The organism is Massilia litorea, assembly GCF_015101885.1.
Lineage (GTDB): Bacteria > Pseudomonadota > Gammaproteobacteria > Burkholderiales > Burkholderiaceae_D > Telluria > Telluria litorea.
Genome location: NZ_CP062941.1, coordinates 3,356,192 through 3,412,995 on the forward strand (window position 1 = coordinate 3,356,192; position 56,804 = coordinate 3,412,995).

The following is a 56,804-nucleotide window of genomic DNA, read 5'->3' on the forward strand; positions in this document are numbered from 1 at the left end:
AGGACGACAGCGCGAAGATGTTACGCAGGTCGTCGTCGACGATCAGCACCTTGCGTCCGGCGAGGCCGCCATCGGCCGCGTGGATCTCTTCCAGCATGCGCCGCTGCAGTTCAGGCAGCGAGGCGTGCGAACGGTGCAGGAACAGCGCCGTTTCGTCGAGCAGGCGCTCCGGCGAACGGGCATCCTTGATGACGATGGTCTTCGCATACTTCTTGAGCTTCGTGACTTCCTTGCGGTTCAGTTCCTGCGCCGTGTAGATCACGATCGGCAGGTCGCGCAGGGCCGGCTTCTTGCCGATTTCGTCCAGCAGCTCGAAGCCCGAGATGTCCGGCAGCGTCAGGTCGAGCACCATGCAGTCGAAGTGCTGGGCGTCCAGCGCTTCCATCGCGGCCTTGCCGGTTTCCACGGTCACCATGTTCAGGTCGCTGTCGCCGATCAGGGCCACGATCGACTCGCGCTGGGCCATGTCGTCTTCCACCACCAGCAAAGAACGCTTGCCACCGACCAGGAACTTCTGGATGCGATTGAATTCATCTTCCAGGACCTCGCGTTCCACCGGCTTGTTCAGGAAGGAGATCGCGCCCTGGCGCAGCGCACGCTCGCGCTCGCGCAGTGCCGAGACCACGTGCACCGGGATGTGGCGGGTGCTCGGGTCGCGCTTCAGGCGATCCAGCACCGTGAAGCCGTCGATGTCCGGCAGGTCGATGTCGAGCAGGATCGCCGACGGCAGGTAATCGCGCGCCAGCGACAGGGCCGAGTCGCCGCGGTGGGTGACGATGCCCTTGAAGTTCTTCTCGCGCGCGAGTTCCAGCACGGTCTTGGCGAAGCGGTCGTCGTCTTCCACGATCAGCACCGAAGGGTCGCCCGGGGCGATCAGGCCGCGGTCATCCAGCATCGAGGCGTATTCGACCAGGTTGCTGTTGGTCGGGGCCTGGACTTCGATGGTGGCCACGCCGCTTTCCTCGACCTGCGCCGGGGTGTAGACCACCGGTGCGGACAGGGGTGCTGCGCTTGGCGCGACCAGGCGGGCCGGCTGCGGCTGGCGCGTCGCTTCGTAGTTGATGAAGCCGGCGCGGTTGTACGGCAGGTACAGGGTGAAGATCGAACCGACGTTGACGGTCGATTCCACGCGAATCTCGCCGCCCAGCAGGCGCGCCAGTTCGCGCGAGATCGACAGGCCCAGGCCGGTTCCGCCGTATTTACGGGCGGTCGAGCCGTCGGCCTGCTGGAAGGCTTCGAAGATCAGCTGCAGCTTGTCGGACGGGATGCCGACACCGGTGTCGCTGACCGAGAACGCGAGCACCGCGTCCGCATGCAGCAGGTGCGGGTGGTCCGCCGTCCAGCCGCTGGTCACCAGGCTGATGTGCAGCGCGACCTGGCCGTGGCTGGTGAATTTGAAGGCGTTCGACAGCAGGTTCTTCAACACCTGCTGCAGGCGCGTGGTGTCCGTCATCACGGCGGTCGGCAGGTTTTCCGCAAGGTCGACCTGGAAGCCGAGGTGCTTGGCTTCGGCCATGTGGCGGAAGGTGCGGTCCACGTAGTTGCGCAGGTTGGCGAAGCGGTATTCCGACACGTCCAGGGTGACCGTACCCGACTCGATCTTCGACAAGTCCAGAATGTCGTTAATCAGGGTCAGCAGGTCGGAACCGGAGCCGTGGATGGTCTTTGCGAATTCCACCTGCTTGCCCGACAGGTTGCCTTCCGGGTTATCGGACAGCTGCTGCGCCAGGATCAGCAGCGAGTTCAACGGAGTACGCAGTTCGTGCGACATATTCGCAAGGAACTCGGACTTGTACTTCGAGGACAGGGCCAGCTGGGTCGCCTTTTCTTCCAGCGCCAGTTTCGCCTGCTCCACCTCGCGGTTCTTGCGTTCCACCTCGATGTTCTGCTCGGACAGCAGGCGCGCCTTTTCCGCCAGTTCCTGGTTGGTCTGCTGCAGTTCCTGCGCCAGCGACTGCGACTGGGTCAGCAGCGATTCGGTACGGCTGTTCGCCTCGATCGTGTTCAACACGACGCCGATCGACTCCATCAGCTGGTCGAGGAAGGAGAGGTGGGTCTCGGTGAAGCGGTCGAGCGAAGCAATTTCGATCACGGCCTTGACCTGCTGTTCGAACAGGATCGGCAGCACGACGATGTTGTTCGGCGGCGCCGACCCCAGGCCCGAGGAGACGACGATGTAGTCGCGCGGGACGTCGGTCAGCCAGATGCGGGTCTTCTCGAGCGCGCACTGGCCCACCAGGCCTTCGCCCGGCGAGAACGAGGTCGGCAGCTTGCGGCTGGAACGATAGCCATACGATGCGATCATCCGCAGGCGGGCATCGGCTTCCTGCGAGTCCATCATGTAGAACACGCCGTGGTGCGCCGAGACCAGCGGTGCCAGTTCGGACAGGATCAGCTTGGTCACCGCGCCCAGGTCGCGCTGGCCCTGCAGGAGTCGCGTGAAGCGGGCGAGGTTGGTCTTCAGCCAATCCTGCTGCGCGTTCTTCTGCGTGGTCTCCTTCAGGTTACGAATCATCTCGTTGATGTTGTCCTTCAGGTAGGACACCTCGCCGCGCGCTTCGACCTGAATCGAGCGCGACAAGTCACCACGGGTCACGGCCGTTGCCACTTCACCGATCGCGCGCATCTGGTTGGTCAGGTTTGCCGCCAGCTGGTTGACGTTCTCGGTCAAGTCCTTCCAGGTACCCGCGACACCGGACACGTTTGCCTGGCCGCCCAGCTTACCTTCCGTACCCACCTCACGGGCGACCCGGGTCACCTCGGATGCGAAGGAGGACAACTGGTCGACCATGACGTTGATCGTGTCCTTCAGTTCGAGAATCTCGCCCTTCACGTCCACGGTAATTTTCTTCGACAAGTCACCGCGCGCCACCGCGGTCGTCACCGCCGCGATGTTACGCACCTGGCCCGTCAGGTTCGAGGCCATGAAGTTCACGTTGTCGGTCAAGTCCTTCCAGGTACCGCCGACGCCCGGCACGTAGGCCTGTCCACCCAGCTTGCCTTCGGTACCCACCTCACGCGCGACGCGCGTCACCTCGGATGCGAACGAGGACAACTGGTCGACCATGACGTTAATCGTGTTCTTCAGTTCGAGAATCTCGCCCTTCACGTCCACGGTAATCTTCTTCGACAGGTCGCCGTTCGCCACCGCGGTCGTCACGTCCGCAATGTTACGCACCTGGCCGGTCAGGTTACCCGCCATCGAGTTCACGCCGTCGGTCAAGTCTTTCCAGGTACCCGCAACACCAGGCACGTTCGCCTGGCCGCCCAGGCGGCCCTCGGTACCCACTTCCCGTGCGACTCGGGTCACCTCGGATGCGAAGGAGTTCAGCTGGTCGACCATGACGTTGATCGTGTTCTTCAGCTCGAGAATCTCGCCCTTCACGTCCACCGTAATCTTCTTGGACAAGTCGCCGTTCGCCACGGCGGTGGTCACGTCCGCGATGTTACGCACCTGGCCGGTCAGGTTACCCGCCATCGAGTTCACCGAGTCGGTCAAGTCCTTCCAGGTACCCGCAACACCCTTCACCTGCGCCTGGCCGCCCAGCTTTCCTTCCGTACCCACTTCTCGCGCCACGCGCGTCACCTCGGATGCGAAGGAGGACAGCTGGTCGACCATGACGTTAATCGTGTTCTTCAGTTCGAGAATCTCGCCCTTCACGTCCACGGTAATCTTCTTCGACAAGTCGCCGTTCGCCACCGCGGTCGTCACCGCCGCGATGTTACGCACCTGGCCCGTCAGGTTCGAGGCCATGAAGTTCACGTTGTCGGTCAAGTCCTTCCAGGTACCGCCGACGCCCGGCACGTATGCCTGGCCGCCCAGCTTGCCCTCGGTACCCACCTCACGCGCGACGCGCGTCACCTCGGATGCGAAGGAGCGCAGCTGGTCCACCATGACGTTGATCGTGTCCTTCAGCTGCAGGATCTCGCCACGCACGTCCACCGTAATTTTCTTCGACAAGTCGCCGTTCGCCACGGCGGTCGTCACTTCCGCGATGTTACGCACCTGGGAGGTCAGGTTACCCGCCATCGAGTTGACCGAGTCGGTCAAGTCCTTCCAGGTACCCGCCACGCCTTTCACCTGCGCCTGGCCGCCGAGTTTACCTTCGGTACCGACTTCCCGCGCCACGCGCGTCACTTCGGAAGAGAAGGAGGAGAGCTGTTCCACCATCGTATTCGCGGTGGTCGCCGCGCGCAGGTACTGGCCCTTCAGCGGGTGCCCGTCCACTTCCAGCGCCATGGTCTGCGACAGGTCGCCCTTCGCCACGGCGCCGATGACGCGCGCCATCTCGGTGGTCGGGCGCACCAGGTCGTCGATCAGGGTGTTGACCGAGCTGATGATGGTGCTCCAGCCGCCGACCACGCCCGGCACGTCCGCGCGCTGGGTCAGGTGGCCTTCGCGGCCGACGACGCGCGACACTTCGGTCACGGCTTCGACCATCTTCGATTTGGTCTCGATGATGTCGTTCAGGGTATCGGCGATCTTGCCCGAGACGCCAGTCCAGTCGGAAGGCATGCGTACCGAAAAGTCACCCTTTTTCAGGGCCATCAGCGTTGCGAGCAGGAGCTTGACGTCCAGCTGTTCGGCCATGTCGGTCATTGTGTTCATCGACGTTTAATCCTTGTTTTGGAAAGTGGTATGGCGTTGTTTTGTCGGCGCAGCGGCAAGCGCAGATTTCGCGCAGGGGAAACTGCGCGTGAAAAACTGTAAAAAGGCAATAAGCGAGAATACGGAACGATACTCTTGTGCGATATCAAGTCAAGCTCTGCAACCCAGAATAAAACTTGCATCTGGGAATGTTAAATCGCCAGCGCAGGAGGGTAGTTGAAATTCAGTTTCTATGGCGCACGGTTAAAATTACATGCAGGCTGCATGTTGTGTATTTACTACACCAAATAGTCGTTCACAAGCGCCCGAACCTTGCTAAGATTACTACAGTGCATGATTTTCGTGAAATAGCGGAATAAAATATGCAGGTTTATCTGACATAAAAAAAGAGCGAGCGCCATGATCGAAACTGCACAGCTTGTGCAGCTGTTGAACAGCAAAGACGTCGCCAGCTGGAGTCGGGCGCTGATTGGGCTGGGTGAGCAACTGGGTTTCGACCAGGTCTTGTTCGGAATCGTCAGTTCGCGCCACGCCCAGTTTGAGCGCGCTTTCCTGCAAAGTAATTATTCGACCGAGTGGCGCCAACGCTACGACGCCGAACATCTCGCTTATGTCGACCCGACGGTGGGCCATTGCCTCACCAGTTCGCTGCCGATTGTCTGGGAGCCGGACCTGTTCGTCGGCGACGCGCAGAGCGCCCTGTATGAGGAAGCCTCCAGCCATGGCATCGTCACCGGGGTGACCCTGCCGATCCATGGTCCGAACGGGGAGTTCGGAGTGCTCAGCTTTGCGTCCGATGCCAAACCCGGTGCCGGATTCGCGCGCGATATGGCGCAGGTCACGCCGGCGCTGACCCTGGTGCGGGATTACGCCTTCGCCTCCTCCCAGCGCTTTACCCAGTCGGCGGGGAAGGACGATGTGCCGCGCCTGACCCGGCGCGAGCTGGAAGTGCTCAACTGGGTGATGGCCGGCAAGTCGTCATGGGAGATCTCGATGATCACCCGTTGCTCCGAGGCGACCGTCAACTTCCACCTGGCTAACGTGCGTCAGAAATTCAACGTCAACACACGTCAGCAGGCGGTGGTCAAGGCGATCTCGCTGGGTCTGATCAACCCTGAAGATCACCATCGTTGAGCTTGCCGTTGACGTAGAGCTTCAAGAGGATCGCCACCGGCGCCGGAATGGCCAGGCCGGTCTCGAAGCGGCTACCGCTCGACTGGGTCACGCCGAAACGTCCCCAGAATTTTTCCTGACTCTCGCGCTTGCTGATGCGGAACTGGCGCAGGTCCGCATGCGGGGGGCGGACGGGCATCGGCATGCCGCTGTGGAGGCCCGGACGGGCAAGCATGGATTCGCTGATGAAGTCGTTTGGCATGGCCAGTCTCCTTGGTTGTTCAGGTGAAAAACCTAGTATTCCACTCCGTCACCCTGTAGCCACCTAGCAAACTTGCTAGTACCGCTCCTGCCCTGATTGCATGAGGCTTATGCCTGTCGCATAGATATTTTCGTCAACATACAGGGAGAACGACATGGCACTGCAAATCAATATCGCGGCACGACGCGAGTTTCAATCCCGCGACTTGTGGGAAATGCACACCTTGCGCGCAAAAGTGTTCCAGGGCCGACTCGGCTGGGAAGTGCCGGTGCTCTCGGGGATGGAAATCGACGGCTACGACGCACTCGATCCGCACTACATGATGATGCGCGAGCCGGGTGCGGGCGCCAAGGCGGGAATCCTGCGCGGCTGCTGGCGTTTGTTGCCGACCGAAGGGCCGTACATGCTGAAGGATTCGTTCTCCCAGCTGCTGCACGGGCAGCCGGCCCCATGCGACGAGCACATCTGGGAGCTGTCGCGCTTTGCCATCGAAACCGGCGGCAGCAGTCATTTCGGATTTTCGGAGATCACGATGGAGTCGATTTCCGCCATCATCCGCTACGGCCACGAGCACGGCATCGAGCGCTACGTGACGGTGACCACGACCGCCATCGAACGCCTGCTGCGCCGCGCCGGGGTCGTGACCGAGCGCCTCGGGCCGCCGCTGGTGATCGGAATCGAGACGGCCGTGGCCCTGTATGTGGACATCGAGCCGACCTGCGAGGTGTTGTTCGACCGGCGGCTGGCCAGCTGACGCCGTACCTTACGCGTCTTCCCGGGCGAGGTCGAGCTGCATCGTTTGCTCCATGCGGCTCGATCCGGGCCGTTGCGGCCCGGGCGCGCCCACCGCATGAAACCCGGCGCGCTCGTACAGGCGCCGGGCCGCGTCGTTCCCGCACACCACGCCCAACTGCATGGTGCGTGCATTGCGCGAGCGCGCCCAGGTTATCGCCGCCTCGAGGATCGCGGCCGCGACCCCGTGTCCGCGTGCTTCCGGCGCCACCCACATCTGGAACAGGTTGACCAGCGAGGCATCGCCCGCATCGAGCTTGGCCCAGGCCATGCCGGCCGCGCTGCCGGAGATCTCGGCCAACAGCGGCAGGTCACAGCCCGACGTCGTGCCCAGGTTCAGAATCCAGGCCCAGTCGTTCTCGGTCCGCTGCACAACCTCGGACAGGGTCATGCCGAAGGCCTCGGGTGCATCAGCCAGCGCCCGCAGGCGCAGCGCGCGGTACAGCTCCCACTCGTGCGCCGCGAGTGGACGCACGCCGGCGCCGCCTCTATATATAGTTGCCACGTCCGCGCCCCCGGTTATTGCAACTGCTTGCGCAGGAAGGACCAGGTCAGCGCCCACATACGCGCCGTCTGCGTGTTGTTGGCCGCGCCCGCATGTCCGCCTTCCGTATTTTCCCAGTACAGCACCTCGTGTCCCTGGCTTTCCATCAGCGCCGCCATCTTGCGCGCATGGCCCGGATGGACCCGGTCGTCACGGGTCGATGTTGTAAATAAGACACGCGGATACTGCTTGTCCTTGAAAACGTTCTGGTAGGGCGAGTATTTGCCGATGAATTCCCACTGTGCCGGATCGTCCGGGTCGCCGTACTCGCCCATCCACGAGGCCCCCGCCAGCAGGGTGTGGTAGCGCCGCATGTCCAGCAGCGGCACCTGGCAGACCACGGCATTGAACAGGTCCGGACGCTGGGTCAGTGCGGCGCCGACCAGCAGGCCGCCATTGCTGCCGCCCATGATGCCGAGGTGGCGCGGGCTGGTGACCTTGCGCCGGATGAGGTCTTCGGCCACCGCAAGGAAATCGTCGAAGGCGCGCTGGCGGTGTTCCTTGAGCGCCGCCTGGTGCCAGCGGGGACCGAATTCGCCGCCGCCGCGGATATTGGCCAGCACGTACACGCCGCCTTGCTCCAGCCAGCCGGTACCGGTCATGCCGCTGTACGAAGGTTTCAGTGAGACCTCGAAGCCGCCGTAGCCGTACAGGACGGTCGGATTCCTGCCGTCGAACTTCGCTTGCTTCGCCATGACGACGAAATAGGGGACCATCGTGCCGTCCTTCGAGCGCGCCTCGAACTGGGACACGGTGTACGGTGCCGGGTCGAACCAGGCCGGCATCGCCTTCAGGGGCTCGCGCGCATCCGAGCCCGCCTGGCCGAGGTACAAGGTGGTCGGCGTCAGGAAGTCGGTCACGCTCAGGAAGTAGTCGTCGGACTCGATCTCGTCGAGGGCCGTCACCCCGAGCGTGCCGATGCCGGGCGTGCCGCTTTCTGTCGCAACTTCGCGCCGCAGCCAGGCGCCGTTCTCGCGGCGCAGCTCGAGCAGGCGATTCTTGACCTTGTCGAGCACCGTCAGCAGCAGGGCGCTGCGCGTCACCGTCACGCCGTCCAGGGAACTGGCGGCGGTCGGCACGAACAGGGCCTCGAGATCGCGCTCGCCGCGCATGAAGCGCTCGAAATCGATGGCCAGCAGGGCGCCCTGCGGCCAGGTACGGCCGGCGACAGTCCAATCCGAGCGCAGTTCGATCAATAGCTGGTCGCGCACGGCATACGCGTTCGCATCCTCGGGCTTGTCGATTTTCCGCAGGCGCCCGTCCTCGCGCAGGAACAATTCGCTGCTGTAGAAGCCGATCTGGCGCGTGACGAACTCGCGCTCGAAGCCGGGCGTCAGGTCCTTGCGCGCCGACGCCGACAGGTCGTTCGCGTCCGCCTCGAACACGAGGCGCGCTGCGGCAAGCGGCGTGCCGCGCTTCCATTCCTTGACGATGCGCGGGTAGCCGGAGGCCGTCATCGAACCTGGGCCGAAATCGGTGGCGACGAACAGGGTGTCGCGGTCGATCCAGGCGGCGCTGCCTTTCGATTCGGGCAGGGCGAAGCCGCCTTCGACGAAACTGCCTGCCGCGAGGTCGAATTCGCGCACCACGTCGGCGTCGCCGCCGCCGCGCGAGAGCGAGACCAGGCAGCGCGTCCCGCGCGGCTCCAGGCAGGTCACGCCGGCCCAGACCCAGTTCTCGTGTTCGTCGCGCGCCAGCGCGTCGAGGTCGATCACGGTTTCCCACTGCGGCGCGGCCTTGCGGTACTCGGGCAGGGTGGTGCGGCGCCAGATGCCGCGCTCGTGATGGGCGTCGCGCCAGAAGTTATATAAATGGTCGCCGTGCCGGCTGACGTAGGGAATCCGTTCCTTCGCGTCGAGGATGGACTGCAGCCTGGCGCGCAAGGCCTCGTGCGCCGCGCCGCCGAGCGCCCCTTCGGCGAGCGCGTTGTGTTCGCGTACCCAGGCCAGCGGCTGCTCGCCGCCGACGTCTTCCAGCCAGGTGTACGGGTCCTGCTGCGCGGGCGCGTCCACGCCGGCCAGCGCTGCCAATTTAAGTGCCGCCTTCTGCATTCATTCCCCTTACTGTCCAGCGCCCCATGGCGATCGGTTCGCATATACTACCAACAACCGATATCAATAATCTTTCGTTTGTCAGAACAGCATAAATGCCCCTGTCGATCACCCGCAGCATAGGCGCGGCCGCCGGCGCGCGCGGCACGACCCGCATCGTGCTGTGGGGCGCGGGGCTGTGGCTGGCGCTGCTGGTCGGGGCGATGCTGCACATGGCCGCGTCGCGCACGGTCGAAGAAGAAGCGCGGCGTCGTTTCGAGAACCGGGCCCGCGCCACCCAGGAGCGCCTGGCCGGCGCCATCAAGTCGTATACCGACGTCACCCGCGCACTGGTCGCGCTGTTCGCCGCCGGCGACGAACCGGTCACGCGCCTGCAGTTCCACCGCTATGTCGACACCCTCGAGCTGCGCACGCATTATCCGGCGATCGACGCCGTCACCTACGCCCAGGTGGTCCCGGACGCGGAGCGCGCCGCCTTCGAGGCGCGGGTGCGCGCCGACCGCAGCGTCGATCCGAACGGCTATCCGGATTTCACGATCACCCCCGCCGGCAGGCGGCCCAGCTACACGGCGCTGACCTTCATCGAGCCGCCCGCCATGATGGACGGAAAACTCGGGCTCGATATCGGTGCCCGTCCCGCGGTAGCCGAGGCAATGGCGCGCGCCCGCGATGCCGGCGGCATCAGCGCTTCCGGCCAGCCGGTACAGGTGCACGGACCGACGCCGCATATCGCGCTCAGCATGCGCGCACCGGTCTACCGCGGCGGCCGCACGCCCGGGACCGTCGCGGCCCGCCGGGCCGCCTATATCGGCGGTGTCGGCGTGTCGTTTTCGGTGCCGGCCCTGGTCGAACGCGCGCTCTCCGCTGCTGCCGACCCTGCCGGCGATCCGGTCTCGCTGGCGCTGTTCGCAGCCGGTCCCGGCACGGCCTTGTCCGGGCTGGCCGTCGGGCCGGCCGACCGCCTGCTGTATGGCGATGGCGCGGTGCGCACCCGCATCGTCGACGAGGCGGCCACCTTCACCACCGTGCTGCCGGTCGACTTCGGCGGCGGCTTGTGGAAAGCCCATTTCAGCGCGCCGAAAACCGCCCTCTACCTGCCGTTGGACAAGCGCCTGCCGCTGATCGCCCTGGCCACCGGCTTCACGGCGACCCTGGTCATATACAGCCTGTTCCTCTCGCTGTACTGGTCGCGCCGCGCCGCGATCGAACAGCGCACGCTGCTCGACACGGTGCTCGACAACGTCGACGCCTTCGTCTTCATGAAGGACCGCGACCGTCGTTTCCGCTACGTGAACGCGAAGATGGCCCGTGCCCTGGGCCAGGGCGCCGAGCGCATCGTCGGCCGCGTCGACCGCGAAGTGATGCCGGCCGAGCTGGCCGACGCCGCCTGGGAACGCGAGCGACCCGTGTTCGACGGCAAGCGCCGCGCCAGCCAGGTCGAGGTCGAGATCGATGGCGGGCCGCGCCAGCTGTGGGAAGCGAAGGTGCCGGTGCGCCTCGACGGGGATGTGGGCGGGGTGCTGTGCGTGGCCACCGACGTCACCGAACTGCACCAGCTCAAAGCCGCGGCCGACGCCGCCAACCAGGCAAAAAGCGCCTTCCTGTCGAACATGAGCCACGAAATCCGCACCCCGATGAACTCCATCATCGGCATGACCCACCTGGCCCTGGCATCGGCGCATGAACCGAAACTGCGCGACTACCTGGAAAAGATCCGGCACTCGGGCCAGCACCTGCTGGGCATCATCACCCACATCCTCGACTTCTCGAAGATCGAGGCCGGGCACCTGGAACTGGAACTGCTCGACTTCCGGTTCGACGCCCTGATGGACAAGCTCGAGAGCCAGCTCGGGGAAGCCGCCGCCGCCAAGGGACTGCGCCTCGAATTCGACATCGCCCCGGACCTGGCGCGTCCCCTGCGCGGCGATCCGCTGCGCCTGCAACAGGTGCTGCTCAATTTCGTCGGCAACGCCATCAAGTTTTCCGAGCGCGGCAGCGTCACCGTGCGGGCGCGGACGCTGCGCAGCTTCGGCCACGAGACCCTGGTGCGCTTCGAAGTCGAGGACCACGGCATCGGCATCGACCCGGCCGAGATGGCGCAGCTGTTTACGTCCTTCCACCAGGCCGACCCTTCGACCACGCGGCGCTACGGCGGCACGGGCCTGGGCCTGGTGATCAGCAAGCAGCTGGCCGAGCTGATGGGCGGCGAGGCCGGCGTCGAGAGCGAGCCCGGTCGCGGCAGCATCTTCTGGTTCACGGCGCGCCTGGGGCAGGGCGGGGTGCAGGATGGGAGGCAGGACGCGCCTCCGGCGCGCAAGGCCGCGCCGCCGCCGGTGCCCGCCGGCCAGCGCCTGGACGGGACCGCGGTGCTGCTGGTCGAGGACAATGTCTTCAGCCAGCAGGTAGGGTGCGAACTGCTGGAAAATGCCGGTGCCGAGGTGGTCGTGGCCAACAACGGCAGCGAGGCGCTCGACCTGATGCGCGGCCGGCGCTTCGACTGCGTGCTGATGGACGTGCAAATGCCGGTGATGGACGGCTTCGAGGCCACGCGCCGCATCCGCGCCGACGACGCGCTGCAGGATACCGTGGTGATCGCGATGACGGCCAATGCCGGCGTCGACGACCAGGCGCGCTGCATGGAGGTCGGCATGGACGAATTCCTCACCAAGCCGGTCGCGCCCGAGCTTCTCGCGGCGACGATCGCGCGCACGGTCGGGCGTGGGGCGGGCGGGCGCCAGGCCGCTGCTTCGTCCGCGGCGGCCCAACGTTCGGCTGAGGCGACTGCAGAAGGGGCGCCGGCCGCCGAGGCAGCCGCCCGGCCGGCCGCCGCCGCTCAAGCCGCAGCGGGTCAGGTGGCTGCGCCGCTGCTCGATACCGCCGTGCTCGCCTCCACCTTCGGCAGCGATCCGGGCAAGATGCGCAAGTTCGCCTTCATGTTCCTCGACAGCGCGCGCGAAGGCCTGGCCGAGATCGACATCGCCCTGGTCTCGAACGACCTGGCGCGCGCCGGCGCGGTCGCGCACCGTTTGAAATCCTCGGCGCGGGCGGTGGGCGCGCTCAGTTTCGCCGGTCTGTGTGCCGAGCTCGAGCGTCAGCATGAACAGGGGAGCAGCGCCGGGGCAAAAGCCCTGAGTGCACGTCTGCGCAGCATCTTTGCGCGCCTCGAACGGCAGGTCGCAGCTGAACTTGGCGCCCGCGCCACGGATGGGCGCTAAGCGGTCGAGCGCCTTTCGCCGCGTCCTCAAAAAGAGTATCCTGTCGGGCTTGAGCTCCCCACTTCTCCACCCGCGATGTCCTCCACGATCACCCCCGGCCTGCTGATTTTGCACGGCAACCAGATGGAAATGCTGCGCGAAGCCGTCTTCGACTGGCTGCGCGGGCATCCGCTCGGGCCGCTGGAGCAGGAAACCATCCTGGTGCAGTCGAACGGCTTTGCCGAATGGCTGAAAATCGCGCTGGCCGAGGAGCTCGGGGTGTGCGCGGCCACGCGCGTGGCCCTGCCGGCGCGCTTTCTGTGGGAAGCCTACCGCGCCATGCTCGGGCGCGACCGGGTGCCGAGCCGTTCTCCCTTCGACCGCGACCCGCTGACCTGGCGCCTGATGCGCCTGCTGCCGACGCTGTTGCAGGAGCCGGTGTTCGCGCCGCTCGCGCACTTCCTGGGCGACGGCTGTCCCGAGCGCCGCCTGCAGCTGGCCGAGCGCCTGGCCGATTTATTCGACCAGTACCAGGTGTACCGCGCCGACTGGCTGACCGACTGGGAGATCGGCCGCGACCAGCTGCGCCGTGCCGGCGGCGACCCGGTACCCCTCGCTCCCGACCAGCGCTGGCAGGCGCGCTTGTGGCGCGCCGTGCACGAGAGCGTGCCGCCGATGCAGCGCGGAACCGGGCGCGCCATGATCCACGAAATCTTCGTCGCCAAAATCCTGGCCGGCGAGCCGCCGTCCGGCCGCCTGCCGCGCCGCGTGGTGCTGTTCGGGATGTCGGCCCTGCCATACCAGACCCTGCAGGCGATCGCCGCGCTCTCGCACCACACGCAGGTGCTGCTGGCCGTGCCGAACCCCTGCCAGTTCTACTGGGGCGACATCATCGAAGGGCGCGAGTTATTGAGGGCCGCGCACAAGCGCCAGCCGGCGCGCGAAGGCGTCGACCTGGCCACGCTGCCGATCGAAGAACTGCACGCGCACAGCCATCCGCTGCTGGCAAGCTGGGGACGCCAGGGGCGCGATTTCGTGCGCATGCTCGACGAATTCGACAACGAAGCCGGACGCCCCGAAACCGAGGGGATCGCCAAACTGCGGGTCGACCTGTTCTCCGAAGGCGACGGCGAGACCCTGCTGCAGCAGGTGCAGGCCGCGGTGCGGGACCTGCGTCCGCTGAACGAACACCCGCACGTGCCGCCGCCGCGCGAGGACCGCTCGATCGAGTTCCACGTGACCCACAGCACCCAGCGCGAAGTCGAGGTGCTGCACGACCAGCTGCTGTCCTGGTTCGAGGCCGACCCGACGCTGCGCCCGCGCGACATCGTCGTCATGGTGCCCGACATCGACACCTTCTCGGCCGCGATCCACGCCGTCTTCGACCAGCACAAGAGAAGCGACCCGCGCCACATCCCCTTCGAGATCGGCGATACGCGCGACCGCAGCGTGAATCCTCTGCTGGTGGCGCTGGAGTGGCTGCTGCGCCTGCCGCAGCAGCGCTGCCGCCAGAGCGAAATCCGCGACCTGCTCGACGTGCCGGCGGTGGCGACGCGGTTCGGCGTCAGGGAAGACGACCTGCACACGCTGGGCGCCTGGATCGACGGCGCCGGCGTGCGCTGGGGCCTGGACGGCGAACACCGCGCGGGCCTCGGGCTCGGTGCGGCGGGCGAACAGAATGCCTGGATCTTCGGCGTACGGCGCATGCTGCTCGGTTACGCCAGCGGCGCCGGCGCGCGCTTCGGCGACATCGAACCCTACGCGGAAGTGGGCGGGCTCGATGCGGCGCTGGCCGGTTCGCTGGCCCAGTTCGTGGAATGCCTGCTGGAGTGGCGCGCGCGCCTGGCGCAGGCGCGCACCCCGGCCGAGTGGGGCGTGCAGGCGCGCGCCTTGCTGGCCGCCTTCTTCGACGGCCGCGAGGAGAACGACCGCATCACCCTGGCCCAGCTCGGCGAGGCGCTGAACTGCTGGCTGGAGATGACGGAGGCGGGCGGCTTCGACGAAGCGGTACCGCTGGCCGTGCTGCGCGAAGCCTGGCTCGGCCAGATCGACCAGCCGACCCTGAATCACCAGTTCGTCTCGGGCGGCGTCACCTTCTGCACCCTGATGCCGATGCGCGCCGTGCCCTTCCGGGCGGTCTGCCTGCTCGGCATGAACGACGGCGACTTCCCACGCCGCACGCCGCAGAACGATTTCGACCTGCTGGCCATGCCGGGCATGAGCCGCCCCGGCGACCGTTCGCGCCGCGACGACGACCGCTACCTGATGCTGGAGGCCCTGCTGGCTGCGCGCGACAAGCTGTACGTGAGCTGGGTCGGGCGCAACGTGCGCGACAACAGCGAGCAGCCGGCCTCGGTGCTGGTGGCGCAGCTGCGCGACTACCTGCATGCAGGCTGGGACCTCGACCTGCACAGCCTGACGGTGGAACACGCGCTGCAGCCCTTCAGCCGCCGCTATTTCGAGGAGGGCGGGCTGCTGACCTATGCGCGCGAATGGCGCGCAGCGCATGGTTCGGAGGGCGGCGAGGCGCTCGATACCTTGCCGGCTTATGAACTGGAACCGGATTTCCGCCTGAAGCTGTCCGAACTGGCGAGCTTTCTGAAACAGCCGGCGCGCTACTTCTTCCGGCGCCGGCTGGGCGTGATCTTCAACGCGGCCGAGGTGATCGGCGAGGACGAGGAACCGTTCTCGCTCGACGCGCTCGACCGCTACTTCCTGGAAGACAGCCTGCTCGACGATTCGGGCACGGTCGAGGAACCCGACGAAGTGCGCCAGGTGCTGACGAATCGCGCCGAACGGCTGGCGCGCGAAGGCGTGCTGCCGATCGGCCTGGTCGGGCGCCAGTGGCAGCAGCAGCTGGTCGAGGGCCTGGTGCCGGTGCGGCGCGCCTGGCTGGAGCTCGGGCGGCGCTTCCCGCAGCCGGCGCCCAAGCTGGCGGTCAGCCTCGATCTCGACGGCGTGCTGCTGGAAGACTGGATCGACCGCCTGCGCAGTGACGGCGAACGCACTGCCTGGCTGATGCAGATATCCTCGAACGTGCTGGATAAATCCGGCGCGCCGCGCGGCGACAAGCTGATCGACGCCTGGCTGCGTCAGCTGGCCGCCAGCGCCGCCGGTGCGGCGGTGACCGGCTACCTGGTCGCGCGCGACGCAACCATCACGATGGCGCCGATCGAGCGCGAGATGGCGCTGGCCGCGCTTGGCGACATCAGCGCGCTGTGGCGGCACAATCTGAACGCACCGCTGCCTGTGGCCTGCAGGACGGCACTGGCGCACCTGGCAGACGGCAAGCCGCGCCTGGTCTACGACGGCGACTACGAATTCCCGGGCGAGGTCGAACGGGAGCCATGCCTGGCGCGCCTGTGGCCGGAATTCAGTCTGCTGGTCGCGGCCGGCGGCTGGCCGGACCTGGCCGAGGCCCTGTACGGCGGCCTCGTGGCCTGGCTCGCCAACCATATCCAGGTGACGCAGCATGGGGGAGACGCGCAATGAGCCAGCTGCTCGACGCCCTCACGTTCCCGCTGCACGGCTCGCGCCTGATCGAGGCCAGCGCCGGCACGGGTAAAACCTGGACCATCGCGGCGCTCTACCTGCGCCTGGTGCTCGGCCACGGCGGCGCGGATGCTTTTGCCCGGCCCTTGCTGCCCTCGCAGATCCTGGTGATGACCTTTACCCGCGCCGCCACGCGCGAGCTGGCCAACCGCGTGCGCGAGCGCCTGGTCGGCGCCGCGGCCTATTTCCGCGGCGAGGCGAAGGAGTCCGATCCTTACCTGGAAGCGCTCGCCAGCAGTTACGACAGCGACAGCGAGCGCCAGGTCGCGGCGCACCGCCTGGTGCTGGCCGCCGAGACGATGGACGAAGCGGCGATCTTCACCATCGACGCCTGGTGCCAGCGCATGCTGCGCGAGCACGCCTTCGACAGCGGCAGCCTGTTCGACGAGGAACTGGTCAGCGACGAGCGCGCCCTGTTCGAAGACGCGGCCCACGATTACTGGCGCCAGCACGTCTATCCCCTGAACGCCGCCGGCCTGGGCGCGGTGCTGGCCTGCTGGCGCGACGTAGAGGCCATGAAGGCGGCGGTGCGCGACCTGGTCGGGCGCACCGCCACGCTCGGCATGCCGGACGCCGAGCCGCTGGCGGCGCTGGTCGCGCGCGTGCAGCGCAGCCAGCAGGCCGAACTCGCGCGCCTGAAAGAAGGCTGGCACGAGCGCGCCGGCGAGATGGAGCGCTGGATCGCACAGCAGCAGGAACGCAATCCCAAAGCCTTCAACGGCAACAAGATGCGTGCCGCTTCGGTGCCCACATGGTTCGAAGCACTGCGCGCCTGGGCCGCCGACGCTGCGCTGGTCGAGCCGGACATGAACGAGACGGCCTGGAAGCGCCTGACGCCGCACGGAATCGAGGACGCCTTCGGCAAGGACTTCCACGCCGTGGTGCCGGACTGCTTCGCTTGTACCGAAGACCTGCGCGCGGCCCTCGACACGATTCAACCGCTTGCGCACGCGCTGCTGCGCCACGCGGCCGGCCACATCGCCCAGCGCATGGCGGAACTCAAGACGCGCAATCGCCAGTTCGGTTTCGCCGACATGCTGGCGCGCCTGAAGGAGGCGCTGGAAGGCGGCAACGGCGAGGCCCTGCGCCAGCGCATCGTGACCCAGTTCCCGGTCGCGCTGATCGACGAATTCCAGGACACCTCGCCCGACCAGTACCGCATCTTCAACCTGCTGTACCGGGTCGAGGCGAACGATCCGGAGCAGGGCCTGTTCCTGATCGGCGACCCGAAGCAGTCGATCTACGGCTTCCGCGGCGCCGACATCCACAGCTACCTGGCAGCCCGCATCGCCACCGAAGGCCGGCACTACCAGCTCGGCACCAACTACCGTTCGACCAGCGCGCTGGTGGAGGCGGTGAACCAGCTGTTCCGCTATGCCGAAGGCCATGGCGAGCACCCCGGCCATGCGGCCGGCGCCTTCCGCTTCCGGCGCGGAAACATCAATCCGCTGCCTTTCGATGCGGTACGCGCGGCCGGCCGCGGCGCGCACCTGGTCGGCGTCGACGGACCCTACCAGGCGCTGGCGATGTGCACCACGGACGGGGAGGAGATGAAGGCCGAGGAGTACCGCAGCTTCTTCGCCAATCACTGCGCCGAGCACATCGTCTCGCTGCTGAACGACCCGCAGGTCGGTTTCGCCGAACCCGACCCCGAGGGGCTGGGCGGCCGCTTCGTACGCCTGCAGCCGGCCGATATCGCGGTGCTGGTGCGCGACCGCAAGGAAGCAAGCGCGGTGCGCCAGGCGCTGGCACGGCGCAAGGTCGCCAGCGTCTACCTGTCGGACAAGGATTCGGTGGTCGAAAGCGAAGAGGCGGCGGACGTGCTGCGCTGGCTGTACGCGGTCGCCAGCCCCCTCGACGGCACCCTGGCGCGCGCCGCGCTGGCCACGCGCACGGCCGACCTGCCCCTGGGCGAACTGGCGAAACTCTCGGGCGACGAGACCGTCTGGGAAGAGCGCGTCGAGCAATTGAAAGCCCTGCATGCGACCTGGCAGCGCCAGGGCGTGCTGGCGATGCTGCGCCGCTTCATCCACGAACTCGGCCTGCCGGCGCGCCTGTTGCGCGAGCCGGGCGGCGAGCGGCGCCTGACCAACCTGCTGCACCTGGCCGAGCTGCTGCAGGAAGCGAGCACCCAGCTCGACGGCGAGCAGGCCCTGATCCGTTGGTTCGCCGAACAGATCGAGGGGCTGGGCGAGGGCGGCGACGAGCGCGTGCTGCGTCTGGAAAGCGACGCCGAGCTGGTCAAGGTGATCACCGTGCACAAGTCGAAGGGCCTGGAGTATCCGCTGGTGTATCTGCCGTTCGCGGCCACCGCGCGCAAGACGGATAAACGCAGGCGCAGCTTCTTCGAGTACGTGCTGGAAGACGGCAGCCGGCACATCGACCTGGCCCTGTCGGAGGAAGCGATGCAGGCGGTGGACCGGGCGCGCCTGGAGGAAGACCTGCGCCTGCTGTACGTGGCGCTGACGCGCGCGCGCCACTTCCTGTGGCTGGGCGTGGCGGCGGTCGCCACCCGCCAGAAGGGCGAGAACATGCTGCACGAATCCGCGCTCGGCTACCTGCTCAGCGGCGGGTCGCCGGTTCCGACCAGCGCCATCGGCGACCACCTGGCACGCCTGCGCGGCGGCTGCGCCGGCATCGAGCTCCATACGCTGGCCCCGCAGGACGGCTGCACGATGCTCAACCGGGTCGAAGAACGGCCGGCGCTGGTGGAGGCGGCACCCTTCGAGGCCGACTTCGAGCGCAACTGGGCGGTCGGCTCGTTTACCTCGATCACGCGCCACACGACGGCGCCGCCGATGCGCGCGCTGGAGGAAACCCTGCTCGAGGACGAGGAGCCCGCGCCGCCGCTGGTGCCGCGACTCGAGGACGCGCCCTGGCACCGCTTCCCACGCGGTTCGGTGCCCGGCAACTTCCTGCACGAGCAACTCGAGTGGATCGGGCAGGAAGGGTTCGACAGCATCGATGACCCGAACTTCGACGCGCGCCTGGCGCAGCGCATCGAGCGCGCGGGCTGGGGCCACCGCCTGGACGATGCCATCGCCTGGCTGCGGACCGTGGTCGCGACGCGCCTGCCGCCGATCGGCGCCAGTCTCAGCGAACTGACCGAGACCGTGCCGGAAATGGAATTCTGGTTCCCGAGCGAGGGCCTGGACCTGGGCGCACTCGATCGCCTGTGCCGGCGCAGGCTGCTCGGCAAGGCTGCCCGTCCGCTTCTCCCCGAGCGCGAACTGCACGGCATGCTCAAGGGCTTTGCCGACCTGGTGTTCGAACACGAAGGCCGGTACTGGGTGCTCGACTACAAATCGAATGCGCTGGGGCCGAACGACGCCGCCTACACGAAGCGTGCGATGGAAGAGGGCATGGCCGGGCACCGCTACGACATCCAGGGCGCGATCTACATGCTGGCGCTGCACCGCCTGCTCAAGAGCCGCCTCGGCGAGAACTACGATCCGGCGCAGCAGCTGGGCGGCGCCGTGTTCCTGTTCCTGCGCGGGATCGCCAACACCTCGACGCACGGCTGCTGCCTGCTCGAACCGGACGTCGAACTGCTCGACGGCCTGGACCAACTGCTCGGGAGGGGCTAGCGCATGAAGCACGACGCACACAGCGCGCAGGTGAGCGCATCGCCGGCCGCCCTGTGGGAAGAAGCGACGCGCCTGATCGAGGCCGGCGAATTGCGCCGCCTGTCGCTCGCCTTTGCGCGCTTCGTCGATTCGCTCGGGCCCGTCGCGCCTCCGGTGCTGCTGGCGGCGCTGGTGCTGTCGGAACTCGAAGGGCATGGCCACAGCTGCCTGCAGATCGCCGACCTGGCGCACGATCCGGCGGCTCTCCTCGGCTGGACCCGGGAGGGCTGGCAGGCGCTGGCGGGAACGGTGGCGCCGCTGCCGAAGAACGCGAAAGCCTGGGCCGCGCAGCTGGCCGCCTGCGAGCAGGTATGGCAGGTCGAGGAATTCGACTACGGCGCGCCGCTCGTCTTCGACGGCGAGCGCCTGTACCTGCGCCGTTACTGGCGCGACGAAACCCTGGTGGCGAACAGCATCCGCGCGCGCGCCGCCGCCAGCCACCCGGTCGCGTCGCATGAGGTGCGCGGCTGGCTCGACCTGCTGTTCGCCTCGCAGCGGGCCCAGGAAAAGCCGGACTGGCAAAAACTGGCCTGCGCCGTCGCCCTGCGCGGCTCGGTCGCGATCATCACCGGCGGCCCGGGTACCGGTAAAACCTATACCGTGGCGCGCCTGCTGGCGCTGCTGTTCGCGGTCGCCCCCGACGCCGCCCGGCAGCGCATCGCCCTGGCCGCGCCGACCGGGAAAGCCGCCGCGCGCCTGAAGCAGTCGATCGACAAGGCCCTGAACGAACTGGCCGAGCGCGTCGGCGACAAGCTGAAGCTGCGTGAACTCACTGGCCGCATGGGCGCCGCGCGCACCCTGCACAGCTTGTTGGGTGCGCGTCCCGACAGCCGCGCCTTTGCCCACCATGCCGGCAACCCGCTCGACGTCGACGTCCTGATCGTCGACGAAGCCTCGATGGTGCACCTGGAGATGATGGCGAGCCTGCTCGATGCCTTGCCGCCCGGCGCGACCCTGATCCTGCTCGGCGACAAGGACCAGTTGGCCTCGGTGGAAGCGGGCGCCGTGCTGGGCGACCTGTGCCACGATGCCCAGGCCGGCGGCTACAGCGCGCACACCGCGGCCTATGTGCTGGCGGCCAGCGGCGAGGAACTGCCTCCGGCCTACCTGGGCAGCGCCGGACCGCTGGCCCAGCAAACGGTCATGCTGCGCCACAGCCGCCGTTTCGGCGGCCCGATCGGGCAGCTGGCGCTGGCCGTCAACGCGGGCGAGGCGCCGGCCGCCGAAGCCGTGCTGCGCGGCGGTGGCGAAGGTGCGCTGCGCTGGATCGAAGGCGCGCACCAGCACCAGGTGGTGAGCCTGGCGCTGGCGGGCTACCAGCCCTACCTGGAACTGCTGCGCGCGGGACCGGCGGGCGGGCATGAGGACTGGGTACGCGCGGTGCTGCAGCGCTTCGAAGCCTTCCGCATCCTGTGCGCGGTGCGCGAAGGGGAGTGGGGCGTGTCCGGCCTGAACACGGCGATCGAGGCCAGCCTGCAGGCGGCGGGCCTGCTGCGGCGCACGGGGGAATGGTATGTCGGGCGCCCGGTCATGGTCACCCGCAACGACTACGGCACCCGCGTCTTCAACGGCGATATCGGCCTGACCCTGGGCGACCCGGCCCGTCCCGGCTCGCTGCGCGTCTACTTCCTCGAAGGCGACGAAGTGCGCAGCGTGCTGGCGACGCGCCTGAGGAGCGTCGAGACCGCGTATGCGATGACGGTGCACAAATCGCAGGGTTCCGAGTTCCGCCACACGGTACTGGTGCTGCCCGAGGACCGCCACGGCATCCTGACGCGCGAGCTGGTCTACACGGGCATCACGCGTGCCAGCGCCGAGTTCACGCTGGTGACGCCGAATGGGACGGTGCTGGCGGAGGCGGTCGCGCGGCGCACGCACCGGGCGAGTGGCTTGCGGCACCTGATCGAGCGGTAGCGCAGCAAACTCGCTTCTTACTCTCTAAGACCCTTGCGGACTACTTCGTCGACCAGCTGGTTCATGTCGACCCCACGCTCCTTCGCCAGCGCCTGCAAGCGCCCCACCAGCTCCCCATTGAGCTTGACCGCAAACGGCACCAGTCCCAGCGCGCGGTCGCGTTCGCGCTGTTCGCGCTTGTCGACGGGCGCGGAGGCAGCCGCGCCGAAGGCGGCATTGCGCGCGCCCATCTGGTTCATGATTTTCTTGGCGTCGCTTTTGGCGAGGTCGGTTTTTTTCATTGCATGCTTTCACAGGTTGGTCGATCCGCATTCTACCCGCGATGGCGGCGAGGCAGCGCCGGCTCGGCAGCGTGCCCCGCATATGCACTGGCGTGATAACAGTCCCGTAGCGCTAATGATGAGCTCGATGGGAGACATATGGCTTTCTTATGTCGGAAATCCAAAAGCGAAATTGGATTTATATCTTGCTGGAGCGTAAGCTTCAACCATCGACACAGGTCAACGAATTCACAGGAGCGCATATGAACACGATCGCCATCACTTCCCCGGCCCCGGCCAAAGCCAGCTTCCGCGACATGCTGCGCCGTTTCGGCGCCGAGTTGCGCCGCGCCTTCGAGCTGTCGGGTGCTCCCTACGTGGACGGCCCGATGCCGCCGCTGTAAGCAGGCAAGCGCAGTCCGCTGGAATACGAAAGCCCCGCCGATGCGGGGCTTTGCTTTTGGCGGACCGCATCGCAACGGGCATAAAAAAAGGGATCCCAGCCTGCGGAGATCCCTTTTTATCAGTCAAGTGGCCGGCTCGCGGCCCCTGCCGTCAGTTGCGGCGCTTGCGCAACACGACGACCTTCTTTTTGATCGGCACGACCTTCGCCTTGGCGCGGACGGTCGCTCTCGCTTTCACGACGCGGCCGCTGCCGGCGGTGATGCGCGGGCCGCCAGTGCTGGCTTTCATCGGGCCACTGGCACGCGCCACGCGGCCGCTCGTTGCTTCTTCGCCCGCGAGGTAGCGGCGGATGTTGAGCGCGTCGAGGATGCGCGCCGAGGAGGCGCCGGCGTTGAGCAGCACCATGGTCGCGTTCTTGCCGGCGGCCTTGATGTTCATGATCAGGCAGCGGCCCGCTTCCTGGGTGTAGCCGGTTTTCGACAGGCCGATGTCCCAGCCCTTGGCGCCGACCAGGCGGTTGGTGTTGTGGAATTCGACTTCGCGGCTGTTGATGCTGACGAGGTTCTTGGCATCGGTCGTGCGGTCGGTGATTTCCTTGTAATGGGAAGCGGCCTGCGCCATCTTGACCAGGTCGGCCGCGGTCGAGCGATTGTTCGGCGACAGGCCGGTCGGCTCTTCGATCACGGTATTGGTCATGCCGAGGGCGGCGATCTTGCGGCGCACGGCGGCCTTGAAGGCCAGCTGTCCGCCCGGATAGGTGCGCGCCAGCGAGGCCGCTGCGCGGTTGTCCGAGGACATCAGGGCCAGCTGCAGCACGTCGGCGCGCGGGATGCTGGCGCCGACCGGCACGCGCGAGGTGCTGTGCTTGAGGGTGTCGACGTCGCTGCGGTCGATCTCGATCAGCTCGTTCATGTCCTGCTTCGCGTCGAGGATGACCATCGCGGTCATCAGCTTGGTCAGCGAAGCGATCGGTACGATGGCGCCGGCGTTCTTTTCCAGCAATACCTTGCCGGTGTCGTCTTCAACCACCAGCACCGATTGCGAGCCGAACGGCACCGCGAATGCGGCAGCAGACGAGATCGACAACAGGGCAGCGGCGAACAGTTTTTTGATCATGGATGTCGGAATAGGTGTCGGGTTAGAGGCCAGGCGCCAGGGACGGCGCCGCGTTTCTGGCTATATTCTTGCTACAGGGCACACCGAAGTAGTGGAAGATAGCACCCGCGTTTCTTTGTGTCTATGGCGCACAGGCAAAAACGAGCTCAACTGTGATATTTAGTGACAAAAAAGGCCCTGTGTAGTTACAGGGCCTTTGTAGAGCGACAACTGGATTGTCCGATCAAAAAGAGAATGATCGTTTTTTCCGTACGCTTCGATTATTTCGATTGGTAAATTTTATCGAACTCGCCGCCGTCGTCGAAGTGCACTTTCTGGGCATTGCGCCAGCCGCCAAACAGCTCGTCGACCGAGAACAGGGTGATCGGCTTGTAGTTGCCCGCGAACTTCTTCATCACCGCTTCATTACGCACGCGCAGGAAGTGCTTGGCGCCGATTTCCTGGCCGGCCGGCGTGTACAGGAAGTTCAGGTAAGCCGTCGCCTGCTTGCGCACGCCGCGGCGGTCGACCACCTTGTCGACCACGGCCACCGGCGACTCGGCCAGGATCGACACGGTCGGGTAGACGACTTCGAAGTTGTCGCCGAACTCGGCACGCACCATGCTCACTTCGTTTTCAAAAGTCACCAGGGCGTCGCCGATCTGGCGCTGGGTGAAGGTGGTGGTCGCGGCGCGGCCGCCGGCGTCGAGGATCGGTACGTTCTTGAAGATGCGGCCGACCAGGTCACGCGCCTGCGCTTCGGTGCCGCCCTTTTTCTTCAGCACCGAGCCCCAGGCCGCCAGGTAGGTGTAGCGGCCATTGCCTGCGGTCTTGGGATTCGGGATGATGACCTGGACCCCCGGCTTGGCCAGGTCGTCCCAGTTCTTGATGCCCTTCGGATTGCCTTTACGGACCAGGAACACCATGGTCGAGTAGTAGGGCGCCGCATTGTTCGGGAACTTCTTCGCCCAGTCCTTCGTCACGAGGCCGCGGTCGGCCAGCATGTCGATGTCGTTGGCCTGGTTCATCGTCACCACCGACGCTTCCAGGCCGTCGGCCACGGCGCGCGCCTGCTTGCTCGAGCCGCCGTGCGACTGCTTGATGGTCACGGTTTCGCCGGTGCTCTTTTTCCAGCTCTCGATGAAGGCCGGGTTGACGTCCTTGTACAACTCGCGCGCCACGTCGTAGGACACGTTCAGCAGCTCGACCTCGGCCGCGCTTGCCGAGAAGGGCAGCGCAGCGCCGACGGCCAGCGCGAGGATCCAGCGACGCAGGGAATTGACGGGAGTATGTGGCATATTTTTCTCGCTCTTTCAATACAATGGGAACAGCGTGCATCTTCCATTTATTCGCAGCAAAACGGAAGAACAGTTTTCTCATATGCTTAGAGCCCTGGCGTGTATGCATGGCCTCGGGCAAGCTCGGCGGCTTTCGGTGTATAGTCCGGACATCGGCCACGACGTCAAAAGCGTTCCGGCGAGCAATAGAGTCAGTCATTACGAGTTACTGGGTAAGAAGTTCATGGGTATCGACATTCGCAAAGCAGTGCCACACGACGCCGCCAACGCTTGCGCGCTGCTGCGCCGCTCGATCGCGGAGGTCTGCGAGCCGGACCACCGCGGCCGGCCCGAAGTCCTCGATGCCTGGCTCGCCAACAAGACCCCGGAAACGATTGCAGCCTGGTTCGCTTCGCCGACCAACCACGCCATCGTCGCCGAGCGCGACGGGCAGTTGCTGGGCCTGGCCTTGCTGACCCAGGCCGGCAGGGTGGCCCTGTGCTATGTCGAACCGGGCGCCTTGCGGATCGGCGTCGGCCGCGCGCTGCTGGCCGCGGTCGAGGAACAGGCACGGGCCTGGAATATCCGCAAACTCAATCTGCACAGCCCGGAAAGCTGCGCCACGTTCTATGAACGCCATGGCTATGCGAACGCCGGCCTGGAAAAATCCTGCTTCGGGCTGGAGTGCAACCTGATGTGGAAACAGCTCGATGCCAAGCCCGAAGAGATGGACGCGAAGCGAAAACGTTTCTGTAACTGCAGTGAATAAGCTACAAAACACGTCTTTTGTGCGGCATCTCGTTCAGTTATAGTACGGCCTTCGCAAAGATGAGTGCCTTATGCCTTCCCGCAGAGATTTCCTCCAACAGGGCATGCGCCTGTCCGCCCTAGGCGCAGTTGCCCCGATCCTCGTTACCAATGCCAACGCCGCCCAGCAAGCCGCACCGGCGGACCTGACGCCGCCTCCCGACCTGTTCGACGCCCAGCTGCTCGACCTCGATTTCTGGGTCAAGCCGCGCACGCTGTCGGTGACGCGCCCGCAAAGCGGCGAACGCGCCAGGCTGCTGTACTGGAAGGACGGCGAAGTGATCGACTCCGCCTACCAGGAACTGTGCCACCTGCTGCGCGACGTGAACGGCCGCGCCACCGCGCCCATCGACCCCAAGCTGCTCGAAATGCTGTGGGGCACGCAGGCCTTCATCGCCCGCTACGGCATGGAACAGCCGCTCGAGATCCTGTCCGGCTACCGCACGCCGGCCTCGAACGCGCGCCTGCAGGAGCAGGGCATCCCGGCCGCGCGCAAGTCGCTGCACATGTCGGGCAAGGCCGCCGACATCCGGATTGCCAGCCTGACCGAGGAGGTGTTGGGTGGCCTGATCCGCAGCTTTGGCCAGGGTGGCGTCGGCTATTACTACCGTTCCGGCCCGAAAGGCGGCTGGATCCACGCGGATACCGGCCTGAACCGCACCTGGAAAGGCTGACAAGGTTGATAGGGTATCAAGCGCCCTCCTGACGCCAGTTTTTGCTATCGTGAGATCTGGAGCGGCAGTGCGTTGACTGCCGCTCGAGCGTCGGATCTTTTCGAGGAGAACGCTATGGCAACGATGAACGCACCAACGATGGATCGCCGAACCAACCCCGAACGCCGCAGCGCCATGCGCGAGGGCAGCCGCTCGGCCATGTCGGCGCTCGATTACCTGGCGATGGCCCTGCTCATCATCGGCGGCCTGAACTGGGCGCTGGTGGGGCTGTTCGAAGTGGACATGGTCGCCACCATCTTCGGCCCCGGCAGCCCGGCGGCGCGCCTGGTGTATGTACTGGTCGGCCTGGCCGCCCTGTACTCGATCTATACCGCGGCGAAGATGGCCGGGGCGAAGCGCCATCACTAAGCCCCATGCCAACCAGGCCGTGCGCGTCGGGCTGATCTCCGACACGCATGGGTTGCTGCGCCCCGAGGCACTCGCCTTTCTCGCGGGCTGCGACCATATTGTCCATGGCGGCGACATCGGCAACGCGGCCATCCTGGAACGCCTGGCGCAGATCGCGCCGCTCACTGTCGTGCGCGGCAACAACGACCGCGAGGCCTGGGCACGCACGATACCCGTCACCGCCACGCTGCAGGTGGGGCCGATTTCCCTGTACGCGATCCACGACCTGAAGGAGCTCGACATCGATCCGGCGGCCTGCGGCGTGCGCGTGGTGGTCTCGGGCCACTCGCACAAGCCGGCCTGCGCCGAGCGCAACGGGGTCCTCTACCTGAATCCCGGCAGTGCCGGGCGGCGCCGCTTCTCGCTGCCGGTTTCGGCCGCTGAACTCGTCATCGAGGACGGCAGGGTCCGACCGCGCATCGTTACCCTGGTCGCGTCCTAGTGCGCCATGTACGTCCACCCCGAAATGCCGTAGGATAGCTCCTTTGCCGTTGATCTTTTTCGCCTCCGATGACCGCTCCACTTGATACGCCTCCACGCTTCCGTCCCCGTCCCTGGATCCACCTCGAAACGCCGCAGGACGTCGAACTCTGGATCGCGGAGCACGACCAGGCTCTGCAGGACCTGATCAAGCCCCAGGAAACCGGCTACGGCGTCTGCTTCACGCTGGCCGAAGGCGGCAACATCTACCTGCAGACGCATGAAGACGCCATCCAGCTCGACGTCGACGACGAGGCCAGCTGGGTTGCGCCCCTGATCGTGGCCGCCACCGGCGCCGAGATCCCGCGCGGTTCCTACTGGCTGCTGCCGGCCGACCGGCTGGTCCAGCTCGTCATCGGGCTGTCGAGCCTGGTCGCCAGCACGACCCTGGTCGTCGGCCACCGCTTCGGCTCGCGCGGGCAAGCGCAGGCCTACTGAAATATCCTGGCGCTGTTCGCGTTAAGTGTGGAAAGTGTGGAGCTCCGCTCGTCGTGCGGGTCACGGCTGTTCAAAGCGAGCCCACACTTAACGAGAACAGCGCCACTATCTTTCCCTCGCCCGGCGGCGCGCTTTTCGGTTATAAAAGCAACATTCGCTTTTTAACGGAGAGCAACCCCGATGCGTACGCTGTCCTTCTTTTCTTCGCGCCGCCGTGCCTGTCAGCTCGGCGCGGTCGTGCTGGCCCTCGGCGCGGTCTTGCCCGCATCCGCCGCCGACCTGCTCGATACGGTGAAAGCGCGCGGCAGCCTGCGCATCGCGATGGAAGGCACCTATCCGCCCTTCAACTTCAAGGACGGCAAGACGGGACAGCTGGCCGGCTACGACGTCGACGTGGCGAAAGCCGTGGCCGCCAGGCTGGGCCTGAAACCCGAATTCGTGACCACCGAGTGGTCAGCCATCCTCGCCGGACTGGCCTCGGGCAAGTACGATGTCATCGTCAGCCAGGTCGGCATCACCGCCAGGCGCGAGCAGGCCTTCGATTTTTCCCAGCCCTATACCTGGTCCTCGCCCCAGCTCATCGTGCGCCGCAACGAGAGCATCGCCTACCAGTCGCTGGCCGACCTGAAGGGCAAAACCCTGGGCGTGGGGCAGGGCAGCGTGTTCGAACAGCAGGCGAGAAGCGTGCCCGGCATCCTCGTCAAAAGCTACCCGGCCGCGCCCGAGAACCTGCAGGACCTGGCTTTCGGACGCATCGACGCGGCCCTGAACGACAGCCTGATGGTGGCTTACCTGCTGAAGAATTCGCAACTGCCGATCAAGGCCGGCGCGCGCGTGGGCGCCGTCGAACGCATGGGCATCCCCTTCCGCAAGGGTAATCCGAAGTTCAAGGCGGCGCTCGACGGGGCGCTGGCCGGGCTCCAGGCGGACGGCAGCCTGAAGGCGCTGTCGACCAGGTGGTTCGGCAGCGACGCCTCGCGCCCGGCGCACTGAGCGATGGCGCTGTTTGCGCTCTTGCGCGAGGCTGCGCCGGCCATGCTCACGGGGGCCGGCTACACGCTGCTGTTCGCGCTGGCGGCCATGATTGGGGGGATGGCGATCGGGGTGCCGGTGGCGCTGATGCGCATTGCACCTGTCGCCGTGCTGCGCTGGCCGGCCACGCTGTATGTCAGCGTGATGCGCGGCACGCCGCTGCTGGTGCAGATCTTCGTCATCTATTACGGCTTGCCGGGCATCGGCATCGAATTCACCCCGGTCACGGCGGGCGTGCTGGCGCTGTCGCTGAACAGCGGCGCCTACCTGTCCGAGAGCCTGCGCGGGGCGATCGCCAGCATCCGGCAGGACCAGTGGCGCGCCGGCTTCAGCCTGGGCCTGGGCTATGGCCAGACCCTGGTCCACGTCGTGCTGCCGCAGGCGCTGCGGGTGGCGGTGCCGTCGATGAGCAATACCCTGATCAGCCTGATCAAGGACACCTCGCTGGTCTCGGTGATCACCATGACCGAACTGATGCTGGCGACCAAGGAGGTGATCGCGACCACCTTCCAGCCCTTGCCGCTGTACCTGGCCGCGGCCGCCATCTACTGGGCCCTGAGCCTCGTTTTCGAGCAGGTGCAGCGCCTGGCCGAGCGGCGCCTGAACCGGGCGCACCGCTAGCGCCAACTATCCACAGGAAGACAGGGGAAAGCACCATGTTCGAAATCAGCCAGCTTCGCTGCTTCGTGGCGGTGGCCGAGGAACTGCACTTCAGCCGCGCGGCCGAGCGCCTCAACATGACGCAGCCGCCGCTCTCGCGCCAGATCCGGCTGCTCGAGCACCACGTCGGCGCCCAGCTCCTCGAGCGCAACAGCCGCACCGTGCGCCTGACAGCCGCCGGCAAGGCCTTCTTCCCGGAAGCGGCGCGCATCCTGCGCATGGCGGAAGAAGCGACGTTCACTGCGCGGCGCGTGGCCAAAGGCGAGCAGGGCACGCTGGCGATCGGTTTTACGGGAGGGGCCGGCTACAGCCTGCTGCCCGAGGTGGTGCGGCGCCTGCGCGAACAGTCGCCGGGCGTGGTGCTGACCCTGAAGGAGCTGGTCAGCACCCAGCAGGTCGAGGCGCTCAACGCCAGCCAGATCGAACTGGGCCTGATGCGGCCGCATGCCCTGAACGCCGAACTGGAATCGGCCCTGCTGGCGACCGAGGCGCTGATGCTGGCGATCCCGAAAGGCGAGGCAGACGCATGGCCTTTGAACCCGACCCTGGCCGACCTGCACGGCAAGCCCTTCGTCATGTATTCGCCCTACGAGGCGCGCCCCTTCCACCAGATGCTGAGCGAACGCTTCGAGCGTGCCGGCGTCGTGCCCGACATTGTCGAGCACATCGGCCAGGTGCACACGATGCTGGCGCTGGTGAACGCCGGCATCGGCGCCGCCCTGGTGGCCGAGGGCGCGACGCGCCTGCACTTCGACGGCATCGTCGTGCGCAAGATCGACACCGAGCCGGTGCGCATGGTCTGCGCCTGGCGCCGCGATAACGAAAATCCCATCCTCCAGCTGTTCAAGCGCGACATCGTCCCGAATTTCCAGGTGAGCTGAACCGGACCCATCTATTCAATTCGTGGATCGGACGCGTCACGCATTGGTTTGTTCGTGGATCGTTCCACGCCTATGATTGTTTTTGTGCAAGATCAGCACCGGATCAAGCGCGGCATCGACCGTGCCCGGCCTTGCATGCCCATCAATCATGGAGACAACACAATGAAGGCAGGCACTCAGGTAGCCATCGCGCTCGGATTGCTCGGCGCAAGCGCCGCGGCACAGGCGCAAACCAACGTCACGATCTACGGCATCATGGACGCGGCATTCGTCGGCGAACGCGGCGGCAGCGCTGGCCACGTCAACAAGATCACCAGCGGGGCCGGTTCGGCCTCGCGCCTCGGTTTTCGCGGCACCGAGCAGCTCGGCGATGGGCTGTCCGCCTTCTTCACGCTGGAATCCGGCCCCCGGATCGATACCGGCGCCCTCGACGCCAACAACGTCCTCTTCAACCGCCAGGCCTTCGTCGGCCTGAAGGGCAAGGCCGGCTCGGTCGCCCTCGGCCGCCAGTACACGCCCTGGCACCAGGCGCTGGCCCAGGTTGCCGATCCGTTCGGCACGGGTTATGCCGGCACCTCGAAGAACCTGTTCCCGGACAGCGGCGCGAACGTGCGCACCAGTAATACGGTGACCTATTCCGCGCCGACTGTCGCCGGCGTCACCGTCGACCTCGCCTACAGCCTGGGCGAACTCGCCCACAGCGCCGACGGCCGCCAGTACGGCGGCGCGATCGGCTATGCGAACGGCCCGCTGAACCTGCGCCTGGCCTACAACAACAAGAACGCGGAAACCCTGCAGCCCGGCGGACGCACCGGCCGCAACACGCTGCTGGCCGCGAACTACGACCTGAAATTCGTCAAGCTGTTCGCCGGCTTCAATGTCGACAAGGGTTTCAACAGTGCGCCCTTCGGCAATGCGAACAACCCCTACGGCGGCGTCCGCCCGACCGCCTCCACCGACGGGCGCGAACTCCTGCTCGGCATCAGCGCACCAATCGGCGCCGGCACCCTGATGGCCTCGGTCATGCACAAGGACGACCGCACCGCCTTCAACCAGGACGCCAATGCCTGGGGCATCGGCTACCTGTATGCGCTGTCGAAACGCAGCGGCGTGTACGCGGCCTACGGCCACATCAACAACAAGAACGGCGCCGGCTACACGGTCGCCAACAATTCCGAGTCGGGTAGCGGCAATACGGGCTACAACCTCGGCCTGCGCCACACGTTCTGATCGCGCTGCATCGATTCAAATCGTGGATCGATCAGGACAGTGATTGGTTTGTTCGGCCATCCTGGCACCCCTATGATGGCCGTCAACAAATACAAAAAAGTCCAGTCCCTGTCCGCCCGGTGGGCGGCAGGCGTATCTACTCAGGAGACAAGCATGGAACAAGTACAGGCCCGCACGGGCGCCGCCGGCGCGCCCGCCAGGACGAAGCCCGCCACCCCCGCAAGCAACGCGCGCTGGATGATCCTCGCCATCCTGTTCATGGTCACGACCATCAACTACGCCGACCGCGCCACGATCTCGATCGCCGGTCCAGAGCTGAAAAAAGCGCTGGGCCTGTCGCCGGTCGAGATGGGCTATGTGTTCTCCGCCTTCGCCTGGTCTTATGTGCTGGCCCAGTTGCCGGGCGGCTGGCTGCTCGACCGCTTCGGCTCGAAAATTACCTATTTCTTCAGCATCTTCCTGTGGTCGGTGTTCACGCTGTGCACCGGCTTCGTCGGCTTCTTCACCGGCGCCGCAGCGGTGGCGATGTTGTTTGCGCTGCGCTTTGCCGTCGGCGCGGCGGAAGCGCCTTCGTTCCCGGGCAACAGCCGCATCACCTCCGCCTGGTTCCCGACCCACGAGCGCGGCCTGGCCTCGGCCATCTTCAACTCGGCCCAGTATTTCGCGACCGTCCTGTTCGCGCCGATCATGGGCTGGCTGGTGCATGCCCACGGCTGGCAGAGCGTGTTCTACGTGATGGGTGCGATCGGCATCTGCATGTCCTTCATCTGGCTGAAAACCATCCACTCGCCGAAGCAGCACCCGACGGTGAGCAAGGAAGAGCTCAGCTACATGCAGGAAGGCGGCGCCCTGATCGACATCGACGGCAGCGGCCGCACGGCGGCGGCACCGGCCGTGAACACCTTCGCCTGCATCAAGGAGCTGCTCGCCAACCGCATGCTGCTGGGCGTGTACATCGGCCAGTACTGCATCACCACGCTGACCTACTTCTTCCTGACCTGGTTCCCGGTCTACCTGGTGCAGGAACGCGGCATGACGATCCTGAAGGCGGGCTTCGTCGCCTCGCTGCCGGCGATCGCCGGCTGCCTGGGCGGGATCTTCGGCGGCTGGCTGTCGGACCGCCTGTCGAAAAAAGGCTACTCCCTGTCGGTGGCACGCAAGCTGCCGATCGTGCTCGGCATGCTGATGTCGACCTCGATGATCGCCTGTAACTACATCGCAACCGACGCCCTGGTCGTGGCCGTGATGTCGCTCGCCTTCTTCGGTAAGGGCGTCGGCGCCCTGGGCTGGGCGGTGGTGTCGGACACCTCGCCGAAAGAAGCCGGCGGCCTGTCGGGCGGCCTGTTCAACACCTTCGGCAATACCGCCGGCATCACGACGCCGATCGTCATCGGCTACATCGTGCAGGGCACGGGATCGTTCGCCGGCGCCCTGGTCTTCGTCGGCGCGAATGCGGCACTGGCCATCGTCAGCTACCTCTTCATCGTGGGCGACATCAAGCGGGTCTCGTTGACCAGATCGCTCATCAAATAATTCTTACGCAACGCATTTTCTGGAGTCGAACATGAACAAAGCAGTCTCGGGCGCCCCAACCATCACCGACCTGCGCGTCGTCCCCGTCGCCGGCCAGGACAGCATGCTGCTGAACCTCTCCGGCGCCCACGGCGCCTGGTTCACGCGCAATATCGTGATCCTCACCGACAGCCTGGGTAACACGGGCCTGGGCGAAGTGCCCGGCGGCGAAAAGATCCGCCAGACGATCGAGGATGCGCGCTCGCTGGTGGTCGGCAAGACCCTGGGCGAATACAACAACGTCCTCAACGCCATGCGCACCGCCTTTGCCGGGCGCGACGCCGGCGGGCGCGGCCAGCAGACCTTCGACCTGCGCGTCGCCATCCACGCCGTCACCGCCGTCGAATCGGCGCTGCTCGACCTGCTCGGCCAGTTCATGAACGTGCCGGTGGCCAGCCTGCTGGGCGAAGGCATGCAGCGCGATGCGGTCGAGATGCTGGGCTACCTGTTCTACGTGGGCGATCGCAGGAAGACGCCGTTCGACTACCGCGCCGAACCGGACGCAGACAACGACTGGTTCCGCCTGCGGAACGAGGAAGCGCTGACGCCTGAATCCATCGTGCGCCTGGCCGAAGCGACCAGGGAGCGCTACGGCTTCAACGACTTCAAACTGAAGGGCGGGGTGCTCAGCGCCGACGCCGAGATGGAAGCCATCGTCGCCCTGCACGAGCGCTTCCCCGAAGCGCGCTGCACGCTCGACCCGAACGGCGGCTGGCTGCTGAAGGACGCGATCCGCGTCTGCCGCGACAAGCACGGCGTGCTGGCCTATGCCGAGGATCCGTGCGGCGCCGAAGACGGCTTCTCGGGCCGCGAGGTGATGGCCGAATTCCGCCGTGCCACCGGCTTGCCGACCGCCACCAACATGGTCGCCACCGACTGGCGCCAGATGGCGCATTCGATCCAGCTGCAATCGGTCGACATTCCGCTGGCCGACCCGCATTTCTGGACCATGCAGGGTTCGGTCCGCGTGGCCCAGCTGTGCCAGATGTTCGGCCTGACCTGGGGCTCGCATTCGAACAACCACTTCGATATTTCGCTGGCGATGTTCACCCACGTCGGCGCCGCCGCGCCGGGCAAGGTCACCGCCATCGATACCCACTGGATCTGGCAGGACGGCCAGCGCCTGACGAAAGAACCGCTGAAGATCGAGAAAGGCATGATCCGCATTCCGGAAAAGCCTGGCCTGGGCATCGAACTCGACCCGGCCGAACTGGAGAAGGCGCACCAGGCCTATCGCAACATGGGCCTGGGCGCGCGCGACGATGCGACGGCGATGCAGTTCCTGGTGCCGAACTGGAAGTTCGACGCCAAGGGGCCTTGCCTGGTGCGGTGATACGGTCCGTCTCACTTCCCGCAAGGAGGTGGGACGGCATCGGGAAGTCTGTACATCCATAAATCAAAATGATCAGGAGACGCGAAATGAATGCAAAGAAGTTTCTGCTAGCTGTGCTGTCGAGCATGATGCTGGTGTCGGGCGCGCAGGCGGCCTATCCGGACAAGACCATCACCGTGGTGGTGCCCTTCCCGGCGGGCGGGTCGACCGACGCGATCGCCCGCGCCATCGGGCCGAAGATCTCGGCGCGCTTCGGCCAGCCGTGGATCGTCGACAACCGCCCCGGCGCCACCGGTGCGATCGGCGCCGGCCTGGTCAAGCGCGCGGCGCCCGACGGCTACACCCTGATGGTCGCCTCGATCGGCGTGTATGCCGTCAACCCCTTCCTGCAGAAGAACCTGGCGTATAACCCGCAACGCGACTTCGACCTGCTGACGGTCGCCGTGCGCGCGCCGAACGTGCTGGTCGCCCGGGCCGACCTGCCGGCCAATAACATGGCCGAACTGCTCGCCTACCTGAAAAAGAACCCGGGCAAAGTCAACTTCGCTTCCTCGGGCAACGGCAGCTCGGACCACCTGACGGCCGAACTGTTCTGGCAGAAGAGCGGCACCAGCGGCCTGCACGTGCCCTATAAAGGCGGCGCCCCGGCGATCACCGACCTGCTGGGCGGGCAGACCGACGTCTCCTTCGTGAACATCAACGCCGCGCTCCCCTATATCAAGAGCGGCAAGCTCAAGGCGCTGGCCGTGACCGGCGAGGGACGCGCCGCCGTCCTGCCGAAAGTGCCGACCCTGGCGGAATCGGGCGTGCCCGGCGTCGAGATCTATTCGTGGCAGGGCATCGCCGCACCGAAGGGCTTGCCGAAGGATGTGAAGGCCAGGCTGCACGGCGCGATCGTCGAAGCGCTCACCGAGCCGGCGCTGAAGTCCAAGCTGGTGGAGCAGGGCTTCGAAGTCGTGGCGAATACGCCCGAGCAGTTCGAGCAGTTCCTGGCGGGCGAACAGGCGCGCTGGAAGAACGTGATCGAGACCGGCAAAATTACAGCTGACTGAGCAGCTGACTGAGCAGCTGACTGAGCAGCTGACTGAGCGGACGACTGAGTTTTACCTCATTCGAGCGTGGTTTGCGGCGCGGGCTTTCTGGTCCCGCGCCGTTTTTTACTTAGAAGTGGTGGAACAGGCCCAGCGAGCAGGTGCGGGTTTCGATCCCCGTTTGCGGCGCCGTGCTGCCCGCTTGCAGGGGCAGGGCAACGCTGTTGAGGATGATGGTCGAGGCGCCGAAGTTGCGCACCGAGCCGGCGCGCGCATACAGGCCGGTACGGCGCGAGAGCTCGTAGTCGACGCCCAGCATCAGGCCCAGCGCCGAGGATGCGACCAACTGGCCGGCGCCGTTGCGCGCGCCCTCGGTATCGCGGTGGACCGCGGACGCGCGCCAGGTCAGGCGGCCCTGCGGCAGGATCGCGCCCAGGGTGACGATCTGCGCTTCGCCGCTTTGCGCCAGCTGCGGCGAGATACGCGCATACGAGGTCGAGAGCACCAGCTTGCCGTTATCGAAGATCGCGCCGACCGACGGGATGTCGGTGCGCACCGGCTGCGCCGGCAGGCCTGCGCTGATCGTCACCGGGCTGCTGAAGGACTGGATTAGGCTTGCCGCCAGATACACGGGACCGGTGCTGTACGAGACCACGCCGCCGCGCGTGCCGGTCGACGGCTCGCCCGTACCGTAGGGATTGGCGGACCAGATGGCCTGGGCCGCGAAACCGCCGAGGCGCGGCGTGGCATAGGTGATCGACTTCGGCACGCGCACCGGAATCGTGCCCGCGCCCGGACCGAGGTCGGTATTCGCACCGACGCCGCGCGGACCCTGCATGGCGCCGCCGGCAACCCAGGTGTAGACCGAATTGGTGTTCACCAGCGCGAACGGGTCGATGAAGAGCGGCAGCATCGCATTGATCTGGTTCCCGAGGCGCACCGTGCCCAGGGTGTTCGAACGCAGGCCGACCCAGGATTCGCGGTTGAACAGGGCGCTCGCCTGCTGGGTGCCGGTGTCGGCATTGATGCCCGCTTCCAGCTTCATTTCCGCCTTGACGCCGTTGCCAAGGTCTTCCGAGGCATAGAAACCGAGTTTCGACGTGTGGTCGCCGCCGCTCTGCTGCTGCCAGCGACCGCTCGCATGGTCGGTCGTCGTGTACATCATGCCGAGATCCAGCGTGCCGTAGATGCGCACGGCGTCGCCGCCGCGGCCGTATTCGGGCAGCTGGGCCAGGCGGGTCATGAGGTAGGAGGGGCTGGCCTGGGCGAAGGCCGAAGGGGTGACGAAGGCAGTGGCAAGCAGCGAGCAGAGGAGAGCAGGGCGGAACGAGGTGAAACGCGGCATCGTGAGTATTGGTGAGATTGCAAAGCAGGATTATCACATGCGCGAAATCCTCACCGAAAGGGCAGTTGCCGCAAAACAACAAGAAGGCGGGCGTGCTGCCGCATCACGAAAAAAAACGGGCACCGCCTGGTGCCCGCTTCAACTTACATGTTCGGATAATTCGGCCCGCCGCCACCTTCCGGCGTCACCCACACGATGTTCTGCGTCGGATCCTTGATATCGCAGGTCTTGCAATGCACGCAGTTCTGCGCATTGATCTGCAAATGATCCTGCCCCGCATCCGTCTTCACGAACTCGTACACGCCCGCCGGGCAGTAGCGCTGCTCGGGACCGGCGTACTTGGCCAGATTCACGTCGACCGGGATGCTCGGGTTCTTCAGCGTCAGGTGCACCGGCTGGTCTTCCGCGTGGTTGGTGTTCGAGATGAACACCGACGACAGGCGGTCGAAGGTCAGCTTGCCGTCCGGCTTCGGATACACGATCGGCGTGAACTCGGAGGCCGGGCGCAGCATTTCGTGGTCGGCGTGCTTGTGGCGCAGGGTCCAGGGCGCCTTGCCCTTGAAGATCATCTGGTCGATGCCGGTCATGACGGTGCCCAGGTACAGGCCCTTGCTCATCCAGGGCTTGAAGTTGCGCGCCGCATGGAGTTCCTTGTACAACCAGGACTGCTCGAAGGCGGCCGGGTAGCTGCTCAGCTCGTCGTGCTGGCGGCCGGCGCCGAGCGCTTCGAAGGCGCTTTCCGCGGCCAGCATGCCGGTCTTGATCGCGCTGTGGCTGCCCTTGATGCGGCTGGTGTTGAGGAAGCCGGCGTCGCAGCCGATCAGGGCGCCGCCCGGGAACACGGTCTTCGGCAAGGATTGCAGGCCGCCGGCCGTGATGGCGCGCGCGCCGTAGGAGATGCGCTTGCCGCCTTCGAAGAAGCCGCGGATCGCCGGGTGGGTTTTATAGCGCTGGAATTCCTCGTACGGCGACAAATACGGATTCTGGTAAGCCAGGCCGACGACGAAGCCCACCGCGACCTGGTTGTTTTCCAGGTGGTACAGGAAGGAACCGCCATAGGTACTGTTATCCAGCGGCCAGCCGGCGGTGTGGATCACCAGGCCCGGCTGGTGCTTGGCCGGGTCGATTTCCCACAGCTCCTTGATGCCGATGCCGTAGGTCTGCGGGTCCTTGCCCTTGTTCAGGTCGTACTTGGCCATCAGCTGCTTGCCGAGGTGGCCGCGCGAACCTTCGGCGAAGAAGGTGTATTTCGCGTGCAGTTCCATACCGAGCTGGAAGGCGTCGGTCGGATTGCCTTCACGGTCGACACCCATGTTGCCGGTCGCGACACCCTTGACGGAACCATCCTCGTTGTAGAGGATTTCGGCGGCCGGGAAACCCGGGAAGACTTCGACACCCAGCGCTTCGGCCTGCTGGCCCAGCCAGCGCACCACATTCGCCAGCGAGACGATGTAGTTGCCGTGGTTGGTCAGCATCTTCGGGATCATGAAGTTCGGCGTGGCGCGTGCCTTGGTCTCGGTCAGGAACAGGACGCGGTCTTCGGTCACTTCGGTGTTGAGCGGTGCGCCGAGTTCCTTCCAGTTCGGGAACAATTCATTGAGGGCAATCGGATCCATGACCGCGCCCGACAGGATATGGGCGCCGACTTCGCCGCCTTTCTCGAGCACGCAGACCGACACTTCCTGGCCCTTCTCGGCCGCCAGCTGCTTCAGGCGGATTGCCGCCGACAGGCCGGCCGGGCCGCCGCCGACGATGACGACGTCGTACTCCATCGCCTCGCGCGGGCCGTATTGTTCGAGAATGTTGATTGTCTCAGTCATGGTCTTGTATGGTTAAAAAAATTTAAGCACGAGTGTGCGGGTTTTTCGGCCTGAATGCAATGTCGGGCGCCATTTTAGGCCCATTTTTAGGCGCGGCAATCTAAACCCGGCAATCTGTGACATCATTATGCCTTCGACATCATCCGTGCCGGAGCACAACAGGACAGGAGCCAACGTGGGCATCGAAGTGAATTTTGAAGGAAAGATTGCGATGGTCACCGGCGCCTCGAGCGGGCTCGGCGCCCGCTTTGCGAAAGCCCTGGCCGGCGCCGGCGCCCAGGTGGTGCTGGCCTCGCGCCGTACCGAACGGCTGAAGGAACTGCGCGCCGAAATCGAGGCCGACGGCGGCGCCGCCCACGTCGTCAACCTGGACGTGACCGACATGGCCAGCATCAAGTCGGCGATTGCCCATGCCGAGACCGAGGCCGGCCCGATCGATATCCTGATCAACAACTCGGGCGTGCAGAGCACCCAGCGCCTGCTTGACGTCACCGAGGACGATTATCAGTACATCATGGACACCAACCTGCGCGGCGCCTTCTTCGTTGCCCAGCAGACGGCCAAGCGCATGATCCAGCGCGCCAAGGGCGATCCGCGCAAGCAGCACCGCATCGTCAACATCGCCTCGGTGGCCGGCCTGCGCGTGCTGCCGCAGATCGGCGTGTATTGCATGAGCAAGGCCGGCGTGGTGCAGATGACCAAGGCGATGGCGGTCGAATGGGGCAAATACGGGATCAACGTGAACGCCATTTGCCCGGGCTATATTGCGACCGAAATGAACGAGGATTATTTCGAGACCGAGCAGGGCAAGAAACTGATCGACCTGCTGCCGCGCAAGCGTCCCGGCAAACCGGAAGACCTCGACGGCCTGCTGTTATTGCTCGCGGCCGAAGAGGCGCATTTCATCAATGGCGCGATCATTACCGCCGATGACGGCATGACCGCACAATAGAATATATTGTCGATATTGACGAATTGGCGCCGGCAACGGCGCCATTTTCATTTTAATTTAACGAAATCGAAGACGAGTAAATGGCATGAGCGACAAACAGTTGGTACACACGATGCGGATGGACGTGCGCTGGGGTGACATGGATGCGATGGGCCACGTGAATAACACCGTGTATTTCCGGTATATCGAAACGGCGCGCATCGCCTGGCTGGAGCAGATCGGCGCCTTGCCCGATCCGACCGGTACCGGCCCGGTGCTCATCAATGCCCAGTGTTCGTTTTTGAAGCAGCTGAAATACCCGGCCGAGATCGAAGTGCGCTCGTATGCGGGGCTGCCGGGGCGTTCGAGCTTCGTGCTGTCGCACGAGATCCGGCTGGTCGGCGCCGACGGGCAGGCCGGGGCACTGCATGCCGAGGGCGCGGCGAAGATTGTCTGGGTCGATTTCCTGGCGGAGAAGTCGGTGCCGCTGCCGGACGAGGTCAGGGCGCTGTTGCCGGCCGCCTGAAAACAGCGCCTGCGGGCGCTTTTTTTACGCCGGACCAGATTATTTTCGACTTGTGACAATCTGTGAGAATTAAGCCTATTGCGATGTGGCAATATGGCGCCTTGCCCGACTTGTTCCCCGCTGCGCGCATTCCTGCGCAAAGCGTTGCAGCCGTCTTCGTCACTGCCTTCCTTACTTATGCGGCGCGCATTGATATGCCGCGATCGCAGGCTTTTCCTCGCCTTTAATCAGTGTACGCGAAGCGATCTGTTGCGAAATGGCCCGAGGAATGCGGCGATTATTCCTTCAGGCAAAACCAAGCATTATAATTCGCACTTATTAAATACGCCGCACGATTGATTTTTCTTCCTGTATCACCCATTCCATCGCCGTGCCGATAACTATGCCTGATAACCACGTCCTCTTTTCGATCGCGCGCCACGCCGCCTGGGCTCCAGGCGTGACGTCGCCCGCGGCATGGTCGGACTGGGCGCAGGCGCCGTGGCCGATCTCCGGGGACGACGAACCGAAAGTGGCGGCGATGCCGGCCATGCTGCGCCGGCGCGCGGGCTTCCTGGGCCGCATGGCGCTCGAAGTGGCCTATGCCTGCCTCGGACAGGAGGCAGGCGTGCCGACCGTCTTCTGTTCGCGCCATGGCGAAGTCGGGCGCGCGATCGGGCTGCTGGGCGATCTGGCGCGCGGCGAGCCGCTGTCGCCGACCGCCTTCGGGCTCGCCGTGCACAATGCCAGCGCCGGGCTGTTCTCGATCGCGCGCGCCGACCGCGCCAACCACGTCGCGCTGGCAGCGGGCAGCGCCACGCTCGAACACGCCGTCATCGAAGCCTGCGGCCTGCTGGCCGACGGCGCGCCGATGGTGCTGCTGGTCGCCTGCGACGAGCCGCTGCCGGCGCCGCTGGAAGGCTTCGAGGACTGCGCCGAGCAGCCCTTCGCCTTTGCCTGGGCCATCGTCCCGGCGGGCGAGCGCGCCGTGCGCCTGTCCTGGCGCGCGGCCGCGGCGCCGGCCGAACCGGGCAACATACCGGGCTGTCTCGAGGTGCTGCGCTTCCAGCTGGGCCGGGGCACCGTGCTCGAACGCACGGCGGCTGCGCGCCACTGGACCTGGAGCCGCGATGCTTGATGCGCTCTGGCGCGGCTGGCGCGTGCTGGCCACGGGCCTTTCCTTTGCGCTGTTCGGGCTGGGCGGCCTGGCGCTGCGCGTCATCGTGTTCCCGTTGCTGGCGCTGTGCGTGCGCGATCCACAGGCGCGCATGCGTGCCGCGCGCGCCACCATCCGCCTGAGCTTTCGCGCTTTCGTCGGCATCATGAACGGGCTCGGCGTGCTGCGCTACGAAGTGCATGGCCTCGACAAGCTCGATCGCGGCGGCCAGCTGATCCTCGCGAACCACCCGACCCTGATCGACACCGTGTTCCTGATCGCCTTTGTGCGCAATGCCGACTGCATCGTCAAGGGCGGCCTGTGGAACAACCCGTTCACCGGCGGCCCGGTACGCGCCGCCGGCTATGTCTGCAACGACCGCGGTCCGGAGCTGGTCGACGATTGCATCGCCTCGCTGCGCGCCGGCGGCAACCTGATCGTTTTCCCCGAAGGCACGCGCACCCCGCGCGGCGGCGCCATGGAACTCAAGCGCGGCGCCGCCAACATCGCCGTGCGCGGCGCCCAGCCGGTGACGCCCGTGCTGATCGCCTGCCAGCCGCCGACCCTGGGCAAGGGCGACAAATGGTGGCATGTGCCGCCGCGCCAGGCGCGCTTTCGCATCGAAGTCAAGGACGACATCGGCATCGAGGCCTTTACCGGTCCCGGCGTCCCCGACGTGATGGCGGCGCGCCGCCTCACCGAATACCTGCAACGTTATTTTATGGAAGAAGGCCAGCACCATGCTTGAACAGGAAGTGAAAGAACTGATCGTCGACGTCCTCCAGCTGGAAGACATCGCCCCCGCCGATATCGACAGCGAGGCACCCCTGTTCGTCGAAGGGCTGGGTCTCGATTCGATCGACGCGCTGGAAATCGGCGTCGCGCTGCAGAAGCGCTACGGCATCACGCTGTCGGCCGAATCGCAGGAAACGCGCCGTCATTTTGCTTCGGTGCGCGCGCTCGCAGCGATGATCGAAGCCAACCGCAAGAAATAAAGAGGAAGCCATGGTAAGCATCAACGATATGAACCGCGACGAACTGTTCGTCTGGATCGCCGACCTGCTGGCCGAGATGTTCGAACTCGACCGCGACGCGCTCACGCCGGAGTCGAACCTGTACACGGACCTCGACATCGACAGCATCGACGCCGTCGACCTGGCCGTGAAGCTCAAGCAGACCACCGGCAAGCGCCTGCAGCCGGAAGTGTTCAAGACCATCCGCACGATCGACGACGTCGTGAACGCACTGGCCGGCCTGGCGGAAGAGCAGGCGGCCTGATTTCGTGCTGTGGAATGCATTGACCATCGCGCTGACGCTGGTATATCCCCTTGCCATCTGGCTCGGCCACGGCAGCATCGAGCCGCGCTGGCTGGCCGGCCTGCTGCTGCTGACGGCCGCCACCCGGCTGCCGCAGCTGAAGCTGAGCGCGCCGGCACGCTGGACGGCGGGCGGGGCGCTGCTGCTCGTCGCCGTGGCGGTCGGCTCGAACGCGGTGCTGCCGCTGAAGCTGTATCCGGTGCTGGTGAATGCCGCCTTCCTGGCCGCCTTCGGCGCCAGCCTGGTGTCGGGCCCCTCGATGATCGAGCGCCTGGCGCGCCTGCGCGAGCCCGAACTGCCGCCTGAAGCGGTGCGCTACACGCGGCGCGTGACCCAGGCCTGGTGCGTCTTCTTCGTCGCGAACGGCGCCGTGTGTCTCGGCACCGCCTTGTTTTCTCCCGACGCCGTCTGGTCGCTCTACACGGGCGTCGTTTCCTACGTGCTGATGGGTTTGATGTTCGGCGGCGAATACCTGCTGCGCATGCGTTTTAAACGGCTGCATCATGTCTGATTTTTTTGAGCGTCTCGGCGCCCGTGCGCCTGCCGCGCCGGCCGGCTGGCGCGACGGCTCCCTGGTCTCGCACGGCGAGCTGCTGGCCCGTGCGCGCGCCTGGGCCGCACTCGGCCGCCGCACCGCTGCGCGCGACGTCGCCCTCTACCTGGACGACAGCCTGGAATTCGCGGCGGCCCTGCTTGGTGCCTGGCTGGCCGGGAAGACCGTCTGGCTGGTGGCCGACACGCTGCCCGCCAGCTGCGCCGCGCTTGCGGCCGAAGTGGGGGCCTTCTGGGGCGAGTTCCCGCAGGACTACGCGCCCTGTATCCCGCAAACCGGCGATGACTCGGTTCCCGGCTGGACTACGCCCGCTCCCGATTTTCCCGCGCTGGTCGTCCATACCTCCGGCAGCACCGGTGCGCCGACCGCGATCCGCAAGCGCTTCTCGCAGCTGAGTTCCGAGATCGCCGCGCTGGAGACCGAGTTCGGCGCGCTCGTCGGCGACGCGACGGTGCTGTCGACCGTGTCGCACCACCATATCTATGGGCTGCTGTTCCGCGTCCTGTGGCCGCTGCTGGCCGGCCGTCCGGTCGAAGCGGCACGCCACGAATTCCCGGAAACCCTGGCCCCGCGCCTGGGCGCCGGTCCCTGCCTGCTGCTGGCCAGCCCGGCACACCTGAAGCGCCTGCCCGAGCATCTCGACTGGCGCGGCGCGGCGCAGCTGCGCGCGGTGTTCTCTTCGGGCGGCATGCTCGAAGCGAAGGCGTCGTTCCATGCGCGCGCTCTGCTCGGCCAGGCTCCGATCGAAGTCTACGGCAGCTCCGAGACCGGCGGCGTCGCCTGGCGCCAGCGCACGCCCGGCAGCGTCGAGGACTGGACGCCGTTCCCTGGCGTCGAATGGCGCAGTGATGCCGAGGGCCTGCTTGAACTGAGCTCGGGCCCGGCGGGCGGCTGGCAGCGCCTGGCCGACCGCGTCGAAGGCACGCAAGGCGGGCGTTTCGTGTTGCGCGGGCGCGCCGACCGCATCGTCAAGATCGAGGAAAAGCGCGTCTCGCTCGACGCCGTCGAGGCCGCCCTGTGCGCGACCGGATTGGTACGCGAGGCACGCGTGCTGGCCTGTCTCGAAGACGCGCGCCAGTCGCTGGCCGCGTTCGTGGTGCCGTCCGACAGCGGGCAGGCCGTGCTGGAAGAGGGAGGCAGGAACGCCCTCAGTACGCGCCTGCGCGCCGCGCTGGCGGCGTCGACCCACGCGGTGGCGCTGCCGCGCCGCTGGCGCTATCTCGAACGCCTGCCCGTCAATGCCCAGGGCAAGACCACCCAGGCCGATCTGCTGGCGCTGCTCGACACCGAAATGCCCGCGCGGCCGCGCTTCCCGCAGGCCGTCCTGATCGAGGACGCACCGGCCCGCAAGCTGCTCGAACTGGTGGTGCCGGCGGACCTGCTGTATTTCGACGGCCACTTCACGGTGGCCCCGGTTCTGCCAGGCGTGGTGCAGGTCGACTGGGCAATCCATTACGGCCGCCTGCATCTCGGCCTGGCCGGCAGCTTTGGCGGCATCAACGCGCTGAAGTTCCAGCAGATGATCCGGCCCGGCGTGCCGGTGCAACTGGAACTGGTTTGGGACCCCGTCAAGGGCAGCCTGAATTTCCGTTATTTTTCCGAAGCCGGCGCACACGCGAGCGGCCGCATTTTGTTAGGGACCTGATCGACCATGCTGGACAAAAAATTTTCGCCGGAGCGCCAGAGCGCCTTCGAAGCCCGTTTCGAAGCGCAAAAGATCGCATTCGGCCCGGTCGTGTTCCAGTGCGTGCGCTATGCGTGGAAGCGCGGCATGCTGCAGGCGATCGCCGACGTCGGCGACACCGGCCTGTCGGTCGAGCAGATGGCGGCAAGCGGCCGCTGGACGCCCTATGTGCTGAAGGTGGTACTGGAAACCTGCCTGTCAGCGGGCGTGGTCTACCTGAGCGAAGGACGCTACGTGCTCGACAAGGCAGGCTTCGTCGTGCTGACCGACCCGATCACCCAGGTCAACATCGACTTCAACCATGACGTCTGCTACCAGGCGCTGTTCTCGCTCGAACAGTCGCTCGACGCCGAGAAGCCCCTCGGCCTGAAGGTGTTCGGCGACTGGCCGACCGTGTATGAAGGCCTGTCGCAGCTGCCGGAGCCGGCGCGCGGCAGCTGGTTCGCCTTCGACCACTATTATTCCGATACCTCCTTCCCGGACATCCTGCCGGACGTGTTCGCAACCGCGCCGAAGCGCGTGATGGACATCGGCGCGAATACCGGCAAGTTCACGCTGGCGGCGCTGGGCGCCAACGCCTCCGTCAAGCTGCACCTGGTCGACCTGCCGGGCCAACTGGCCGTGGCCGACAAGGCCCTGCAGCAGGCCGGCCTGCGCGAGCGCGCCAGCCTGCACCCGACCAACCTGCTGGACGACGGCGCCGCGCTGCCGGACGGGATGGACCTGATCTGGATGAGCCAGTTCCTGAGCTGCTTCTCGGAAGACGCGATCGCCAGCATCTTCCGCCGCGTGGCCGCCGCGCTGTCCCCGAATGGCCAGGTGCTGATCATGGACACCTTCTGGGACCGCCAGCGCTACGACATCGCGTCCTACTGCCTGATCAACACCTCGCCTTACTTCAACAACCTCGCCAGCGGCAACAGCAAGGTCTATCAGAGCGATGACTACGTGCGCCTGGCGAAAGCGGCCGGCCTCGACCTCGTCACCGCGCGCGACGGCATCGGCTATTGCCACTCGCTGCTGCGTTTCGCCAAGGGTGATTGAGATGTTCCACCCCTGCGTCGTCATCCCCGTCTATAACCACGAGCACGCGATCGGCAAGGTGCTCGACCAGGTGCTGGCCCATGGCTTGCCCGTGATCCTGGTCGACGACGCCAGTTCGCCGTCCTGCGCCGCCACGCTCGATGCGCTGGCGGCCGCCCATCCTGGCCGCGTCGTGCTCGAGCGGCACGCTGTGAACCAGGGCAAGGGCGGGGCGGTGCTGACCGGTTTCCGACGCGCGGCGAAGGATGGCTACAGCCACGTGCTGCAGGTGGATGCCGACGGCCAGCACTGCGTGGCCGACATGGAGCGCTTCCTGGACGCCGCCCGCGCCCGGCCGCGCGCGGTGGTGGCGGGCTGCCCGGTATATGACGAATCGGTGCCGGCCCTGCGCCTGTACGCGCGCTACCTGACCCATGTCTGGGTCTGGATCAACACGCTCTCTCTGGCGATCCGCGATTCGATGTGCGGCTTTCGCGTCTATCCGGTGGCGCCGGTGCTGGCGCTGGCGCAGCGGCGCCGCCTCGGCCTGCGCATGAACTTCGACATCGAGATCCTGGTGCGCCTGTACTGGGACGGCGTCGAGGTGGTCAACCTGCCGACCAAAGTCGGGTATCCGGAAGACGGCGTCTCGCATTTCAAGGCCTGGACCGACAATGTCCTCATCACCCGCATGCACGTGAACCTGTTCTTCGGCATGCTGCCGCGCATTCCCTCGCTTCTGGGGCGCAAATGGCGCACCTGATGTCGGACACGCGCCACTGGGCCGCGATCAACGAAGCGTCCTTCGTGGCCGGCATGCGCCTGCTGTTCTGGGTCTGCCGCGTGTTCGGCCGCTGGCCCTTCCGCATCGTGCTGTATCCGGTGCTGCTGTGGTACGTGGCGACCCAGGCGCGTGCGCGCCGGGTGTCGGGCGACTACCTGCGCCGGGTCGGCGCGCCGGGCGGCGTGTTCGGCGTGCTGCGCCATTTCGGCGCCTTCGCCGAGGCCATCCTCGACAAGATGCTGCTCTGGGGCGGCCTGTTCGACCTCGACCAGGTGAAGCTGCACGGCGCCGAGCCGCTGCTGCAGATGATCCGCGAGCGGCGCGGCGCGCTGCTGGTGTGCTCGCACCTGGGCAACCTCGACCTGTGCCGCGCGCTGTCGCTGCGCACGCCGGGCTTGAGAATCACGGTGCTGGTGCATACCCGCCATGCCCAGGCCTTCAATGGCATGCTCGCGAAACTCGATCCGCGCAGCCAGCTGAACCTGATGCAGGTGACCGAGATGACGCCGGCCACCGCGATGCAGCTGTCCGAACGCGTCGAACGCGGCGAGTTCGTCGTCATCGCGGGCGACCGGGTGCCGGTATCGAGCAACCCGCGCGTCGCGCTGGCGCCTTTCCTCGGTCAGGCCGCGGCCTTCCCGGTCGGCCCCTATGTGATGGCCTCGGTGCTGGGCTGCCCGCTGTACGCGCTGTTCACCACGCGCCAGGGCTTTGAGGCGCCCTACGAACTCCATTTCGAGCGTCTGCGCGAGCAGGTAGCGCTGCCGCGCCGCGGGCGCGAGGCAGCGCTCACGGAACTGGCGGGCGAGTATGCCGCCCGCCTCGAACACCATGTCCGGCGCGCACCGCTGGAATGGTTCAACTTTTACGACTTTTGGCACTTACCCGATTCGGAACGCGCAGATGCAGCTCACTGACCTGAACACACCCCAGCGCACCGTGCGCTTCGACCGCGAACGCCTGGCGCTGGAGGATATCGTCGACATCGCACGCGGCAGCGCGCGTCCGGAACTCTCGGACGACCCGGCCTTCCGCGCCGCGATCGCCAAGGGCGCCGATTTCCTCGACCGCCTGCTGCGCGAAGACGGCGCCATCTACGGCGTGACCACCGGCTACGGCGACTCCTGCACGGTCGCCGTGCCGCTGTCGCTGGTCTCGGAACTGCCGCACCACCTGTACACCTACCACGGCTGCGGCCTCGGCGCCCACCTGAGCCCGGCGCAGACGCGCGCGGTGATGGGCGCGCGCCTGGCTTCGCTCTCGAAAGGCTTTTCGGGCGTGAGCGTGGGGCTGCTCGAGCAGATCGTGCGCCTGTTCGACGCCGGCCTGCTGCCCCTGATCCCGAGCGAGGGTTCGGTCGGCGCCAGCGGCGACCTGACGCCGCTGTCCTATCTGGCGGCGGTGCTGTGCGGCGAGCGCGAAGTGCTGCGCGACAGCGTGCAGGTGCCGGCCGGCCAGGCGCTGGCCGATGCGGGGATTGCCCCGCTCCGTCTGCGCCCGAAAGAGGGCCTCGCCATCATGAACGGCACCGCCGTCATGACCGGCCTGGCCTGCCTGGCCTGGGACCGCGCCGACTACCTGGCGCGCCTGACCACGCGCATCACGGCGCTCGCCTCGTTCGCGCTCGACGGCAACGACCACCACTTCGACGAGACCCTGTTCTCGGTCAAGCCGCATGCCGGTATGCAGAATGTGGCCGCCTGGCTGCGCCAGGACCTGGAATACGCAGGCCAGCTGGAACGCAACGGCAAGCGCCTCCAGGACCGCTACTCGATCCGCTGCGCCCCGCACGTGATCGGTGTGCTGGCCGATGCGCTGCCGTTCTTCCGGGATGCCATCGAAAACGAATTGAACAGCGCGAACGACAACCCGATCATCGACGCCGAGGGCGAGCGCGTGCTGCATGGGGGCCACTTCTACGGCGGCCATATCGCGTTTGCGATGGACAGCATGAAGAATGCGGTGGCCAACCTGGCCGACCTGCTCGACCGCCAGATGGCGCTGCTGGTCGACGCCCGCTACAACCAGGGCCTGCCGGCCAACCTGTCGGGCGGCACGGGCGAGCGCGCCGCGATCAACCATGGCCTGAAGGCCCTGCAGATCAGCGCGTCGGCCTGGACCGCGGAAGCCCTGAAGCTGACGATGCCGGCCTCGGTGTTCTCGCGCTCCACCGAGTGCCACAACCAGGACAAGGTCAGCATGGGCACGATCGCCGCGCGCGACTGCCTGCGCGTGCTGGAACTGGTCGAACAGGTCGCCGCCGCGCTCCTGATCACGGTGCGCCAGGGCGTCTGGCTCAGGACGAAGCTCGACAGCTCGCGCGCGCTGCCGGTGCCGCTGTCGCGCATGATGGACCTGCTGGGCCAGGACATCGCGCCCGTGGTCGAAGACCGCCGCCTCGATCCGGAACTGCACCTGCTGCTGGGCCGCATCCGCGACCAGGCCTGGAGCCTGTATGCGTAAAGTCAAAAGCCCGGCACGCTGGTTCGCCGAAGTCGAGATGGCGGTGCAGTTCTTCGAACTCGACCCGATGCAGATCGTCTGGCACGGCAACTACGTGAAATACCTCGAGGTCGCGCGCTGTGCGCTGCTCGACAAGATCGGCTACAACTACGGCCAGATGCAGGAATCGGGCTATATGTGGCCGATCATCGAGATGAACCTGCGCTATGCCGGCCCGGCCACCTTCGGCCAGCGCCTGCTGCTGCGCGCCGAGATCGTCGAGTGGGAAAACCGCCTGCGCATCGACTACCTGATCAGCGACGCCGCCAGCGGCAAGCGCCTCAACCGCGCCACCACGACCCAGGTCGCGGTCGACATCAAGAGCGGCGAGATGTGCTTCGTCTCGCCCGCCATCCTGTTCGAAAAACTCGGAGTACCCGCACCATGAAACGCACGCATCTGAAGCCGATCCTTGTCAGGCTGCTGCTGGCCGCCTCCTGCGCCGCGGCCGCAAACAGCCAGGCCGCCGCGCCGGTCGCGAAGATCCAGGCCATGCTCGCCAAACCCGAACAGCTGTGCGGCCGCTTCGAGCAGTCCAAGCAGCTGGCCGGCATGAAAAAGCCCTTGCTCTCGAGCGGCCGCTTCTGCGTCGTCGCCGGCAAGGGCGTGCTGTGGCGCACCCTGAAACCCTTCCCGAACACGCTGCGCCTGAAGCGCGACGAGATCGTCCATATGCAAGGCGAGCGTGTCGCCATGCGCCTCGACGCCAGCCAGGAGCCGACGGTACGCATGATCAACGGCGTCCTGTTCTCGCTGCTGGCCGGCGACCTGGGCCAGCTCGAGACCCTGTTCGACGTCGACGGCTCCGTTTCCGAGAATGGCTGGAAGGTCGCGCTGAAGGCGAAGAGCGCCGCGCTGGCGCGCGCCATCGGCGCCATCTCGCTCGACGGCGCAGCCTATGTGCGCAGCATCCAGATGAACGAGGAGAGCGGCGACAGGACCAGCATCGTCTTCTCGGACATCAAGACGGGGCCGGCGGCCCTGCTGCCTGAAGAGGCGGCCCTGCTGTGATCGGATCGCAAAGCGCCCAACAACGCCTGGCGCTGCTCTGGGCGCTCGTCGTCTGCCTGCTGGTCGGGCATAACGCCTGGCTCTGGCTGGGCCAGCGCATCGTGCCCGACACCGACATCCTGGCCCTGCTGCCGCTGGACGAGCGCGACCCGGTCCTGCAGCAGTCGTTCACGCACATGGTCGACAGCGCGCAGCAGCGCGTGGTGGTGCTGGTCGGCGCCAGGGAGTGGAGCGATGCCCAACGGGCGGCCGACGCCTACCGCGCCGCACTGGCGCCGCACGCTGCGCTGCTCGCCTTCGACGCCATCGGCGACGAGGCGCAAGCCGGCTGGCTGGCCGGCCTGCAGCGCCACGCCAGCCTGCTGGTGGGCGCGGAAGGGGAACGCCAGCTGCGCGAGCAGCCGGCGCGCTACTGGCTTGACGCGGCCCTGGCGCGCCTGTACAGCGCCTTCTCGGGCCCGAAGCTGGGCGCCTTCCGCGACGACCCGTTCGGCCTGTTCGCCGGCTGGATGCAGGAGCGTGCCGGCGAAACGCCGGTGCGTCCGCGCGACGGCCGCCTGTTCGTCGAAGGGGAAGGGCGCCAGTATGTACTGCTGACCTACACCTTGAAACAGTCGGCGTTTTCGCTGGGCGCCCAGGGCGCGGTCGTGCCCTTGCTGGACGCGGCCAGGGGCGCCGCCGCCGGCGCCGTGCCGTCCGCCGAAGTGATCCAGGCCGGCGTGGTGCTGCATGCCGCCGCCGCCGGCCGCCAGGCCAGCCGCGAGATCCACACGATCGGCGCAGGCTCCCTGATCGGCATCGTGCTGCTGACCTGGCTGACCTTCCGTTCCGTGAAACCGATCTCGCTGATCGTGCTGGCCATTGCCGTCGGCTTCCTGGGCGCGCTGTCCGTCTGCTGGCTGCTGTTCGGCCGCATCCATTTGCTGACCCTGGTATTCGGCGCCAGCCTGATCGGCGTGGCCCAGGATTACGGCATCTATTTCCTCTGTCACCGCCTCGGCGCCGATCCGCAGCTCGACTCGCCGGCTTTGCTGCGCCGCCTGCTGCCCGGCCTCGGCCTGACCTTGCTGGCCGCCGTGATCGGCTATCTCGGCCTCGCCCTGACGCCTTTCCCGGGACTGCGCCACATGGCCGTGTTCTCGGCGCTGGGCCTGGTCTTCGCCTGGCTGACCGTGGTGTGCTGGTTCCCGGCCCTGATTGGTCCGCGCACCCTGAAGGCCGGGCCGCTGGCGCGCGGCTACCGCGCCCTGGTGGCGCGCTGGCCGCGCGTCTCAAACCAACCGGCGGCGCTGCTGCTGGTCGCGGTCCTTGGCGTGTTCACGGCCCTCGGCTGGTCGCGCCTGAAAGTCAACGACGATATCCGCTCGCTGCAATCCTCGCCGCCCGAACTGATCCGCGACCAGATCAAGCTGGGCAAGCTGCTCGACGCCCCAAGCCCGGTCCAGTACTACCTGGTGCGCGGCAGCTCGAACGAAGCAGTGCTGCAGCGCGAGGAAGCGCTCAAGGCCCGCCTCGAACCCCTGATCGCCGGGGGCGACATCGGCGGCTACCAGGCGCTCTCGAACTGGGTGCCGTCCCAGCGCACCCAGGCCGAGCGCCTGGCGCTGGTCGACAATAAACTGCTGGCCGGCGACGGTCCGCTGGCGGGACTGGCGCGCGAGATCGGCGAGGATGCCGCATGGGTCGCGGCCACCCGCGCCCACCTGCGCACCAATGCGGTGCCGCTGCGCCTCGACGATTTCCTGCGCACCTCGGCCAGCGAACCCTGGCGCCACCTCTGGCTGGGGAAAGTCGAGGGCGAATACGCCAGCATCGTCGCCCTGCGCGGGATGCCCTACGCGGCCATCCCGAGCCTGGCACGGGCCGCCGACGGCCTCGCCGGGGTGCAGTGGGTCGACAAGGTCGGCGGCATCTCCTCGGTCCTCGGCCGCTACCGTGCCTGGATGGGCTGGGCGGTGCTGGGCGCCTATGCGGTCGTGTTCCTGGTGCTGCTGCCGCGCTACCGCGGCCGCACCTGGCGCGTGCTGGCGCCGACCGCCGCGGCCAGCCTGCTGACCCTGGCGCTGCTCGGCTTTGCCGGCCAGAGCCTGCAGCTGTTCCACGTACTGGCGCTGATGCTGCTGCTCGGCGTCGGCGTCGACTATGGCATCTTCATGCAGGAAGAGCACGAGCGCGGGATTGATGCGCCCTGGCTCGCGGTCGGCCTTTCGGCGGCCAGCACCATCCTTTCGTTCGGCCTGCTCGGCCTGTCCGGCACCCCGGCCTTGCAGGCGTTCGGCCTGACGATGCTGGTCGGTACCGCGCTGGTCTGGCTGGGCGCCCCGTGCTTCACCGTCACCAAGGAGGAACCCCATGCTTCGCCCGTCCTGGCTTGACCGCAGTACCAAAGGCGCGCTGCTGGCAGCAGCCGTGCTGCTCGCCGGCTGCACGAAAAAAGAAGAGGTACCGGCGCGCCTCGGCCTGCGCCTGGCCCCGGCTGCGCTGGGCGAATCGATCAGCGTGCAGCAGCACCTGACGGTGCAGCGCCCCGGCGGTACCAACGACCTCGACGCCGCACTCGAAGTCGACCCGAACAAGGTCAGCCTGGTCGGGCTGGCGCTCGGCATGCGCGTGCTGAGCCTCGAGTTCGACGGCAAGGAACTGCTTGAGTGGCGCCACCCGATGCTGCCGAAACAGGTGCGCGCCGCCGACGTGCTGGAAGACGTGCAGCTGACCGTGTGGCCCGCGGCCGAAATTGCGCGCGTGCTGCCGGCCGGCTGGACGATCGAGGAGCAGGGCCTGCGCCGCACGCTGCGCCGCGAAGGCGTGGTCGTGGCCACGATCGACTACAGCGGCACCCCGCGCTGGAAGGGCAAGGCGGTGCTGGACAACCTGCGCTACAAATACAAGCTGACCATCGAGTCGGCTGCCGAATAAGATGATGATCTACCTGAACGATTGCGCGCTCGTCTGCGCGCTCGGCGCCGACCGCGAGACGGCGCGGCGCCGTTTGCTGGAGGACGCCGCGAGCGGCCTCACGCTGTCGGACGCCTGCTCCCCGGGCCGCACGCTGCCCCTCGGCCGCGTCGAGGCCGTGCTGCCCGACATGGCGCACCTGCCGCTGCCGATGCGGAGCCGGAACAACGCGCTGGCGCTGGCCGCGCTGGCCCAGATCCGGCCGGCGGTCGACGCCGCGATTGCCCGCTACGGCGCGGACCGGGTCGGCGTCATCGTCGGCACCAGCACCTCGGGCGTGGGCGCGACCGAAAGCGCGATCGCCGCGCACGTGGCGGGCCAGCCACTGCCGGAAGACTTCCACTACGGCCAGCAGGAGATGGATTCGCCCGCCGCGCTGCTGGCGCACGCGCTGAATGTGTCCGGCCCGGCCTATGTCCATTCGAGCGCCTGTTCCTCGAGCGCCAAGGCCATGGCCAGCGCCGCGCGCCTGATCCGCATGGGCCTGGTCGACGCGGTCGTCAGCGGCGGCGTCGACACCCTGTGCGGCTTCACGGTCGCCGGCTTCAGTGCCCTCGAATCGGTCAGCGCCGTGCAGTGCAACCCGCTCGGCGCCAGCCGCAACGGGATCAACCTGGGCGAGGGCGCGGCCCTGTTCCTGATGAGCCGCGAGCCGGCCGCGGTCGCCCTGTGCGGCTGGGGCGAGTCCTCGGACGGCCACCATATGTCGGCGCCCGATCCGAACGGCGGCGGCGCGCGCATCGCGATGAACGAGGCCCTGCGCCGCGCCGGCATCGACGCCGGCCAGGTCGACTACATCAACCTGCACGGCACGGCGACCGTGCAGAACGACGCGATGGAATCGCGCGCCGTGGCCGACCTGTTCGGCAGCGAGGTGGCGGTCAGCTCGACCAAGCCTTTTACCGGCCACACGCTGGGCGCTGCCGGGGCAGTGGAGGCGGCCTTCTGCTGGATCGCGATGCAGGACGATAACGCGGCCGGCATGCTGCCGCCGCACCTGTGGGATGGCACGCCCGACCCGGCGCTGCCTTCATTGAACGTGGCGCAGCCGGGCGCCAGGCTTGGCCGTCCGATCCGCTACGCGCTGAGTAATTCCTTCGCTTTCGGCGGCTCGAATGCGGCGCTGCTGTTCGGGAGAACACAATGAACCTGCCCGATATCAAAACGCTGGTGCCGCACAGCGGCGCCATGTCGCTGCTGGACACCCTGCTGGCGGCCGACGCCGAGACCCTCGACGCCCAGGTGCGCATTCGGCCGGACTCGATGTTCTGCAGCGGCGGCGCAGTCGGCGCCTGGGTCGGCGTCGAATACATGGCGCAGGCGGTGGCCGCCCACGCCGGCTTTACGGCGCGCCAGCGCGGCGAGCCGGTGCGCGTCGGCTTCCTGCTTGGCAGCCGGCGCTATGCCTGCAGCGTGCCGGCCTTTGCGGTCGGCAGCGTATTACATATCCACGTGCAGCGCGCGCTGCAGGGCGACAACGGCCTGGGCGCGTTCGACTGCCGTATCACAGATGGGCAGGACGGGACCGAGCTGGCCAGCGCCACGATCACCGTCTTCCAGCCCGACAATGTCGAAGAGTTTTTGCAACGGAGTTCCGAATGAGTAGTATCGATAAAAGTGTGTTGCGCAGTGTCCTCGTCACCGGCTCCTCGCGCGGCATCGGCAAGGCGATCGCGCTGCGCCTGGCGCGCGAGGGCTATGGCGTGGTGGTGCATTGCCGCAGCCGGCGCGAAGAAGCCGACGCGGTCGCGGGCGAGATCGTCGCCGCTGGGGGCAGCGCGCGCGTGCTGCAGTTCGACATCGGCGAGCGCGAGGCCACGGCCGCCGCGCTGGCGGCCGATATTGAAGAACACGGCTGCTATTACGGCGTCGTCTGCAATGCCGGCGTCGCGCGCGACACGGCCTTCCCGGCAATGACGGGCGAGGAATGGGACCAGGTGCTGGGCACCAACCTCGATGGCTTCTTCAACGTGTTGAATCCCCTCGTGATGCCGATGGTCCAGCGCCGCAAGCCCGGCCGCATCGTGACCATGGCCTCGGTCTCGGGCCTGGTCGGCAACCGCGGCCAGGTCAACTACAGCGCGGCCAAGGCCGGCATCATCGGCGCCTCCAAGGCGCTGGCGCTGGAACTGGCCAAGCGCAACATCACCGTCAACTGCGTGGCGCCCGGCCTGATCGAGACCGACATGATCGGCGAGGTGCCGATGGAAGAGGCCTTGAAGATGATCCCCGCGCGCCGCGTCGGCCGTCCCGAGGAAGTGGCGGCGGCGGTCAGCTACCTGCTGTCCGACGACGCCGGCTACGTCACCCGCCAGGTCATTTCCGTGAATGGAGGTCTGGCATGAACCACCGCGTCGTCGTCACCGGCATGGCCGGCATCAGCCCGATCGGCAACGACTGGGCCACGGTCCGCGACCGCCTCGGCTCCTACCGCAACGCCATCGTCCACATGAAAGAATGGGACGATTACGATGGCCTGAACACGCGCCTGGGCGCGCCGGCCGCGCCCTTCGAACTGTCCGGGCGCTACAGCCGCAAGACCACGCGCAGCATGGGCCGCGTCGCGCTGCTGGCCACGCGCGCCACGGAACTGGCGCTCATCGACGCCGGCCTGCTGGACGATCCGCTGCTCACCAGCGGCCGCATGGGCGTATCCTTCGGCTCCTCGGCCGGCACCCCGAGCGCCATCGGCGACTTCGGCCGCATGATGGAAGAGCGCACAACGCGCGGCATCAATGCCACCACCTACATCAAGATGATGGCGCACACGGCGCCCGTGAATATCGGCGTGTTCTTCGGCCTGACCGGGCGCGTGATCACGACCTCGTCGGCCTGCACTTCGGGCAGCCAGGGCATCGGCTACGCCTACGAGGCAATCAGGAGCGGCCGCCAGACGGCCATGATTGCCGGCGGCGCCGAAGAGCTGTGCGCCACCGAGGCCGCCGTCTTCGACACCCTGTTCGCCACCAGCACGCGCAACGACACGCCGCAGGCCACGCCGCGTCCTTTCGACGTCTCGCGCGACGGCCTCGTGATCGGCGAGGGTGCCGGCGCCCTGATCCTGGAAGAACGCGAACACGCGCTGGCGCGCGGCGCCACGATCTACGCGGAACTGGTCGGCTTCGGCACCAACAGCGACGGCACCCACGTGACCCAGCCGAACGCCGCCACCATGCGCACCGCGATGGAGATGGCGCTCGAGGACGCGGGCCTGGCCCCAGGCGCGATCGGCTACGTCAACGCCCACGGCACCGCCACCCAGCAGGGAGACCTGGCCGAGACGCAAGCGACCGCCGCGCTGTTCGGCCCGCACATGCCGATCAGCTCCCTCAAGAGCTACATGGGCCACACCCTGGGCGCCTGCGGCGCGCTGGAAGCCTGGTTCAGCATCGAGATGATGCGCGAGGGCTGGTTCGCCCCGACCGTCAACCTCAATGAAGTCGATCCCCAGTGCGGGCAGCTCGACTACATTCGCGGGGAGGGGCGCCGCCTCGACTGCGAATACGTCATGACCAACAATTTTGCGTTCGGCGGCATTAACACGTCGTTGATTTTCAAACGGTAGTTCCCCAAAACTCAAGGAAAAAAATAATGAAAAACTCGCGTCGCGCATTGCTGGCCGCATCCATGCTGGTCGCACTCCCGCTCATCCAGGGCTGCGCCACCAGGATCAAGGCTTCGTCGACCAACAACCCCGCACCGGCCGCCGCCTTCTCGCAGTATGGCCGCATCGAGGTCAAGCCGGTCGCCTTCAAGGCCGGCTACAAGGGCAACGCCGCCGCACTGGGCAAGATCGCCGCCAACTTCGAGAAGGACCTGGCACCTTCGCTGGAGCAGTGGAACAGCCGCCCGGCGAATGGCCGCACCCTGACCGTCGAGCCGATCGTCGAAGAAATGTCGTTCAAGAGCACGACCAAGCGCGTCTTCCTCGGCCCCCTG

49 protein-coding genes (2 of these 49 running past the window's edge) are annotated in these 56,804 nt (G+C 66.6%); 40 read left to right on the forward strand and 9 right to left on the reverse strand.

Features of this window, described 5'->3' with window-relative positions; genetic code table 11:
* Positions 1-4,609, reverse strand: partial view of a hybrid sensor histidine kinase/response regulator gene (locus LPB04_RS15120; RefSeq protein WP_193685354.1) — the 5' portion only. It extends 308 nt beyond the left edge of the window; 4,609 of the gene's 4,917 nt are visible here — the first part of the coding sequence; its start codon is at positions 4,607-4,609; its stop codon lies off the left edge, out of view.
* Between the two features lie 399 nt (positions 4,610-5,008).
* On the opposite strand from LPB04_RS15120, the gene LPB04_RS15125 reads away from it, so the two are divergent.
* The gene (locus LPB04_RS15125; protein WP_193685355.1) at positions 5,009-5,743 is read left to right on the forward strand and encodes a helix-turn-helix transcriptional regulator; all 735 of its coding nucleotides are present in this window, start codon (positions 5,009-5,011) and stop codon (positions 5,741-5,743) included.
* Here the strand turns inward: LPB04_RS15125 and LPB04_RS15130 are convergent.
* Positions 5,718-5,927, reverse strand: coding sequence for a helix-turn-helix domain-containing protein (locus tag LPB04_RS15130; protein ID WP_227496754.1), 210 nt, complete (start codon positions 5,925-5,927; stop codon positions 5,718-5,720). The two genes, LPB04_RS15125 and LPB04_RS15130, sit on opposite strands and share 26 nt — an antisense overlap.
* 211 nt (positions 5,928-6,138) lie before the next feature.
* Here LPB04_RS15130 and LPB04_RS15135 point away from each other — a divergent pair, with 211 nt between their 5' ends.
* A complete protein-coding gene (locus tag LPB04_RS15135) occupies positions 6,139-6,738 on the forward strand; it encodes an acyl-homoserine-lactone synthase (RefSeq protein ID WP_193685357.1) in 600 nt (199 codons plus the stop codon).
* A 9-nt stretch (positions 6,739-6,747) separates the two neighbouring features.
* Here the strand turns inward: LPB04_RS15135 and LPB04_RS15140 are convergent, their stop codons facing one another.
* The gene (locus LPB04_RS15140) at positions 6,748-7,251 is read right to left on the reverse strand and encodes a GNAT family N-acetyltransferase (RefSeq protein ID WP_227496427.1); all 504 of its coding nucleotides are present in this window, start codon (positions 7,249-7,251) and stop codon (positions 6,748-6,750) included.
* A gap of 44 nt (positions 7,252-7,295) precedes the next feature.
* Complete coding sequence (locus LPB04_RS15145; RefSeq protein WP_193685358.1) at positions 7,296-9,371, reverse strand: prolyl oligopeptidase family serine peptidase; 2,076 nt, start codon at positions 9,369-9,371, stop codon at positions 7,296-7,298.
* 95 nt (positions 9,372-9,466) lie between these two features.
* Here LPB04_RS15145 and LPB04_RS15150 point away from each other — a divergent pair, with 95 nt between their 5' ends.
* The 4 genes from LPB04_RS15150 (at position 9,467) to recD (ending at position 21,657) form a co-directional block, all read left to right on the forward strand.
* Positions 9,467-12,586, forward strand: coding sequence for a CHASE domain-containing protein (locus tag LPB04_RS15150; RefSeq protein WP_227496428.1), 3,120 nt, complete (start codon positions 9,467-9,469; stop codon positions 12,584-12,586).
* A 75-nt stretch (positions 12,587-12,661) separates the two neighbouring features.
* Positions 12,662-16,057 (forward strand): exodeoxyribonuclease V subunit gamma, encoded by a 3,396-nt coding sequence (gene recC / locus LPB04_RS15155; protein ID WP_193685359.1) that lies wholly within the window; start codon positions 12,662-12,664, stop codon positions 16,055-16,057.
* On the forward strand, positions 16,054-19,704 hold the full coding sequence (gene recB / locus LPB04_RS15160; protein WP_193685360.1) for an exodeoxyribonuclease V subunit beta: 3,651 nt from the start codon (positions 16,054-16,056) through the stop codon (positions 19,702-19,704). The genes recC and recB overlap by 4 nt, the downstream gene beginning before the upstream one ends.
* A 3-nt stretch (positions 19,705-19,707) precedes the next feature.
* Complete coding sequence (gene recD, locus LPB04_RS15165; RefSeq protein ID WP_193685361.1) at positions 19,708-21,657, forward strand: exodeoxyribonuclease V subunit alpha; 1,950 nt, start codon at positions 19,708-19,710, stop codon at positions 21,655-21,657.
* 17 nt (positions 21,658-21,674) lie between these two features.
* On the opposite strand, the gene LPB04_RS15170 is transcribed toward recD, so the two are convergent.
* Positions 21,675-21,938, reverse strand: coding sequence for a hypothetical protein (locus LPB04_RS15170; RefSeq protein ID WP_193685362.1), 264 nt, complete (start codon positions 21,936-21,938; stop codon positions 21,675-21,677).
* Between the two features lie 242 nt (positions 21,939-22,180).
* Here LPB04_RS15170 and LPB04_RS15175 point away from each other — a divergent pair, with 242 nt between their 5' ends.
* Complete coding sequence (locus LPB04_RS15175; RefSeq protein WP_193685363.1) at positions 22,181-22,321, forward strand: hypothetical protein; 141 nt, start codon at positions 22,181-22,183, stop codon at positions 22,319-22,321.
* 151 nt (positions 22,322-22,472) lie between these two features.
* Here the strand turns inward: LPB04_RS15175 and LPB04_RS15180 are convergent, their stop codons facing one another.
* Together LPB04_RS15180 and LPB04_RS15185 are read right to left on the reverse strand one after the other, a co-directional pair.
* Positions 22,473-23,438, reverse strand: a complete 966-nt coding sequence (locus tag LPB04_RS15180) for a serine hydrolase (protein WP_193685364.1) — start codon at positions 23,436-23,438, stop codon at positions 22,473-22,475.
* A 260-nt stretch (positions 23,439-23,698) separates the two neighbouring features.
* Complete coding sequence (locus tag LPB04_RS15185) at positions 23,699-24,715, reverse strand: sulfate ABC transporter substrate-binding protein (protein ID WP_227496429.1); 1,017 nt, start codon at positions 24,713-24,715, stop codon at positions 23,699-23,701.
* 223 nt (positions 24,716-24,938) lie between these two features.
* Between LPB04_RS15185 and LPB04_RS15190 the strand changes: the two genes are divergently transcribed.
* The 12 genes from LPB04_RS15190 to LPB04_RS15245 all read left to right on the forward strand — a co-directional run bounded on the left by LPB04_RS15190 (position 24,939) and on the right by LPB04_RS15245 (position 35,300).
* The gene (locus LPB04_RS15190; protein WP_193685365.1) at positions 24,939-25,463 is read left to right on the forward strand and encodes a GNAT family N-acetyltransferase; all 525 of its coding nucleotides are present in this window, start codon (positions 24,939-24,941) and stop codon (positions 25,461-25,463) included.
* Positions 25,464-25,533: 70 nt separating this feature from the next.
* Positions 25,534-26,175, forward strand: coding sequence for a YcbK family protein (locus LPB04_RS15195; RefSeq protein ID WP_193685366.1), 642 nt, complete (start codon positions 25,534-25,536; stop codon positions 26,173-26,175).
* Positions 26,176-26,289: 114 nt separating this feature from the next.
* Positions 26,290-26,583: a DUF378 domain-containing protein gene (locus LPB04_RS15200; RefSeq protein WP_193685367.1), complete on the forward strand. Its 294-nt coding sequence runs from the start codon at positions 26,290-26,292 to the stop codon at positions 26,581-26,583.
* A 19-nt stretch (positions 26,584-26,602) separates the two neighbouring features.
* A complete protein-coding gene (locus LPB04_RS15205; RefSeq protein ID WP_227496430.1) occupies positions 26,603-27,064 on the forward strand; it encodes a metallophosphoesterase family protein in 462 nt (153 codons plus the stop codon).
* 68 nt (positions 27,065-27,132) lie between these two features.
* Positions 27,133-27,540, forward strand: a complete 408-nt coding sequence (locus LPB04_RS15210) for a hypothetical protein (RefSeq protein ID WP_193685369.1) — start codon at positions 27,133-27,135, stop codon at positions 27,538-27,540.
* A 180-nt stretch (positions 27,541-27,720) separates the two neighbouring features.
* Positions 27,721-28,533 (forward strand): transporter substrate-binding domain-containing protein, encoded by an 813-nt coding sequence (locus LPB04_RS15215; protein ID WP_193685370.1) that lies wholly within the window; start codon positions 27,721-27,723, stop codon positions 28,531-28,533.
* Between the two features lie 3 nt (positions 28,534-28,536).
* Positions 28,537-29,193: an amino acid ABC transporter permease gene (locus tag LPB04_RS15220; protein ID WP_193685371.1), complete on the forward strand. Its 657-nt coding sequence runs from the start codon at positions 28,537-28,539 to the stop codon at positions 29,191-29,193.
* A 35-nt stretch (positions 29,194-29,228) separates the two neighbouring features.
* The gene (locus tag LPB04_RS15225; RefSeq protein WP_193685372.1) at positions 29,229-30,113 is read left to right on the forward strand and encodes a LysR family transcriptional regulator; all 885 of its coding nucleotides are present in this window, start codon (positions 29,229-29,231) and stop codon (positions 30,111-30,113) included.
* A gap of 162 nt (positions 30,114-30,275) precedes the next feature.
* Positions 30,276-31,343 carry a porin gene (locus LPB04_RS15230; RefSeq protein WP_193685373.1) on the forward strand — a complete coding sequence of 356 codons (1,068 nt, stop codon included), beginning with the start codon at positions 30,276-30,278 and terminating at the stop codon, positions 31,341-31,343.
* Between the two features lie 153 nt (positions 31,344-31,496).
* Complete coding sequence (locus tag LPB04_RS15235; RefSeq protein ID WP_193685374.1) at positions 31,497-32,876, forward strand: MFS transporter; 1,380 nt, start codon at positions 31,497-31,499, stop codon at positions 32,874-32,876.
* Positions 32,877-32,907: 31 nt separating this feature from the next.
* Positions 32,908-34,248 (forward strand): glucarate dehydratase, encoded by a 1,341-nt coding sequence (gene gudD, locus LPB04_RS15240; RefSeq protein WP_193685375.1) that lies wholly within the window; start codon positions 32,908-32,910, stop codon positions 34,246-34,248.
* Positions 34,249-34,373: 125 nt separating this feature from the next.
* On the forward strand, positions 34,374-35,300 hold the full coding sequence (locus LPB04_RS15245) for a Bug family tripartite tricarboxylate transporter substrate binding protein (protein WP_193689026.1): 927 nt from the start codon (positions 34,374-34,376) through the stop codon (positions 35,298-35,300).
* Between the two features lie 109 nt (positions 35,301-35,409).
* Here the strand turns inward: LPB04_RS15245 and LPB04_RS15250 are convergent, their stop codons facing one another.
* Together LPB04_RS15250 and LPB04_RS15255 are read right to left on the reverse strand one after the other, a co-directional pair.
* Positions 35,410-36,624 (reverse strand): porin, encoded by a 1,215-nt coding sequence (locus LPB04_RS15250; RefSeq protein ID WP_193685376.1) that lies wholly within the window; start codon positions 36,622-36,624, stop codon positions 35,410-35,412.
* A 143-nt stretch (positions 36,625-36,767) separates the two neighbouring features.
* The gene (locus LPB04_RS15255; protein ID WP_193685377.1) at positions 36,768-38,444 is read right to left on the reverse strand and encodes an electron transfer flavoprotein-ubiquinone oxidoreductase; all 1,677 of its coding nucleotides are present in this window, start codon (positions 38,442-38,444) and stop codon (positions 36,768-36,770) included.
* 127 nt (positions 38,445-38,571) lie between these two features.
* Here LPB04_RS15255 and LPB04_RS15260 point away from each other — a divergent pair, with 127 nt between their 5' ends.
* The 21 genes from LPB04_RS15260 to LPB04_RS15360 form a co-directional block, all read left to right on the forward strand.
* Positions 38,572-39,396, forward strand: coding sequence for an SDR family oxidoreductase (locus tag LPB04_RS15260; RefSeq protein ID WP_407943863.1), 825 nt, complete (start codon positions 38,572-38,574; stop codon positions 39,394-39,396).
* Between the two features lie 85 nt (positions 39,397-39,481).
* The gene (locus LPB04_RS15265; RefSeq protein ID WP_193685379.1) at positions 39,482-39,901 is read left to right on the forward strand and encodes an acyl-CoA thioesterase; all 420 of its coding nucleotides are present in this window, start codon (positions 39,482-39,484) and stop codon (positions 39,899-39,901) included.
* Between the two features lie 382 nt (positions 39,902-40,283).
* Positions 40,284-41,018: a beta-ketoacyl synthase chain length factor gene (locus LPB04_RS15270; RefSeq protein ID WP_193685380.1), complete on the forward strand. Its 735-nt coding sequence runs from the start codon at positions 40,284-40,286 to the stop codon at positions 41,016-41,018.
* Positions 41,011-41,784 (forward strand): lysophospholipid acyltransferase family protein, encoded by a 774-nt coding sequence (locus LPB04_RS15275; protein ID WP_193685381.1) that lies wholly within the window; start codon positions 41,011-41,013, stop codon positions 41,782-41,784. The genes LPB04_RS15270 and LPB04_RS15275 overlap by 8 nt, the downstream gene beginning before the upstream one ends.
* On the forward strand, positions 41,777-42,031 hold the full coding sequence (locus LPB04_RS15280; RefSeq protein WP_193685382.1) for a phosphopantetheine-binding protein: 255 nt from the start codon (positions 41,777-41,779) through the stop codon (positions 42,029-42,031). Before LPB04_RS15275 ends, LPB04_RS15280 begins: the two co-directional genes overlap by 8 nt.
* Before the next feature lie 10 nt (positions 42,032-42,041).
* Positions 42,042-42,314, forward strand: coding sequence for an acyl carrier protein (locus tag LPB04_RS15285; RefSeq protein ID WP_227496431.1), 273 nt, complete (start codon positions 42,042-42,044; stop codon positions 42,312-42,314).
* Between the two features lie 4 nt (positions 42,315-42,318).
* Entirely contained in the window at positions 42,319-42,864 is a 546-nt protein-coding gene (locus tag LPB04_RS15290; RefSeq protein ID WP_227496432.1) for a COG4648 family protein, read from the forward strand.
* Positions 42,857-44,551, forward strand: a complete 1,695-nt coding sequence (locus tag LPB04_RS15295) for an AMP-binding protein (protein WP_193685383.1) — start codon at positions 42,857-42,859, stop codon at positions 44,549-44,551. The genes LPB04_RS15290 and LPB04_RS15295 overlap by 8 nt, the downstream gene beginning before the upstream one ends.
* A 6-nt stretch (positions 44,552-44,557) precedes the next feature.
* Positions 44,558-45,634 carry a class I SAM-dependent methyltransferase gene (locus LPB04_RS15300; RefSeq protein ID WP_193685384.1) on the forward strand — a complete coding sequence of 359 codons (1,077 nt, stop codon included), beginning with the start codon at positions 44,558-44,560 and terminating at the stop codon, positions 45,632-45,634.
* A gap of 1 nt (position 45,635) precedes the next feature.
* Entirely contained in the window at positions 45,636-46,376 is a 741-nt protein-coding gene (locus LPB04_RS15305) for a glycosyltransferase family 2 protein (RefSeq protein ID WP_193685385.1), read from the forward strand.
* Entirely contained in the window at positions 46,364-47,314 is a 951-nt protein-coding gene (locus LPB04_RS15310; RefSeq protein ID WP_193685386.1) for an LpxL/LpxP family acyltransferase, read from the forward strand. Before LPB04_RS15305 ends, LPB04_RS15310 begins: the two co-directional genes overlap by 13 nt.
* Entirely contained in the window at positions 47,301-48,860 is a 1,560-nt protein-coding gene (locus LPB04_RS15315; protein ID WP_193685387.1) for an HAL/PAL/TAL family ammonia-lyase, read from the forward strand. Before LPB04_RS15310 ends, LPB04_RS15315 begins: the two co-directional genes overlap by 14 nt.
* The gene (locus LPB04_RS15320) at positions 48,853-49,287 is read left to right on the forward strand and encodes an acyl-CoA thioesterase (protein WP_193685388.1); all 435 of its coding nucleotides are present in this window, start codon (positions 48,853-48,855) and stop codon (positions 49,285-49,287) included. The genes LPB04_RS15315 and LPB04_RS15320 overlap by 8 nt, the downstream gene beginning before the upstream one ends.
* Positions 49,284-49,910 (forward strand): outer membrane lipoprotein carrier protein LolA, encoded by a 627-nt coding sequence (locus LPB04_RS15325; protein WP_193685389.1) that lies wholly within the window; start codon positions 49,284-49,286, stop codon positions 49,908-49,910. Before LPB04_RS15320 ends, LPB04_RS15325 begins: the two co-directional genes overlap by 4 nt.
* A complete protein-coding gene (locus LPB04_RS15330; protein WP_193685390.1) occupies positions 49,907-52,285 on the forward strand; it encodes an MMPL family transporter in 2,379 nt (792 codons plus the stop codon). The genes LPB04_RS15325 and LPB04_RS15330 overlap by 4 nt, the downstream gene beginning before the upstream one ends.
* A complete protein-coding gene (locus tag LPB04_RS15335) occupies positions 52,263-52,826 on the forward strand; it encodes a DUF3261 domain-containing protein (RefSeq protein WP_193685391.1) in 564 nt (187 codons plus the stop codon). Before LPB04_RS15330 ends, LPB04_RS15335 begins: the two co-directional genes overlap by 23 nt.
* A gap of 1 nt (position 52,827) precedes the next feature.
* A complete protein-coding gene (locus LPB04_RS15340; protein WP_193685392.1) occupies positions 52,828-54,012 on the forward strand; it encodes a beta-ketoacyl-ACP synthase in 1,185 nt (394 codons plus the stop codon).
* Positions 54,009-54,467, forward strand: a complete 459-nt coding sequence (locus LPB04_RS15345) for an ApeP family dehydratase (protein WP_193685393.1) — start codon at positions 54,009-54,011, stop codon at positions 54,465-54,467. The genes LPB04_RS15340 and LPB04_RS15345 overlap by 4 nt, the downstream gene beginning before the upstream one ends.
* Positions 54,464-55,210, forward strand: a complete 747-nt coding sequence (gene fabG, locus LPB04_RS15350; RefSeq protein WP_193685394.1) for a 3-oxoacyl-ACP reductase FabG — start codon at positions 54,464-54,466, stop codon at positions 55,208-55,210. The genes LPB04_RS15345 and fabG overlap by 4 nt, the downstream gene beginning before the upstream one ends.
* On the forward strand, positions 55,207-56,430 hold the full coding sequence (locus LPB04_RS15355; RefSeq protein WP_193685395.1) for a beta-ketoacyl-ACP synthase: 1,224 nt from the start codon (positions 55,207-55,209) through the stop codon (positions 56,428-56,430). Before fabG ends, LPB04_RS15355 begins: the two co-directional genes overlap by 4 nt.
* A gap of 26 nt (positions 56,431-56,456) precedes the next feature.
* Positions 56,457-56,804 carry the 5' portion of a hypothetical protein gene (locus LPB04_RS15360; RefSeq protein WP_193685396.1) on the forward strand. It continues 240 nt past the right edge of the window, so only the first 348 of its 588 coding nucleotides appear in the window; its start codon is at positions 56,457-56,459; the stop codon falls past the right edge of the window.

What these genes read in the sequence shown, in the direction of transcription:
- LPB04_RS15125 (WP_193685355.1), top strand. Translation starts at nt 5,009, where the DNA reads ATGATCGAAACTGCACAGCTTGTGCAGCTGTTGAACAGCAAAGACGTC.
- LPB04_RS15130 (WP_227496754.1), bottom strand. Translation starts at nt 5,927, where the DNA reads ATGCCGATGCCCGTCCGCCCCCCGCATGCGGACCTGCGCCAGTTCCGC.
- LPB04_RS15135 (WP_193685357.1), top strand. Translation starts at nt 6,139, where the DNA reads ATGGCACTGCAAATCAATATCGCGGCACGACGCGAGTTTCAATCCCGC.
- LPB04_RS15145 (WP_193685358.1), bottom strand. Translation starts at nt 9,371, where the DNA reads ATGCAGAAGGCGGCACTTAAATTGGCAGCGCTGGCCGGCGTGGACGCG.
- LPB04_RS15150 (WP_227496428.1), top strand. Translation starts at nt 9,467, where the DNA reads ATGCCCCTGTCGATCACCCGCAGCATAGGCGCGGCCGCCGGCGCGCGC.
- recC (WP_193685359.1), top strand. Translation starts at nt 12,662, where the DNA reads ATGTCCTCCACGATCACCCCCGGCCTGCTGATTTTGCACGGCAACCAG.
- recB (WP_193685360.1), top strand. Translation starts at nt 16,054, where the DNA reads ATGAGCCAGCTGCTCGACGCCCTCACGTTCCCGCTGCACGGCTCGCGC.
- recD (WP_193685361.1), top strand. Translation starts at nt 19,708, where the DNA reads ATGAAGCACGACGCACACAGCGCGCAGGTGAGCGCATCGCCGGCCGCC.
- LPB04_RS15170 (WP_193685362.1), bottom strand. Translation starts at nt 21,938, where the DNA reads ATGAAAAAAACCGACCTCGCCAAAAGCGACGCCAAGAAAATCATGAAC.
- LPB04_RS15175 (WP_193685363.1), top strand. Translation starts at nt 22,181, where the DNA reads ATGAACACGATCGCCATCACTTCCCCGGCCCCGGCCAAAGCCAGCTTC.
- LPB04_RS15180 (WP_193685364.1), bottom strand. Translation starts at nt 23,438, where the DNA reads ATGATCAAAAAACTGTTCGCCGCTGCCCTGTTGTCGATCTCGTCTGCT.
- LPB04_RS15185 (WP_227496429.1), bottom strand. Translation starts at nt 24,715, where the DNA reads ATGCCACATACTCCCGTCAATTCCCTGCGTCGCTGGATCCTCGCGCTG.
- LPB04_RS15190 (WP_193685365.1), top strand. Translation starts at nt 24,939, where the DNA reads ATGGGTATCGACATTCGCAAAGCAGTGCCACACGACGCCGCCAACGCT.
- LPB04_RS15195 (WP_193685366.1), top strand. Translation starts at nt 25,534, where the DNA reads ATGCCTTCCCGCAGAGATTTCCTCCAACAGGGCATGCGCCTGTCCGCC.
- LPB04_RS15200 (WP_193685367.1), top strand. Translation starts at nt 26,290, where the DNA reads ATGGCAACGATGAACGCACCAACGATGGATCGCCGAACCAACCCCGAA.
- LPB04_RS15210 (WP_193685369.1), top strand. Translation starts at nt 27,133, where the DNA reads ATGACCGCTCCACTTGATACGCCTCCACGCTTCCGTCCCCGTCCCTGG.
- LPB04_RS15215 (WP_193685370.1), top strand. Translation starts at nt 27,721, where the DNA reads ATGCGTACGCTGTCCTTCTTTTCTTCGCGCCGCCGTGCCTGTCAGCTC.
- LPB04_RS15220 (WP_193685371.1), top strand. Translation starts at nt 28,537, where the DNA reads ATGGCGCTGTTTGCGCTCTTGCGCGAGGCTGCGCCGGCCATGCTCACG.
- LPB04_RS15225 (WP_193685372.1), top strand. Translation starts at nt 29,229, where the DNA reads ATGTTCGAAATCAGCCAGCTTCGCTGCTTCGTGGCGGTGGCCGAGGAA.
- LPB04_RS15230 (WP_193685373.1), top strand. Translation starts at nt 30,276, where the DNA reads ATGAAGGCAGGCACTCAGGTAGCCATCGCGCTCGGATTGCTCGGCGCA.
- LPB04_RS15235 (WP_193685374.1), top strand. Translation starts at nt 31,497, where the DNA reads ATGGAACAAGTACAGGCCCGCACGGGCGCCGCCGGCGCGCCCGCCAGG.
- gudD (WP_193685375.1), top strand. Translation starts at nt 32,908, where the DNA reads ATGAACAAAGCAGTCTCGGGCGCCCCAACCATCACCGACCTGCGCGTC.
- LPB04_RS15245 (WP_193689026.1), top strand. Translation starts at nt 34,374, where the DNA reads ATGATGCTGGTGTCGGGCGCGCAGGCGGCCTATCCGGACAAGACCATC.
- LPB04_RS15250 (WP_193685376.1), bottom strand. Translation starts at nt 36,624, where the DNA reads ATGCCGCGTTTCACCTCGTTCCGCCCTGCTCTCCTCTGCTCGCTGCTT.
- LPB04_RS15255 (WP_193685377.1), bottom strand. Translation starts at nt 38,444, where the DNA reads ATGACTGAGACAATCAACATTCTCGAACAATACGGCCCGCGCGAGGCG.
- LPB04_RS15260 (WP_407943863.1), top strand. Translation starts at nt 38,572, where the DNA reads ATGCCTTCGACATCATCCGTGCCGGAGCACAACAGGACAGGAGCCAAC.
- LPB04_RS15265 (WP_193685379.1), top strand. Translation starts at nt 39,482, where the DNA reads ATGAGCGACAAACAGTTGGTACACACGATGCGGATGGACGTGCGCTGG.
- LPB04_RS15270 (WP_193685380.1), top strand. Translation starts at nt 40,284, where the DNA reads ATGCCTGATAACCACGTCCTCTTTTCGATCGCGCGCCACGCCGCCTGG.
- LPB04_RS15275 (WP_193685381.1), top strand. Translation starts at nt 41,011, where the DNA reads ATGCTTGATGCGCTCTGGCGCGGCTGGCGCGTGCTGGCCACGGGCCTT.
- LPB04_RS15280 (WP_193685382.1), top strand. Translation starts at nt 41,777, where the DNA reads ATGCTTGAACAGGAAGTGAAAGAACTGATCGTCGACGTCCTCCAGCTG.
- LPB04_RS15285 (WP_227496431.1), top strand. Translation starts at nt 42,042, where the DNA reads ATGGTAAGCATCAACGATATGAACCGCGACGAACTGTTCGTCTGGATC.
- LPB04_RS15295 (WP_193685383.1), top strand. Translation starts at nt 42,857, where the DNA reads ATGTCTGATTTTTTTGAGCGTCTCGGCGCCCGTGCGCCTGCCGCGCCG.
- LPB04_RS15300 (WP_193685384.1), top strand. Translation starts at nt 44,558, where the DNA reads ATGCTGGACAAAAAATTTTCGCCGGAGCGCCAGAGCGCCTTCGAAGCC.
- LPB04_RS15305 (WP_193685385.1), top strand. Translation starts at nt 45,636, where the DNA reads ATGTTCCACCCCTGCGTCGTCATCCCCGTCTATAACCACGAGCACGCG.
- LPB04_RS15310 (WP_193685386.1), top strand. Translation starts at nt 46,364, where the DNA reads ATGGCGCACCTGATGTCGGACACGCGCCACTGGGCCGCGATCAACGAA.
- LPB04_RS15315 (WP_193685387.1), top strand. Translation starts at nt 47,301, where the DNA reads ATGCAGCTCACTGACCTGAACACACCCCAGCGCACCGTGCGCTTCGAC.
- LPB04_RS15320 (WP_193685388.1), top strand. Translation starts at nt 48,853, where the DNA reads ATGCGTAAAGTCAAAAGCCCGGCACGCTGGTTCGCCGAAGTCGAGATG.
- LPB04_RS15325 (WP_193685389.1), top strand. Translation starts at nt 49,284, where the DNA reads ATGAAACGCACGCATCTGAAGCCGATCCTTGTCAGGCTGCTGCTGGCC.
- LPB04_RS15335 (WP_193685391.1), top strand. Translation starts at nt 52,263, where the DNA reads ATGCTTCGCCCGTCCTGGCTTGACCGCAGTACCAAAGGCGCGCTGCTG.
- LPB04_RS15340 (WP_193685392.1), top strand. Translation starts at nt 52,828, where the DNA reads ATGATGATCTACCTGAACGATTGCGCGCTCGTCTGCGCGCTCGGCGCC.
- LPB04_RS15345 (WP_193685393.1), top strand. Translation starts at nt 54,009, where the DNA reads ATGAACCTGCCCGATATCAAAACGCTGGTGCCGCACAGCGGCGCCATG.
- fabG (WP_193685394.1), top strand. Translation starts at nt 54,464, where the DNA reads ATGAGTAGTATCGATAAAAGTGTGTTGCGCAGTGTCCTCGTCACCGGC.
- LPB04_RS15355 (WP_193685395.1), top strand. Translation starts at nt 55,207, where the DNA reads ATGAACCACCGCGTCGTCGTCACCGGCATGGCCGGCATCAGCCCGATC.